This window comes from Streptomyces sp. NPDC031210 (assembly GCF_055570395.1).
In genome coordinates this window covers 114874-171586 of the sequence record NZ_JBVIHH010000005.1, presented here as the reverse complement: position 1 = coordinate 171586, position 56713 = coordinate 114874, and the positions used below count along the sequence as shown (strand labels likewise).

Annotated in this window: 49 protein-coding genes and 1 tRNA gene (2 of these 50 running past the window's edge); 30 read left to right on the top strand and 20 right to left on the bottom strand. The window is 72.7% G+C overall.

The annotated features are described in order from the left end of the window. The 9 genes in view from ACZ45Z_RS12125 to ACZ45Z_RS12085 are tightly spaced (at most 51 nt apart) and all read left to right on the top strand, a layout consistent with a single transcriptional unit that may run on beyond the window. Window positions 1-1430, top strand: the 3' portion of a protein-coding gene (locus ACZ45Z_RS12125; RefSeq protein WP_468360241.1) for an amino acid adenylation domain-containing protein. The gene continues 139 nt to the left of window position 1, outside the view; only the last 1430 of its 1569 coding nucleotides appear in the window; its start codon lies off the left edge, out of view; its stop codon occupies window positions 1428-1430. Next, entirely contained in the window at window positions 1427-1690 is a 264-nt protein-coding gene (locus ACZ45Z_RS12120) for an acyl carrier protein (protein ID WP_468360239.1), read from the top strand. The genes ACZ45Z_RS12125 and ACZ45Z_RS12120 overlap by 4 nt, the downstream gene beginning before the upstream one ends. Then, window positions 1687-2847, top strand: coding sequence for an acyl-CoA dehydrogenase family protein (locus tag ACZ45Z_RS12115; protein ID WP_468360237.1), 1161 nt, complete (start codon window positions 1687-1689; stop codon window positions 2845-2847). Before ACZ45Z_RS12120 ends, ACZ45Z_RS12115 begins: the two co-directional genes overlap by 4 nt. A 14-nt stretch (window positions 2848-2861) precedes the next feature. Beyond that, on the top strand, window positions 2862-4052 hold the full coding sequence (locus tag ACZ45Z_RS12110; protein ID WP_468360235.1) for an acyl-CoA dehydrogenase family protein: 1191 nt from the start codon (window positions 2862-2864) through the stop codon (window positions 4050-4052). Then, window positions 4049-4561 (top strand): flavin reductase family protein, encoded by a 513-nt coding sequence (locus ACZ45Z_RS12105; protein ID WP_468360233.1) that lies wholly within the window; start codon window positions 4049-4051, stop codon window positions 4559-4561. Before ACZ45Z_RS12110 ends, ACZ45Z_RS12105 begins: the two co-directional genes overlap by 4 nt. Before the next feature lie 46 nt (window positions 4562-4607). Then, window positions 4608-5024: an aspartate 1-decarboxylase gene (gene panD / locus ACZ45Z_RS12100; RefSeq protein WP_468360230.1), complete on the top strand. Its 417-nt coding sequence runs from the start codon at window positions 4608-4610 to the stop codon at window positions 5022-5024. A 48-nt stretch (window positions 5025-5072) separates the two neighbouring features. Beyond that, the gene (locus ACZ45Z_RS12095) at window positions 5073-5807 is read left to right on the top strand and encodes an SDR family NAD(P)-dependent oxidoreductase (RefSeq protein WP_468360227.1); all 735 of its coding nucleotides are present in this window, start codon (window positions 5073-5075) and stop codon (window positions 5805-5807) included. Window positions 5808-5858: 51 nt separating this feature from the next. Next, window positions 5859-6671 carry a phytanoyl-CoA dioxygenase family protein gene (locus ACZ45Z_RS12090; protein WP_468360225.1) on the top strand — a complete coding sequence of 271 codons (813 nt, stop codon included), beginning with the start codon at window positions 5859-5861 and terminating at the stop codon, window positions 6669-6671. After that, entirely contained in the window at window positions 6668-7774 is a 1107-nt protein-coding gene (locus tag ACZ45Z_RS12085; protein ID WP_468360223.1) for a zinc-binding dehydrogenase, read from the top strand. Before ACZ45Z_RS12090 ends, ACZ45Z_RS12085 begins: the two co-directional genes overlap by 4 nt. Window positions 7775-7875: 101 nt before the next feature. Here the strand turns inward: ACZ45Z_RS12085 and ACZ45Z_RS12080 are convergent, their stop codons facing one another. Then, on the bottom strand, window positions 7876-8775 hold the full coding sequence (locus ACZ45Z_RS12080) for a helix-turn-helix domain-containing protein (protein ID WP_468360220.1): 900 nt from the start codon (window positions 8773-8775) through the stop codon (window positions 7876-7878). 205 nt (window positions 8776-8980) lie between these two features. On the opposite strand from ACZ45Z_RS12080, the gene ACZ45Z_RS12075 reads away from it, so the two are divergent. Next, window positions 8981-10258: an MFS transporter gene (locus tag ACZ45Z_RS12075; protein ID WP_468360217.1), complete on the top strand. Its 1278-nt coding sequence runs from the start codon at window positions 8981-8983 to the stop codon at window positions 10256-10258. A 265-nt stretch (window positions 10259-10523) separates the two neighbouring features. Here the strand turns inward: ACZ45Z_RS12075 and ACZ45Z_RS12070 are convergent, their stop codons facing one another. Beyond that, window positions 10524-12209, bottom strand: coding sequence for a dolichyl-phosphate-mannose--protein mannosyltransferase (locus ACZ45Z_RS12070; RefSeq protein ID WP_468360782.1), 1686 nt, complete (start codon window positions 12207-12209; stop codon window positions 10524-10526). Window positions 12210-12345: 136 nt separating this feature from the next. On the opposite strand from ACZ45Z_RS12070, the gene rsmI reads away from it, so the two are divergent. The 6 genes from rsmI to ACZ45Z_RS12040 all read left to right on the top strand — a co-directional run bounded on the left by rsmI (window position 12346) and on the right by ACZ45Z_RS12040 (window position 18362). Further along, a complete protein-coding gene (rsmI, locus tag ACZ45Z_RS12065) occupies window positions 12346-13320 on the top strand; it encodes a 16S rRNA (cytidine(1402)-2'-O)-methyltransferase (RefSeq protein ID WP_468360214.1) in 975 nt (324 codons plus the stop codon). 172 nt (window positions 13321-13492) lie between these two features. Beyond that, on the top strand, window positions 13493-13936 hold the full coding sequence (locus tag ACZ45Z_RS12060; RefSeq protein WP_468360211.1) for a hypothetical protein: 444 nt from the start codon (window positions 13493-13495) through the stop codon (window positions 13934-13936). 33 nt (window positions 13937-13969) lie between these two features. Then, window positions 13970-14872, top strand: coding sequence for a TatD family hydrolase (locus ACZ45Z_RS12055; protein ID WP_468360208.1), 903 nt, complete (start codon window positions 13970-13972; stop codon window positions 14870-14872). A 112-nt stretch (window positions 14873-14984) separates the two neighbouring features. Next, window positions 14985-16472, top strand: a complete 1488-nt coding sequence (locus ACZ45Z_RS12050; protein ID WP_468360205.1) for a ubiquitin-like domain-containing protein — start codon at window positions 14985-14987, stop codon at window positions 16470-16472. 73 nt (window positions 16473-16545) lie between these two features. Further along, window positions 16546-17463: a 16S rRNA (adenine(1518)-N(6)/adenine(1519)-N(6))-dimethyltransferase RsmA gene (rsmA, locus tag ACZ45Z_RS12045; RefSeq protein WP_468360202.1), complete on the top strand. Its 918-nt coding sequence runs from the start codon at window positions 16546-16548 to the stop codon at window positions 17461-17463. After that, window positions 17460-18362 (top strand): 4-(cytidine 5'-diphospho)-2-C-methyl-D-erythritol kinase, encoded by a 903-nt coding sequence (locus tag ACZ45Z_RS12040; protein ID WP_468360199.1) that lies wholly within the window; start codon window positions 17460-17462, stop codon window positions 18360-18362. The genes rsmA and ACZ45Z_RS12040 overlap by 4 nt, the downstream gene beginning before the upstream one ends. A gap of 180 nt (window positions 18363-18542) precedes the next feature. On the opposite strand, the gene ACZ45Z_RS12035 is transcribed toward ACZ45Z_RS12040, so the two are convergent. Both ACZ45Z_RS12035 and ACZ45Z_RS12030 read right to left on the bottom strand, forming a co-directional pair. Beyond that, entirely contained in the window at window positions 18543-18761 is a 219-nt protein-coding gene (locus ACZ45Z_RS12035) for a DUF397 domain-containing protein (protein ID WP_468360196.1), read from the bottom strand. Next, window positions 18742-19599 (bottom strand): helix-turn-helix domain-containing protein, encoded by an 858-nt coding sequence (locus ACZ45Z_RS12030; RefSeq protein WP_468360193.1) that lies wholly within the window; start codon window positions 19597-19599, stop codon window positions 18742-18744. The genes ACZ45Z_RS12035 and ACZ45Z_RS12030 overlap by 20 nt, the downstream gene beginning before the upstream one ends. A 188-nt stretch (window positions 19600-19787) precedes the next feature. On the opposite strand from ACZ45Z_RS12030, the gene ACZ45Z_RS12025 reads away from it, so the two are divergent. From ACZ45Z_RS12025 to ACZ45Z_RS12015, 3 genes are all read left to right on the top strand, one after another. Then, complete coding sequence (locus ACZ45Z_RS12025) at window positions 19788-20003, top strand: hypothetical protein (protein ID WP_468360190.1); 216 nt, start codon at window positions 19788-19790, stop codon at window positions 20001-20003. Window positions 20004-20514: 511 nt separating this feature from the next. After that, complete coding sequence (locus ACZ45Z_RS12020; RefSeq protein WP_468360187.1) at window positions 20515-22314, top strand: ABC-F family ATP-binding cassette domain-containing protein; 1800 nt, start codon at window positions 20515-20517, stop codon at window positions 22312-22314. 192 nt (window positions 22315-22506) lie between these two features. After that, the gene (locus ACZ45Z_RS12015; protein WP_468360184.1) at window positions 22507-23223 is read left to right on the top strand and encodes a response regulator transcription factor; all 717 of its coding nucleotides are present in this window, start codon (window positions 22507-22509) and stop codon (window positions 23221-23223) included. Window positions 23224-23228: 5 nt separating this feature from the next. Here ACZ45Z_RS12015 and ACZ45Z_RS12010 read toward each other — a convergent pair whose 3' ends face one another. Both ACZ45Z_RS12010 and ACZ45Z_RS12005 read right to left on the bottom strand, forming a co-directional pair. After that, window positions 23229-23534 carry a hypothetical protein gene (locus tag ACZ45Z_RS12010; RefSeq protein WP_468360181.1) on the bottom strand — a complete coding sequence of 102 codons (306 nt, stop codon included), beginning with the start codon at window positions 23532-23534 and terminating at the stop codon, window positions 23229-23231. A 21-nt stretch (window positions 23535-23555) separates the two neighbouring features. Further along, window positions 23556-25226, bottom strand: coding sequence for a sodium:solute symporter family protein (locus ACZ45Z_RS12005; RefSeq protein WP_468360178.1), 1671 nt, complete (start codon window positions 25224-25226; stop codon window positions 23556-23558). Window positions 25227-25435: 209 nt separating this feature from the next. Between ACZ45Z_RS12005 and galT the strand changes: the two genes are divergently transcribed. The 4 genes from galT (at window position 25436) to ACZ45Z_RS11985 (ending at window position 29759) form a co-directional block, all read left to right on the top strand. After that, window positions 25436-26509 carry a galactose-1-phosphate uridylyltransferase gene (gene galT, locus ACZ45Z_RS12000; RefSeq protein WP_468360175.1) on the top strand — a complete coding sequence of 358 codons (1074 nt, stop codon included), beginning with the start codon at window positions 25436-25438 and terminating at the stop codon, window positions 26507-26509. Then, window positions 26506-27519 carry a UDP-glucose 4-epimerase GalE gene (galE, locus tag ACZ45Z_RS11995; protein ID WP_468360172.1) on the top strand — a complete coding sequence of 338 codons (1014 nt, stop codon included), beginning with the start codon at window positions 26506-26508 and terminating at the stop codon, window positions 27517-27519. The genes galT and galE overlap by 4 nt, the downstream gene beginning before the upstream one ends. A gap of 11 nt (window positions 27520-27530) precedes the next feature. Further along, on the top strand, window positions 27531-28727 hold the full coding sequence (gene galK, locus ACZ45Z_RS11990; RefSeq protein WP_468360169.1) for a galactokinase: 1197 nt from the start codon (window positions 27531-27533) through the stop codon (window positions 28725-28727). Window positions 28728-28982: 255 nt separating this feature from the next. Further along, window positions 28983-29759 (top strand): LuxR C-terminal-related transcriptional regulator, encoded by a 777-nt coding sequence (locus ACZ45Z_RS11985; protein ID WP_468360166.1) that lies wholly within the window; start codon window positions 28983-28985, stop codon window positions 29757-29759. An 87-nt stretch (window positions 29760-29846) separates the two neighbouring features. Here ACZ45Z_RS11985 and ACZ45Z_RS11980 read toward each other — a convergent pair whose 3' ends face one another. Both ACZ45Z_RS11980 and ACZ45Z_RS11975 read right to left on the bottom strand, forming a co-directional pair. Next, on the bottom strand, window positions 29847-30710 hold the full coding sequence (locus ACZ45Z_RS11980) for an SDR family NAD(P)-dependent oxidoreductase (RefSeq protein ID WP_468360164.1): 864 nt from the start codon (window positions 30708-30710) through the stop codon (window positions 29847-29849). 91 nt (window positions 30711-30801) lie between these two features. Further along, window positions 30802-31299, bottom strand: coding sequence for a MarR family winged helix-turn-helix transcriptional regulator (locus ACZ45Z_RS11975; RefSeq protein WP_468360161.1), 498 nt, complete (start codon window positions 31297-31299; stop codon window positions 30802-30804). 153 nt (window positions 31300-31452) lie between these two features. Here ACZ45Z_RS11975 and ACZ45Z_RS11970 point away from each other — a divergent pair, with 153 nt between their 5' ends. Further along, on the top strand, window positions 31453-32277 hold the full coding sequence (locus ACZ45Z_RS11970; RefSeq protein ID WP_468360159.1) for a trans-aconitate 2-methyltransferase: 825 nt from the start codon (window positions 31453-31455) through the stop codon (window positions 32275-32277). 70 nt (window positions 32278-32347) lie between these two features. Here the strand turns inward: ACZ45Z_RS11970 and ACZ45Z_RS11965 are convergent, their stop codons facing one another. Both ACZ45Z_RS11965 and ACZ45Z_RS11960 read right to left on the bottom strand, forming a co-directional pair. After that, a complete protein-coding gene (locus ACZ45Z_RS11965) occupies window positions 32348-33034 on the bottom strand; it encodes a TetR family transcriptional regulator (RefSeq protein ID WP_468360156.1) in 687 nt (228 codons plus the stop codon). Between the two features lie 7 nt (window positions 33035-33041). Beyond that, window positions 33042-34019 (bottom strand): acyl-CoA desaturase, encoded by a 978-nt coding sequence (locus tag ACZ45Z_RS11960; RefSeq protein WP_468360153.1) that lies wholly within the window; start codon window positions 34017-34019, stop codon window positions 33042-33044. A 304-nt stretch (window positions 34020-34323) separates the two neighbouring features. Between ACZ45Z_RS11960 and ppc the strand changes: the two genes are divergently transcribed. Further along, window positions 34324-37101, top strand: a complete 2778-nt coding sequence (gene ppc / locus ACZ45Z_RS11955) for a phosphoenolpyruvate carboxylase (RefSeq protein ID WP_468360150.1) — start codon at window positions 34324-34326, stop codon at window positions 37099-37101. 145 nt (window positions 37102-37246) lie between these two features. On the opposite strand, the gene ACZ45Z_RS11950 is transcribed toward ppc, so the two are convergent. The 7 genes from ACZ45Z_RS11950 to ACZ45Z_RS11920 form a co-directional block, all read right to left on the bottom strand. After that, entirely contained in the window at window positions 37247-37771 is a 525-nt protein-coding gene (locus tag ACZ45Z_RS11950; protein WP_468360147.1) for a hypothetical protein, read from the bottom strand. Between the two features lie 80 nt (window positions 37772-37851). Next, on the bottom strand, window positions 37852-38439 hold the full coding sequence (pth, locus tag ACZ45Z_RS11945) for an aminoacyl-tRNA hydrolase (protein ID WP_468360144.1): 588 nt from the start codon (window positions 38437-38439) through the stop codon (window positions 37852-37854). A 128-nt stretch (window positions 38440-38567) separates the two neighbouring features. Next, window positions 38568-39161, bottom strand: a complete 594-nt coding sequence (locus tag ACZ45Z_RS11940) for a 50S ribosomal protein L25/general stress protein Ctc (RefSeq protein ID WP_468360141.1) — start codon at window positions 39159-39161, stop codon at window positions 38568-38570. Between the two features lie 222 nt (window positions 39162-39383). Then, window positions 39384-40358 carry a ribose-phosphate diphosphokinase gene (locus tag ACZ45Z_RS11935; protein WP_468360138.1) on the bottom strand — a complete coding sequence of 325 codons (975 nt, stop codon included), beginning with the start codon at window positions 40356-40358 and terminating at the stop codon, window positions 39384-39386. A gap of 72 nt (window positions 40359-40430) precedes the next feature. Next, entirely contained in the window at window positions 40431-41888 is a 1458-nt protein-coding gene (glmU, locus tag ACZ45Z_RS11930) for a bifunctional UDP-N-acetylglucosamine diphosphorylase/glucosamine-1-phosphate N-acetyltransferase GlmU (protein ID WP_468360135.1), read from the bottom strand. A gap of 121 nt (window positions 41889-42009) precedes the next feature. Beyond that, window positions 42010-42081 (bottom strand) — tRNA-Gln (locus tag ACZ45Z_RS11925). A gap of 29 nt (window positions 42082-42110) precedes the next feature. Beyond that, window positions 42111-42953, bottom strand: coding sequence for a hypothetical protein (locus tag ACZ45Z_RS11920; RefSeq protein ID WP_468360132.1), 843 nt, complete (start codon window positions 42951-42953; stop codon window positions 42111-42113). Between the two features lie 156 nt (window positions 42954-43109). On the opposite strand from ACZ45Z_RS11920, the gene ACZ45Z_RS11915 reads away from it, so the two are divergent. Further along, window positions 43110-44684 (top strand): sensor histidine kinase, encoded by a 1575-nt coding sequence (locus tag ACZ45Z_RS11915; RefSeq protein ID WP_468360129.1) that lies wholly within the window; start codon window positions 43110-43112, stop codon window positions 44682-44684. 199 nt (window positions 44685-44883) lie between these two features. Here the strand turns inward: ACZ45Z_RS11915 and ACZ45Z_RS11910 are convergent, their stop codons facing one another. Together ACZ45Z_RS11910 and ACZ45Z_RS11905 are read right to left on the bottom strand one after the other, a co-directional pair. After that, the gene (locus ACZ45Z_RS11910) at window positions 44884-45447 is read right to left on the bottom strand and encodes an SUKH-3 domain-containing protein (protein WP_468360126.1); all 564 of its coding nucleotides are present in this window, start codon (window positions 45445-45447) and stop codon (window positions 44884-44886) included. A gap of 8 nt (window positions 45448-45455) precedes the next feature. Continuing rightward, complete coding sequence (locus ACZ45Z_RS11905; protein WP_468360122.1) at window positions 45456-45971, bottom strand: YwqJ-related putative deaminase; 516 nt, start codon at window positions 45969-45971, stop codon at window positions 45456-45458. A 296-nt stretch (window positions 45972-46267) separates the two neighbouring features. On the opposite strand from ACZ45Z_RS11905, the gene ACZ45Z_RS11900 reads away from it, so the two are divergent. The 3 genes from ACZ45Z_RS11900 to ACZ45Z_RS11890 all read left to right on the top strand — a co-directional run bounded on the left by ACZ45Z_RS11900 (window position 46268) and on the right by ACZ45Z_RS11890 (window position 51650). Continuing rightward, window positions 46268-47245: an SMI1/KNR4 family protein gene (locus tag ACZ45Z_RS11900; protein WP_468360119.1), complete on the top strand. Its 978-nt coding sequence runs from the start codon at window positions 46268-46270 to the stop codon at window positions 47243-47245. Window positions 47246-47250: 5 nt separating this feature from the next. Continuing rightward, window positions 47251-50250: an SUKH-4 family immunity protein gene (locus ACZ45Z_RS11895; protein ID WP_468360779.1), complete on the top strand. Its 3000-nt coding sequence runs from the start codon at window positions 47251-47253 to the stop codon at window positions 50248-50250. Window positions 50251-50549: 299 nt separating this feature from the next. Next, on the top strand, window positions 50550-51650 hold the full coding sequence (locus tag ACZ45Z_RS11890) for a cellulose-binding protein (protein WP_468360116.1): 1101 nt from the start codon (window positions 50550-50552) through the stop codon (window positions 51648-51650). A gap of 51 nt (window positions 51651-51701) precedes the next feature. Here ACZ45Z_RS11890 and ACZ45Z_RS11885 read toward each other — a convergent pair whose 3' ends face one another. Next, on the bottom strand, window positions 51702-53495 hold the full coding sequence (locus ACZ45Z_RS11885; RefSeq protein WP_468360113.1) for an MDR family MFS transporter: 1794 nt from the start codon (window positions 53493-53495) through the stop codon (window positions 51702-51704). A 282-nt stretch (window positions 53496-53777) separates the two neighbouring features. Between ACZ45Z_RS11885 and mfd the strand changes: the two genes are divergently transcribed. Further along, window positions 53778-56713, top strand: the 5' portion of a protein-coding gene (gene mfd, locus ACZ45Z_RS11880) for a transcription-repair coupling factor (RefSeq protein WP_468360110.1). Its footprint extends 628 nt past the window's final position; the window shows 2936 of its 3564 coding nt (coding positions 1-2936); it begins with the start codon at window positions 53778-53780; its stop codon lies off the right edge, out of view.

Genomic DNA, 56713 nt, shown 5'->3' with positions numbered 1-56713 from the left:
CACAGCTCGCCGCCGCCGGCGTCGCACCCGGCGACCGGGTCGGCGTCTACGCCGCCAAGACCCCCGCCACCGTCATCGCCCTCTACGGCGCGCTGCGGGCCGGCGCGGTCACCGCGCCCCTCGACATCGCCGACCCGCCCGAGCGCACCGCCCGCATGGTCCGCAACGCCGGCCTGTCCCTCCTGCTGACCACCGACCGCTCCCTGGCCGCCGGCCACCGCGCCGCCGCCCACGCCCGCGACGGCGCCCCCGCCGACGAGGGCGCCCTGGACCACGGCCTGAACTGGCTGCGCGTCCTCGCCCCCGACCAGCGGCCCGCACCGCTGCCCGCGCCCACCGACCGCGGCGGCTACATCCTCTTCACCTCCGGCAGCACCGGCTGGCCCAAGGGCGTCCTGCTCTCCCACGAGAACGTCGCGCACTACGCCCTGTGGGCGGCGGAGGAATTCGGGCTCACCCCCACCGACCGGATCGGCTCCCAAGCCGCCCTCACCTTCGACCTGACCACCTTCGACCTGTTCAGCGCCGCCGCCGCGGGCGCCTGCACCGTCCTCATGCCCGACCTGCTGCGCGCCTTCCCCCGCGACGTCGTCGGCTGGCTGACCGAGCAGCGCGTCACCGCCTTCATGGCCGTGCCGTCCCTCTACCACGGCATGCTCCAGCAGGGCGGCCTCGCCGACGCGCCACCGCCGGACCTGCGCATCGCCGCCTTCGGGGGAGAGGCGTTCGCCCCGCCGCTGCTGGAGCGCTACCTGCGCCTGCTGGACGGCGTGCCCTTCTACAACCTCTACGGACCGACCGAGACCAACGCCTGCACCTACCACCGCGTACCCGCCGACTGGACCGCCGACCAGGAAATGACCATCGGCCGCGGCATCGGCGGCGTCCACCTCGACGTCCTCGACGAGGACGGGCGGCCCACCGACGGCGAGGGCGAGATCCACATCGCCGGACCCACCGTCTTCCAGGGCTACCTGCGCGGCGGCGAACTCAGCGACCCCACCGTCACCGTCACCTTCCGCGACGGCGTCACCCGCCGCGCCTACGCCAGCGGCGACCTCGGCCGGATCACCGCCGACGGGCGGGTCTTCCTGCGCGGTCGGCGCGACTCCCAGGTCAAGCGGCGCGGCCACCGCATCGATCTGCTGGACGTCGAAAGCGCCGTCCTCGAACTCCCCGCCGTCGCCACCGCCGCCGTCGTCGCCAAGGACGGCGAGTCGGCCGGCCAGATCTGGGTCTACGCCCGGACCGACGCCACCGAACGGGAGGTCCTCGCCGCCCTGCGGGACGTCCTGCCGAAGCGGATGCTGCCCGACCGGATCGTCCCCGTCGCCACCCTGCCCACCACCACCAGCGGGAAGGTCGACCGCCGCGCCCTGAGCGACGCCGCCTTCACCGCACCCGCCCCCCTTGAGGAGACCCGCGCATGAACACCGTCGAAGACCTCTGCACCCTCATCAGCAGCCGCATCCGCTGGGGCCGCGACGAGGACCCGCGCTCGCTGGACGCGGACACCCCGCTGCTGGAAATGGGCCTGATCGACTCCCTGGCCATCATGGAGATCGTCGCCGCCCTCGACAAGGAAGCCGGCGTCTCGCTGCCCGACACCGAGATCGTCGCCGCCAACTTCCGCACCCCCAAGGCCCTTTGGGCGGCCATCGAGAGCCTCGCCCCCGAGGGCCGCGCATGAGCGCCCCCGCACCCGGCGCGCTGCGCACCGGCGACCCGCGCACCGAGCAACTCGTCGACCGCTACCGCGACCTGGCCGCCACCGCCTGGGAACAGGTCGCCGACAAGGACTTCGCCGCGCGGTGGCAGGCCATGGCCGACCTGGGCGTGCTCCGCCTCGCCGACCCCGGCACCTCGCACCCCGGCCCGGTCACCCGCTCCCTCGCCATGATCGAGGGCATCGGCCTGGCCGGCGTCGACCCCGGCATCTGCTACGCCCTGGCCTCCCAGATCTTCGGCATGCAGTTCCCGCTGCGCGCCGCCCTGGTCCCGGACGCCTGGCGCGCCCTCGACGGCATCGAGGACGGCAGGGTGCTGCTCTGCCACGCGCTGACCGAACGCAAGGGCGGCAGCGACCCGCTGTCCATGGCCACCCGCGCCCGGCGCGACGGCGACGGCTTCGTCCTCGACGGCGCCAAGACCTTCATCACCGCCGCGCCCGTCGCCGACCGGGCGATCGTCTTCGCCCGCACCGCCGAGGGACGCTCCCCCTTCGCCCTGTCCGCGTTCCTCTTCCCCCTCGACCTGCCCGGAGTGCTGCGCGGCGAGACCTTCGCCAAGACCGCGCTGTCCACCGTCCCGATGGGCGAACTCCTCTTCGACGGCGTCCGGCTGCCGGCCGGCGCGCTGATCGGCGAGGAGGGCTCCGGCCTGGCCGTGATGGCCTCCACCACCGCCTGGGAACGCTCGGTCATCCTCGGATACGCCCTCGGCCCGATGCACCGCACCCTGGCCCGCACCATCGACTGGGCCCGCGAACGGGACCACTTCGGGCGCCGCATGGGCGCCAGCCACCAGGTCGCCGCCCGCGTCAGCGACATGGCGCTGGCCCTGCACCGCTCCCGCGTCCAGCTCTACGCCATGGCCGCCCGGCTCGACGCCGGCACCCCCGCCCGGCAACTGGCCGCCGAAGCCGCCCTCACCAAGATCTCGGTGTCCGAGGACTTCGTCCGCCTCACCGAGCACGCCACCGCCCTGTCGGGCGTACGGGCCTTCCTCGCCGACTCCGGGCTGACCGCGGACCTCGCCGACCCCATGGCGGCCCTCACCTACGCCGGTCCCAACGACCTGCTGCGCGTGGGCATCGCACGCCAACTCGGCCTCCCCGTCGAGAACTGACCCTAAGGACATCGATGACGCTGCCGACACACCTGGACGACCTCCTCAAACTCGCCGCCGAGACCGGCGCGGCCCTCGCCCCGCTCGCCGCCGACGTCGACGCCGGCCGGTCCAACGGCCACGAGACGTACGACATCCTGCGCGACTCCGGCCTCCTGGCCCTGCTCGCCCCGCGCGACGTGGGCGGCGCCGGCCTCGGCTTCGGCGACTACTGGCGGGTGCTGGCCGAACTCGGCGCCCACAACGGCGCCGCCGCCCTCGGCTTCAACATGCACAACGTCGTGATCGGCGCGCTCGCCGACGCCGCCGGCACCGGGCTGCCGCCGGCCGCCGAACGCTTCCGCGCCTGGATGCTGGACGAGGTCGTCACCGGCCGCAAACTGTTCGCCTCCGCCACCTCCGAGACCGGCCGCGGCGCCAAACTCCGCGGCATGGGCACCCGCTACCGCCTCTCCGACGACGGCGAGAGCTACATCCTCACCGGAAAGAAGTCCTTCGTCTCGCTCGCCGGGGCGGCCGACTACTACGTCGTCGCGGCCGCCGCCGACGACGGCACCGAGGACACCGGCGACGTCTCGCACTTCGTCGTCGCCGCCGACGACCCCGGCGTCAGCTTCGGCACCGTGCACAGCCTGTCCGCGATGTACGGCACCAGCACCGCCGCCATGACCCTGGACGCCGTGGCCGTGCCCCGCTCCCGCCTCTACCTCGGCGTCGAGGGCATGTCGCTGTTCAAGGTCGTACGCGAACCGCACTGGATGATCGCCGGCTACACCGGCGCCTACCTCGGCATCGCCGAAGCCCTCTTCCGGCACGCCACCGACCACGTCACCGCCGACCCCGCCCGCGCCGCGTCGCCGGTGCTCCACCAGGAGCTGGGCCGGATGTCCGCCCGGCTGCGGGCGGCCCGCGCCCTGGTCCACGAGGCCGGCGACCTGGTCGACGCCGAACGCGGCAGCCTGGAGGCCAACGCCGCGGTGCACGCCGCCAAATACGTCGTCGGCGAGGTCGGCCCGCAACTGGCCCAGGACGCGGTACGGATCTGCGGCTCGGCCGCCGTCAGCCGCAGCCACCCGCTCGAACGCCTCGTCCGCGAGGCGTCGTTCGCCCACGTCATGCCGGCCAAGCCGCACGAGTGCCTGGAGTACCTCGGCAAGGCCGCCGTCGGCGTCAACCTCTACGACGCCCGGGCCTTCTCGTGGTGACCCCCGTCGCCGACGACACGGCCGTCACCCGGGACGCCTTCCGGGCCCTGATGGGCTCCCACCCCAGCGGCGTCGCCGTCATCACCACCACCGACGACCAGGGCGTCCCGCACGGCTTCACCTGCACCGCCCTGTGCTCGGTCTCCCTCGACCCGCCGCAGCTCCTGGTGTGCGCCTCGACCGCCGGCTCCACCCTGCCGGTGATCGCCGCCCGCGGCGCGTTCGCCGTCAACTTCCTGCACGGCTCCGGACGCCGCGCCGCCGAAGCCTTCGCCGGACCGGCCGCCGACCGCTTCACCACCGTGCCCTGGGAGACGGCGCCCGCCACCGGCCTGCCGGTCCTGCCGCAGGACGCGCACGCCATCGCCGAATGCCGCGTCACCCGCCTCACCCCGGCCGGGGACCACACCATCGTCATCGGCGAGGTGCTGCACACCCACCTGCCCGACCCGGCCGGCACCGCGCCGCTGCTCTACGGCATGCGCCGCTACGCCACCTGGCCCTCCTGACCACCCCACCCACCGCAGCGAACAACCACCGAAGCGAGGAACAGCCATGTACCGCACCATGATGAAGTCCAAGATCCACCGCGCCACCGTCACCCAGGCCGACCTGCACTACGTCGGCTCGCTGACCGTCGACTCCGACCTGATGGCGGCGGCCGACCTGCTGCCCGGCGAAAAGGTCGACATCGTCGACATCGAGAACGGCTCCCGGCTGTCCACCTACGTCATCGAGGGCCAGGCCGGCTCCGGCGTGATCGGCATCAACGGCGCCGCCGCCCGGCTGATCAGCCCCGGCGACCGGGTCATCATCATCGCCTACGCCGCCATGAAGGACGAGCAGGCCACCTCCTTCGTCCCCAAGGTCGTCTTCGTCGACGAGCACAACGCCGTCGCCGACCTCGGCGGCGACCCGGCCGCGGTCCCCGAGGGCTCCGGCCTCCTGCGCGGCGACCTTGTGGCCAACTGACGCTCCCACCAAGGCACTTCAGGAGACCTCACACCTTCAGGAGACCTCATGACGACGTCCGTGGTCAGCGGCGGCACCCGCGGCATCGGGCGGGCCCTGAGCCTGCGGCTCGCCGCCCTGGGCCACCAGGTGATCGCCCTCTACCGCACCGACGAGGACGCCGCACAGCAGACCGTACGGGCCGGTGACGGGCGGATCGAGGCGCTGCGCTGCGACCTCACCCGCCCCGACGAGATCCACGCGGTGTGCGCACGCATCACCGCCGAACACGGCGCGCCCGGCGTCCTCGTCAACAACGCCGGCGTCAACCGCGACCGGCCCTTCCTGGCCATGACCACCGAGGACTGGGACACGGTGGTGGCCACCAACCTCTCCGGCCCGTTCCACCTCAGCCGCGCCCTGGCCCCCGCGATGGCCGCGGCGGGCGGCGGCAGCATCGTCAACATCGCCTCCACCACGGCCATCCGGCCGCGGCCGGACGGCGCCAACTACTGCGCGAGCAAGGCGGGCCTGCTCCAGCTCACCAAGTGCCTGGCACTCGAACTGGCCCCCCACATCAGGGTCAACGCCCTGCTCCCGGGATTCACCGACACCGAAGAGGTCACCGAGCGCTACCGCCTCGACGACCCCGACCGGCGCGCGGCCGTCCTGGAAACCATCCCCGGGCGGCGACTGGGCACCGTCGAGGACATCGCCGACGCCCTCGAATTCCTGGTCACCGCGCGCAGCGGCTACGTCACCGGCCAGCAACTCATCGTCGACGGCGGGCACTTCATGGGCTGACCGCCCGCCCCGCACCCGACGGACCCCCTCATCCTCAGGAGAAGCACAAGCATGCGACTGAACCAGCTCCAGGTCGACGACTACCACGCCAACGGATTCCTGCTGCTGGAATCCCTGCTGGACCAGCGGGAAGTGGAAGCGCTGCGCTCCGCCTTCCTCCGTGACAGCAAGGTCCCCGGACCGCAGGTCGTCACCGAGGAGGGCGGCACCGACGTCCGCGCGGTCTACTCCTCGCACCAGCGCCAGCCGGAGTACGCCGGACTCATCCGCGACCCGCGCATCCTCCAGCCCGTACAGCAGTTGCTCACCGACGACGTCTACATCTACCAGTTCAAGATCAACGCCAAGCCGGCCTTCGGCGGCGACAAGTGGGCCTGGCACCAGGACTACCTCGCCTGGCGCGTAGCCGACGGACTGCCCGCGCCCCGGCAGATCAACATCGGCGTCTTCCTGGACGACGTCACCGAGTTCAACGGCCCGGTCATCTTCCTGCCCGGCTCGCACCGCGGCGGACTCGTCCGCGAGGGCCGCGCGGAGGCCGCCAAGTCCGACCAGCACCTCGACCCCGACGACATCTCCCTCACCCCCGAGCAGCTCGCCGAACACGTCGACCGCCACGGCATGACCAGCCCCAAGGGCCCGGCCGGCTCCGTCGTGCTCTTCTCCCCGGAGATCGTCCACGGCTCCGCGCCCAACATGTCGCCGTTCGCCCGCCGCCTGCTGATCGCCACCTATAACGACACCGCCAACCTGCCGCGCCCGGCCGGCGAGCCCCGCCCCGACTACGTCGTGTGCCGGGACACCGAGCCGCTGCGCCCCCTGCCCGCGCCGTTCTCCCAGACCCTCGAGACGGTGACGGCATGACGGCCGCGACGGGACGCGCCGTCGTCCTGGAGGAGTTCGGCGAGCCGCTGCGGCTGCGGACGTTCGACCTGCCGCCGGCCCCCGACGGCGGCATGATCGTCGCCTGCGGCTACGGCGGCATCTGCGGCACCGACCTGCACCTGCGCCAGGGCCACCTGGACATCCCCGTGCCGCTCGTCCTGGGCCACGAAGGGCTCGGCGTCATACGGGAGTTGGGCATCGGAACCCACCAGGACGCCACCGGCGCGCCGCTGGCCGCCGGCGACACGGTGATGTGGGCGTCCTCCATTGCCTGCGGCGTCTGCCCGCCCTGCCGGCTGCACCGCGAACCGACCCTGTGCGAGAACCGCCGCACCTACGGCGTCAACCGCTCGCTCGCCGACGGCCCGGAGCTGTCCGGCTCCTGGGCTGACCACATCGTGCTGCACCGCGGCACCACCGTGGTCAAGGTCGCCGACGGCACCGACCCGCTCGCCGCCATGTCCCTGGCCTGCGCCGGGCCCACCGTGGCCCATGCGCTGTACGAGCGCCGGCCGGTACGGCTGGGGGAGACCGTCGTGGTCCAGGGCAGCGGCCCGGTCGGCCTGGCGGCGGCGGCCTTCGCCCAACTGGCGGGGGCGGCCAAGGTCATCGTCGTCGGCGGTCCGGCCGGCCGGCTGGCGCAGGCCGCCGCGGCCGGTATCGGCGACGTGCACCTGGACATCGCCGGCGCCGCCGACCCCGAGCAGGTCCTGCGCGAGGTACGGGCGGCCACCGGCGGGGACGGCGCCGACCTGGTGATCGAGTGCGCCGGGGTCCCGGCGGCCGTGGGACAGGGCCTCACCCTGGCCCGCCGCGGCGGCAGCTACCTGGTCATCGGCCAGTACACCGACGCCGGGGACACCCTTCTCAACCCGCACCAGATCGTCCACCGGCAGTTGGACGTCATCGGCTCCTGGGCCTTCACCGGCGCCCACCTGGTCGAGTACGTACGGCTGCTGCCGGCCCTCACCGCGCGGTTCGACCTCGCGAGCCTGGTGACGCCCTTCCCACTGGAGAAGCACGCCGACGCGCTGTCGGCGGTGGCCACCGGCTCGGTGATGAAGGCCGTGCTGACTAGCTGACCCCGGCGGCCCCGACCGGCCGAGACAGGAGCGGCGGACGGCCTGACGGCGTGCTCGGTGCCGTCGGGCCGTTCGCTCGTGTCCGGGCGCGCCCGGTGTCGTCAGGTCGTCCGCCGCTCCTGGCCGGCGAGCGAGCCGACCGCCGTCTCCGTCTGGCGGTCGTCGGGCAGATAGGCCAGGAAGTGATGCCCCGGCTCGTCCACCGCGGCGAGCTTGACGTACCGCAGCCGCAGGTCGCCCGCCACCGGATGCCGGAAGTGCCGCACGGCCGGGTGGAACGCCGCGGTCTCCCGGGCGTCGTACCACCGGGCCGCGTCCGGATCGGCCAGCAGCTCCTCGGTGATCTCCGCGTACCGGCCGTCCTCGGGATGCCGGGCCGCCTTCGCGCGGAACTGCCCCAGCAGGCTTCGGGCCTCCGGCTCCCACTCCGCCAGCAGCGTCCGGGCGGGCGGCCAGCGGAACACCAGCCACAGCAGGTTGCGCTGCTTGGGCGCCAGCCGCGCCGGGTCGGTCAGCAGCGCCGCGTAACCGGTGTTCCACGCCAGCAGGTCCCAGTGCGGGTCGAGGACCACGGCCGGATTCGGCGCCAGCGCCTCCACCAGCGACAGCAGATTCCGCGACACCCAGCCCGGCGGCGGCCCGGCCGGCGCGGCCCGCTCCACGAAGGACAGGACGTGCGCGGTCTCGTCCGCGTCCAGCAGCAGGGCGCGCGCCACCGCCCGCAGCACCTGCTCCGACGTACGGACCCGGCCCTGCTCCAGCCACGCGTACCAGGAGCTGCTGATCCCGGCCAGCTCCGCGACCTCACCGCGCCGCAGACCCGGCGTACGGCGCCTGGGCGAGCCCGGCAGCCCCACCTCACCCGGCGTCAGACGCTCGCGCCGGGAGCGCAGGAAAGCACCCAGTTCCCGGCGCGGCCCCTCCGGGCGCGGGCCGCCCGCCCGGGCACTCCCGGGGGCGGCGCCCGCCCCCGTGTTCCCCGCCGGTCCCACGCCGCGCATACCCGCCGCTCCTCCCAAGTGCCCCGCTCTTTCCCCCGGCCCGGCCGCCGCGGAGCGCCCGGCAGGGTGTGAGAAAGGGTAATCGGCTGAGGTCCGGGGACGGCGGGCGGCGGTGATGGGCTGGAGGTCGCCGGCCCGAGAGGCACCGAGGGCCCGAGAAGCCCGGAGCCCAGGGACGGCCGGCGACAGCGAAAGGAGCACCCTCGTGGACACACCCGCCCCCGGCACCACCGAGGCCACCACCCCGGGCCCCGGCACCCCTGGCCCCGCCCCCGGCACCGCCAAGGCCACCCCGGACACCCCCAGCCTCGGCACCCCCGAAGCCCCCCAGCCACCCGCCGGTCTACCCGCCGCCTCCCTCCGCCTCCTGCGCGCCGCCGGCTTCGTCAGCAACTTCGACCGCTTCTGCATCACCCCGATGCTGCTGCTCATCGGCACCCAACTCGGCGTCTCCCTGCCGACCGTGATGCTGGCGGCCAGCGGCTACTTCCTCTGCTACGGCCTGATGCAGCCGGTCTGGGGCCTGGCCAGCGACCGGATCGGCCGGGTACGGGTGATGCGCCTGTCGCTGACCGGGGCGGCCGCCGCCTCCCTGTGCTCGGTGCTCGCCCCCGACGCGCCGGTCCTGATCCTCGCGCGCGCCGCCGCCGGCGCCTTCTTCGCCGCGTCCATCGCCGCGTCCATCACCTACGTCGGCGACACCGTGCCCGCCGAGGTCCGGCAGCGGCCGCTCAGCGAGCTGATGACCGCCTTCGCCCTGGGCACGGCGGTCGCCACGGTCGTCGCCGGCGCGTTGGCCCACTACGTCAGTTGGCGACTGGTCTTCGCCCTCCCCGGCCTGATCGCCGTCTACCTGGCCGTCGCCCTGCGCCGCCTGCCCGAACCGCCGCGTCCGCCGGCCGGTTCCCTCCTCGCCCCGATCCGCGTGGTGCTGCGCTCACGCTGGCAGTGGTACGTGATGGCCGTCGCGATGCTCGAAGGCGCCGTCCTGCTCGGCTTCCTGACCTACGTCGCACCCGCCCTGGAGGCCCAGGGTGCCTCGGCCACCCTGGCGGGCGCGGTCTCCGCGCTCTACGGCGTCGGCTCGATGGCGGCGGCCCAGATGGTCAAGCGACTGGTCGGCCGGTGGACACCGGTCCGCCTCATCGTGGCCGGCGGCGTACAGATGGCCGCCGCGTTCTCCCTCGCCGCGGCCAGCCGGTCCGTCCCGGCCCTGGTGGTGACGGCGCTGCTGCTGGGCGGCGGCTGGTCGTTCATGCACTCCACGATCCAGTCCTGGGCCACCGCCCTGTCCCCGACGGCCCGCGCCACCGGCGTCGCCATGTTCGGCCTGGCCCTCTACGTCGGCAGCGCCCTGGCCAGCACGCTCGCCGCCGCCCCCGCCGAACACCACGCCTACCAGGGCCTGTTCCTGACGGCCGCGCTCCTCACCGTCCCGTTGACCCTCGCCGCCGCCCTGGGCCGCGCCCGCTACCGCCCCTGACCCCCACCCCGGGGTGCGGCCACTCGCCCCCACACCCCGGCCCCGCACCCAGGTATCGAACCAACCCCCTGGGTCAACAGCGCCCCGACCAGAGGTCCCCCCTGGCCGGGGCCGCTCCACGCCCTCTGGTCCGTCCCTGGGCCGTGCTCATACTCTCCAGACATGCCCGGGCCGTCCGTGGGGTGTCCGAGGCCCTCCACAGACGGCCGGCAACGAGCGGCAACGACCGCGACGAGGCGCCGGAGCGCCCGGCAGGGGAAACCCCCTACACCCAACTGTCGAACCACATCCGGTGGTGCCAAGCCGACTTCGGGATCGGTTGGCCCGTGTAGAGCGGGTAGAAGTAGATGAAGTTCCAGGCGATGAGGAGGAGCAGTACGCCGGCGCCGACCGCGCCGATTGTGCGGCGTCGTTCTGTGGAGCCGGGGGGGCCGATGAGGGCGCCGGTCAGCATGGCCAGCGCCAGGCAGAGGAACGGTACGAAGACCACGGCGTAGAACAGGAAGATGGTCCGCTCCTGGTAGAGGAACCAGGGCAGGTAGCCCGCCGCGACGGCGCAGGCGATCGCGCCGGCCCGCCAGTCGCGCCGGAACAGCCAGCGGTAGAGGACGTACAGCAGCGCGAAGCACGCCGCCCACCACAGCAGCGGTGTGCCCAGCGCCAGGACCTCGCGGGCGCAGCCCTCGGCGGCCGTGCAGCCGTCCTGGCCGGCCTTGGGGTCCTCGTAGAAGTAGGAGACCGGGCGGCCCAGGACCAACCAGCTCCACGGGTTGGACTGGTAGGTGTGCGGCGTGGTCAGTCCGGTGTGGAAGGAGTAGACCTCGGTCTGGTAGTGCCACAGGCTGCGCAGCCAGTCCGGCAGCCAGGTCCATGAGCCGGTGCGGCCCTCCGTGGTCGTCGCCCAGTCGCGGTAGTAGCCGCCCTTGGTGGCCAGCCAGCCCGACCAGGACGCGAGGTAGGTGGCCAGCGCGACGACGACGGTCGCGCCGAACGCGGGCAGGACGTCGCGGCGCAGCACGGCGCGCAGCGGATGCCGGGCGCCGGCCGTACGCCGCGCCGCCACGTCCCACAACACCGCCATCAGGGCGAACGCCGCCAGGTAGTACAGGCCGTTCCACTTCGTCGCGGCGGACAGGCCCAGGCACAGCCCGGCGACGATCCGCCACGGCCGCCACCCCAGCCGCAGCCCGTCACCGACCTCCTCGTCCGGGCGCGCCAACTGGTCCGGGCCCACGGGAAGCGCCGCCGCCAGCCGGGCCCGGGTGCGGTCGCGGTCCACCAGCAGGGCGCCGAAGGCGGCCACCACCCAGAACATCACGATCAGGTCCAGCAGCGCGGTGCGGCTCATCACGAAATGCAGCCCGTCGACGGCCAGCAGCGCGCCGGCCAGACAGCCCAGCGCGGTCGAGCGCAGCAGCCGGCGGCCGATGCGGCACACCAGCAGCACCGACAGCGTGCCGAGCAGCGCGACGGTGAACCGCCAGCCGAAGGGGTTCATCCCGAACACCCACTCGCCGGCCGCGATCAGCCACTTGCCCATCGGCGGGTGCACGACATAGGAGTGCTCGGGCGTGAGCAGGATCTGCGGCGGGTGGCCGACCAGCGCGTCGTTGGCGTTCTTGGCCCAGGTGCCCTCGTAGCCGTACTGGAGCAGTGACCAGGCGTCCTTGGGGTAGTACGTCTCGTCGAATATCACCTTGCGTGGGCTGCCCAGGTTCCAGAACCGCAGCAGGCCCGCGAACAGCGCCACCAGCAGCGGTCCGACCCAGGCCGACCAGCGCGCGGCCCGGGCGGCGCCCGCCGGGCCCACGCCGAACACCGCCCACAGCCGCGTCCCCGGCTCGGGGAAGGCGGGCACCAGCCGCTCCCGGACATCGGCCCGCGGGCGGCCGGCGTATCCGAAACGGCGCAGCCGCCGCTGCCACCCGGGGTACTGGGGGGCCGGCTCCATGGCGCGGTGGGCCGCGGCGTCGGTCGTGGTGTCACTCGTCACCGGCCCATCGTAGGGAAGGCCCCTGTGGCCCGGCGCGCTGCGCCACCGGCGGGTGGCGGCGGGTCGGCCGTGGCGGCCCTGGGAGGATGGTGGTGTGACTGGAACGCTGGTACTTGCAGGGACGCCCATCGGCGAGGTGGCGGACGCCCCGCCGCGGCTCGCCACCGAACTCGCGGCCGCCGACGTGATCGCCGCCGAGGACACCCGGCGACTGCGCCGGCTGACCCAGGCGCTGGACGTCGTGCCGACCGGCCGGGTCGTGTCGTACTTCGAGGGCAACGAAGCGGCCCGCACCCCGGAGCTGGCCGACGCGCTGGCCGGCGGGGCGCGGGTGCTGCTGGTCACCGACGCCGGGATGCCGTCGGTCTCCGACCCCGGCTACCGCCTGGTCGCCGCCGCCGTCGAGCGCGGTGTGAAGGTCACCGCCGTACCGGGCCCCAGCGCCGTCCTCACCGCGCTCGCGGTCTCCGGCCTGCCGGTGGACCGCTTCTGCTTCGAGGGATTCCTGCCCCGCAAGGCGGGCGAGCGGCTCTCCCGGCTGCGCGAGGTCGCCGCCGAACGCCGCACCCTGGTCTACTTCGAGGCTCCCCACCGCCTGGACGACACCCTCGCCGCGATGGCCGAGGTCTTCGGCGCGGACCGGCGCGCCGCGGTGTGCCGCGAGCTGACCAAGACCTACGAGGAGGTCAAGCGCGGCCCGCTGGGCGAACTCGCCCCCTGGGCGGCCGAGGGCGTCCGCGGCGAGATCACCGTCGTCGTCGAGGGTGCCCCGGACACCGGCCCGCAGGACGTGGGTCCCGAGGAGCTGGTGCGCCGGGTCCGCGTCCGGGAAGAGGCGGGGGAGCGGCGCAAGGAAGCCATCGCCGCGGTCGCCGCGGACGCCGGTCTGCCCAAGCGGGAGGTGTTCGACGCGGTCGTCGCGGCGAAGAACGCGGCGGTCGCGGCGGAGAAGGCGGCCGGTGGGGCGGAGAAGGCGGCCGGTGGGGCGGAGAAGGCGGCCGGTGGGGCGGAGAAGGCGGCCGGCGGCGCGAAGGATTCGGCCAAAACCGGACCGTCGGAAGGTAAATGACTAACCTGGAAGGTAAAGCGCGAGGCCACGCGGCGGGGCCTTTCCTCTGTGCCCGGCCAAAACTGGGCCAATAGGGGGCCCAGGCCGCTGCGCCGGGCCGGGGAAAGGAGTCCACTGGCCAGTGGGACGTCCGGTCCCCGAAGACCTTGTCCAGCGGACAAGAGGAGCGCCAATGAGCGAGATCGCACCCACTCCCGCCACCGACGCAGCCCCGCCCGCCCCCCGTCAGGAACCCGCGGCCCACGAGGCGTACGCCTTCGCGTGCATGCGCTGCGGCCACGGCTGGGAGCAGGCGTACGAGATAGAACACCACGTGGACGCCACCGGCGACATGCACGTCGTCTATTACGCCGACGGTGAGCGGGTGCCGTCCCCGTTGACCCGGCCCGTCTGTCTGAACTGCGCTGGCAACGTGGTGCGCATCATGCGTGCCGGCCAGGTCTCGCGGGTCTCGCACGCGATCGCGAGCCTGCACCAGCGCCGCCCCGCCGACGACGATCCCGCCGAGCCGCGGACGGCCCCGGACAGCACGGGCCCCACCTCCGACGACACCACCCGGCGCCACCACTGGCACCTCTCCGACCTGCTGCACCCCTTCCAGCACCACCACAGGTGAGGCCCGGGCCGCGGCCCTCGTAGGATCGCGGCCATGGCACAGCACGAGAGGGACACCCCGCCGCCGCTGCCCGAACCACTGCGGGTGGCGGTCGCGGACTCGCACACCCACCTGGACATGCTCCCCCGGACAACGCCGGACGGTGCCCCGACCGACACCGTCGAGGAGGCGCTGGCCAAGGCCGCCTCCGTCGGGGTCACCACCGTCGTCCAGGTGGGCTGCGACGTGGCCGGCTCACGGTGGGCCGCGGACACCGCCGCCGCGTACGACAGCGTGCGGGCCACCGTAGCGCTGCACCCCAACGAAGCGCCCCGGATCGTCCTCGGGGACCCCGATGGATGGTCGCGGCAGGATGCCCGCGAAGCCGGCGGCGACGCCGCCCTGGACGCGGCCCTGGCGGAGATCGACGCGCTGGCCGCACTCGCGCACGTCAGCGGCGTCGGCGAGACCGGCCTGGACCACTTCCGCACCGGCCCCGACGGCATGGCCGCCCAGCAGCGGTCCTTCCGCGCCCACATCGAGATCGCCAAACGGCACGACAAGGCCCTCGTCATCCACGACCGCGACGCCCACGAGGACGTCCTGCGGATCCTGCGCGAGGAGGGCGCGCCCGAGCGGGTCGTCTTCCACTGCTTCTCCGGCGACGCCGAGATGGCCAAGGTCTGCGCGGCGGCCGGATACTTCCTCTCCTTCGCCGGAAACGTCACCTTCAAGAACGCCCAGCCGCTGCGCGATGCGCTCGCCGTTGCCCCACCCGAACTGGTGCTCGTCGAGACCGACGCCCCCTTCCTCACCCCCGCGCCCTACCGCGGCCGGCCCAACGCGCCCTACCTCATTCCCGTCACCCTCCGTGCGATGGCCGAGGTCAAGGGCATGACCGAGGACGCGCTGGCCTCGGCCGTCGCGGCCAACACGGCACGCGCCTTCGGCTACTGACGCCCCCGCGGACCGCACGCCACCCCCGGCGCGGCCACGCTGAGTAGCGGGTCGACTTTGGAGAGTCACCGTCGCCTCCGCTACATTCCGGCCGTCAACCCGCATCAGTGGCATGTGGAGCGTCGTGAGTCATTCGCAGAGCAGCCACCGCGCCGCGCGCGGCCGCCGCGGCCGGAGCCCGGGCACCACCGTGGCCCCGCCGTACGAGCCCTCCTACGAGCCGTCCTACGAGTCCCCGTACGAGCCCCGGTACGAGCCCCCCTACGAGCCCTTCCCCACGCCGTCGTACCCGCCGCCGTACCCGCCCTACGAACCACCCGCCCCCTATCGGCGCTACGGCCCCCGGGCCGCGACCGGGCCGCGCGGCCTGCTGCCCCACCAGTCCACCTCCCCCGACCCGCCGCCCCCCGCGCCCGCCGGCCCCACCCTGCCGCCCGCCCCCGGCGGCCGCGCCGCCGCCCGCCGCGCCGCCCGCGAGGCCGCCCGTCGCAAACGCCCCGCCCCCACCCCCGAAACGCTGCGCCGGCTGCTGCCCCGCGCCCTGGTCGTCGCCTTCCTCGCCGGCGGCACCACCGCCTTCATCGCCCACGACAAAGCCGTCCGGCTCAGCGTCGACGGCACCCCCCGCACCCTGCACACCTTCGCCGACGACGTGGACGACCTGCTCGCCGACGAACACCTGCACATCGGCCGGCACGACCTCGTCGCCCCCGCCCCCGGCACCGCCCTGGGCAACGGCGACGAGGTCGTCGTCCGCCACGGCCGCCCCGTCGTCCTGACCATCGACGGACAGCGCCACCAGGTGTGGACCACCGCGGCCACCGTGGACGGCGCGCTGCGCCAACTCGGCGTCCGCGCCGAGGGCGCCTACCTCTCCAGCTCCCGCCACCATCGCATCGACCGGCACGGCCTGGAGCTGGCCGTCCGCACCGAACGCGCCGTGGTCTTCGTCGCCGACGGCCGCGAATACCGGGTCCGCACCAACGCCGCCACCGTCCGCGAGGCCCTCGCCCAGGCCGGCCTCGCCCTGCGCGACCAGGACACCACCTCCGTCCCGCCGGACAGCTTCCCGCGCGAGGGCCAGACCATCTCGGTACTGCGCATCACCGGCTTCCAGGAGGTCCGCGAGGAGACCGTCCCCTTCCGGACGATCAAGCGGCCCGATCCGAGCCTGACCCGCGGCACGCAGTCCGTCGTCCAGCAGGGCCGGCCCGGCGTGCGCCGGGTCACCTACCGGCTGCGGACCGTCAACGGCGTCAAGCAGAAGCCCAAGCAGGTGGCCACCGAGGTCGTCCGGGCGCCCCGCCCGCAGATCGTGCACCTGGGCACCCGCGTCCTGCCGACCTCGGTCCAAGGCGCCGGCCACCTCGCCTGGGACGCGCTCGCGCGGTGCGAGGCCGGCGGCCGGCCGAACGCCGTCGACACGTCCGGCAACTACGGCGGCCTCTACCAGTTCGACGTCGCCACCTGGCACCGCCTCGGCGGCCACGGCCGCCCCCAGGACGCGCCCGCCCAGGAGCAGACCTACCGCGCCAAGAAGCTCTACATCACCCGGGGGGCGAGCCCGTGGCCGGTGTGCGGCCGTAAGCTTCACCGGTGAACGAGCGCAGCGAGCGAACAACGGAAAGGCGCGCACGGCGGGCGACCGCGGCGGCGCGCAGCGAGGCTTCGGCATGACTGAGAGCACCACCCCCGACGAGTCCGGTCCTCTGCTGGGGCCCGCCGATGTCCGCGAGCTGGCCACCGCGCTGGGCGTACGCCCCACCAAGCAGCGCGGCCAGAACTTCGTCATCGACGCCAACACCGTCCGCCGGATCGTGCGGACCGCCGACGTGCGGCCCGACGACGTCGTCGTCGAGGTCGGCCCCGGGCTGGGGTCGCTGACCCTGGGACTGCTGGAGGCCGCCGACCGGGTCGTCGCCGTCGAGATCGACGACGTGCTCGCCGCCGCGCTGCCCGCCACCGTCGCCGCCCGGATGCCCGACCGCGCCGACCGCTTCGCGCTGGTGCACAGCGACGCGATGCAGGTCACCGAGCTGCCCGGGCCCGCGCCGACCGCGCTGGTCGCCAACCTCCCCTACAACGTCGCGGTGCCGGTGCTGCTGCACATGCTCGCGGCGTTCCCCACCATCGACCGCACCCTGGTCATGGTCCAGGCCGAGGTCGCCGACCGGCTCGCCGCCCGCCCCGGCAACAAGGTCTACGGCGTGCCGTCGGTCAAGGCCAACTGGTACGCCGAGGTCAAGCGGGCCGGCTCCATCGGCCGCAAGGTCTTCTGGCCCGCGCCCAACGTCGACTCCGGCCTCGTCTCGCTGGTCCGCCGCGAGAAGCCGCTGGAGACGACCGCGAGCCGCGCGGAGGTGTTCGCGGTGGTCGACGCGGCCTTCGCCCAGCGCCGCAAGACCCTGCGGGCCGCCCTCGCGGGATGGGCCGGATCGGCCGCCGCCGCGGAGGCCGCGCTGGTCGCCGCGGGCGTCTCGCCGCAGGCCCGCGGCGAGGCCCTGACCGTCGAGGAGTTCGCGCGGATCGCCGAACACAAGGGACCGGGTGGCACGCCGGGCATCCGGCAGGCGGGAGACGAAGCCGTATGAGCCGCACATCGATCACCGTCCGCGTCCCGGCCAAGGTCAACGTCCAGCTCGCCGTCGGCGCCGCCCGCCCGGACGGCTTCCACGACCTGGCCAACGTCTTCCTCGCCGTCGGCCTCTACGACGAGGTCACCGCCACCCCCGCAGACAGCCTGCGGATCACCGCCGAGGGCCACGACACCGACCAGATCCCGCTGGACCGCACGAACCTGGCCGCCCGTGCCGCCGAACTGCTGGCCGCCCGGCACGGCCTGGAGCCGCGCGTCCACCTCCACATCCGCAAGGACATCCCCGTGGCGGGCGGCATGGCCGGCGGCAGCGCGGACGCCGCGGCCGCCCTGCTGGCCTGCGACGCCCTGTGGTCGACGGGCGCCTCGCGCACCGAACTCCTCGACATCTGCGCCGAGTTGGGCAGCGACGTGCCGTTCAGCTACGTCGGCGGCGCGGCCCTGGGCCGCGGTCGCGGCGAGCTGCTGACGCCGCTGAGCGTGGGCGGCGCGTTCCACTGGGTCTTCGCGGTCGCCGACGGCGGACTGTCCACCCCGGCCGTCTACCGCGAGTTCGACCGCCTGACGGCGGGTACGGACATCCCCGCGCCCGAGGCGGACCCGGCGCTGCTGGCCGCCCTGGAGAGCGGCGACGCCACCGCCCTCGCCGCGACGCTGAGCAACGACCTCCAGCCCGCGGCACTGTCCCTGCGCCCCACCCTGACCGCGACCCTCAACGCCGGCACCGCCGCCGGCGCCCTGGCCGCCCTCGTCTCCGGCTCCGGCCCGACCACCGCGTTCCTGGCCAAGGACGCCGAGGCCGCCCAGGACGTGGCGGCGGCGCTGCTGGCATCGGGCACCTGCCGCCAGGTGCGGGTGGCGGATTCTCCGGCGGCGGGGGCGACGGTCCTCTAGCGGGGGCGACGGTCCTCTAGGGGGCGGGCGAACAGATCCCGTAGGGGATGCGAGCGCCCCCTGCGGGCCACAACGGGGCGGGGGCGGGCGGAGTTCCCGTTTCCCCGCCCCCTTCCCGCGGCCGTCGCCCTGCGCCGGGCGTACTCAAGCGCCCGGGGGCACTACTGCGCCGGGGAGCCCTCAAGCGCCCGGCAGCCCGGCGTCCTTGACGGCGGAGACGAAGGACGTCCAGGCGGCGGCCGGGAAGACGATCGCGGGGCCGTGCGGGTCCTTGGAGTCGCGGACGGGGACGACGCCGGGGAGGTCGTCGACGACCTCGACGCAGTTCGCGCCGTCACCGTTGGTGTAGCTGCTCTTGCGCCAGACGGCGGTGCTCAAGTCAATTCGGCTGCTTGCCATTTCGGTAGTCCTCTGCGGCCGCCTCGATCAGGGTGAGGGACGCCTTCGGCGGTAGCGCGGCGGCCCTCAGCCGATCGTATGCCTTGCGGTATTTCTTCACGAGGGCCGAATCGTCGATGGTGTCACTGCTGTACTCCGATTCCAGGTAGGCCAGCGGCGGGGCATCCGGGAAGGTCAGGAGCTGCAGCAAGCCCACCGCCATGAGGGGGTGCGGTCCGCAGTTCCACGGCAGGATCTGTGGAATGACCCGGTGGCGCCTCGCCAGCGCCGCGATGCGGTCGAGCTGATCGGCCATCTCCTCCGAAGGGAGCATCGGGCATCGCAACACGTGCTCGGGCAGGATCACCCAGTATTCCGGGGTCTTGGGGTCGTCCTCGAACAGGCGGGCCCGCGCCATGCGGGCGCTGATCTTCACCTCCACCTCCTCGTCGGTCGCCAGCGGCTGCGTTGCCCGCACCAGTGCCCGCGTGTACGCCGCCGTCTGCAACAGGCCGGGGATGAGGGTCGGGCACCACTCCTCGATGCTCTCCGCGCGCTTCTCCGCCTCCAGGATGTCCTCGTAGTAGGGGGGATGGCCCTTCCGCTTCGCCTTTCGCACGTCCTCGCACCGCCGCCCGAAGAACCCGTCGGTACCGAGCACCTTGTCCACATGCTCGGCAAGATCCGCCGGCATGCGTCGCTCGCCGCGCTCGATCTCGCTGAGGTGGCTCGGGCCGTAGAAGCTGCCCTCGACCAGTTGCTGGAGGGTGAGTCCGGCCAGCTCCCGCTGGTAGCGCAGTTCCTTGCCGTAGAAGGTCGGAACTCCCGTCGAGCCGTCAATGTCCTTGCGTCGTGCCACGCTTCACCGCCGTACAGGTATGTGCTTCACGGTTTTCCGGACGAGCCCCGGCGGTTCCCCGCGTTTCCCCCACTCGCACCGCACATTCCCGAGGCCACGGCCGGGAGCCCAAACCCCTTTCACGCTACGCCGCGTCACGTCACTGTGTGAGCGATTCGTCGCCATGCGTAAAGGAAGGCGCAGGTTCGATGTCCACTGACCACCCCACCCCCGACGACGTGCGGGACAGCGCCGAAGAGCTGCGTACCGCGCTCAAGGACAACGGCATCACGCTGCCGTCGCTCGGCGTCGATCTGCCCGGCTTCGCGGGCAGCTACGCCGTTCCGCTCGTCGCCCTCGGTAATTGCCACGCGGCCACCGCCCGCAGGCTCGCCGAGGCCCTCCGTAAGGCGGCCACCCGTTGAAGGGACCGACCGGCCTCGTCCGAACGCTCTTTGCCGCGCTGCTGGGTCGGTTGCTTCCGGCTCGCGGCGGCCATCGGGCGGTCGGCAGCAGCGGTGTCCTGTCCGCCACGGCCTGGTCGTCGGCGCCTCCGGCGAGGCGCCGGCTCGTGCGCGTCACCCGGGTCCCGCCCGGCCTGCTCGTGCTGTCCGGCGAGCACAGCCTCCTCGTCCGGCCCTACGTGTGCGCGTCGGAGGCGGAACGGCGCCCTGCGGCTCAGGACGTCAGGCGCCGGGAGCTGGACGAGACCGTGCGCAGACTCAACACATGGTCGTCCGGTGGGGGCGGACGCCGATGAGGCCGCCCGAAGAGCGGGGCGCCCACGCCACGCCCCCGGCAGCCGCCGGCACCCCCGGCGACCCGCCGGCCGGCCGAGGGCGGGCCGTCGCCGCCCGCCGCGAACCCGCGCGGAAGGGCCCCCGTCCGCCGCCGACTAGGCTGGGTGCGTCTATCGATGTGCAACGCAGGAGTGAGATGGCCGTCAACCTCGTCAATCTGGAAGCCGTCGGCAAGGTCTACGGGACCCGTGCCCTGCTCGACGGTGTCTCGCTCGGTGTCAACGAGGGGGACCGGATCGGCGTCGTCGGGCGCAACGGGGACGGCAAGACCACCCTGATCCGGATCCTCGCCAAGCTGGAGAGCGCGGACGACGGCCGGGTCACGCACTCCGGCGGGCTGCGGCTCGGCGTGCTGACGCAGCACGACTCCCTCGACCCGGCCGCCACCGTCCGGCACGAGGTCATCGGCGACCTCGCCGACCACGAGTGGGCGGGCAACGCCAAGATCAGGGACGTCCTGACGGGCCTGTTCGGCGACCTGCACCTGCCGGGCTTCGAGAAGGGCCTGGACACCGTCATCGGGCCGCTGTCCGGTGGCGAGCGGCGGCGGATCGCGCTGGCCAAGCTGCTGATCGCCGAGCAGGACCTGATCGTCCTGGACGAGCCCACCAACCACCTCGACGTCGAGGGCATCTCCTGGCTGGCCCGGCACCTGCGGGCCCGCCGCTCCGCGCTGGTGGTCGTCACCCACGACCGGTGGTTCCTGGACCAGGTCTGTACCCGCATGTGGGACGTCCAGCGCGGCGACGTGCACGAATACGAGGGCGGCTACAGCGACTACGTCTTCGCGCGGGCCGAGCGCGAGCGGATCGCGGCCACCGAGGAGGCCAAGCGGCAGAACCTCATGCGCAAGGAGCTGGCGTGGCTGCGGCGCGGCGCCCCCGCCCGCACCAGCAAGCCCCGCTTCCGCATCGAGGTCGCCAACGAACTCATCGCCGACGTGCCGCCGCCGCGGGACACCGCCGAGCTGATGAAGTTCGCCAACTCCCGGCTGGGCAAGACCGTCTTCGAGCTGGCGGACGTCACCGTCCAGGCCGGGCCGAAGGTGCTGCTCAAGCACCTGACCTGGCAGCTCGGCCCCGGCGACCGGGTCGGCCTGGTGGGTGTGAACGGCGCGGGCAAGACCTCGCTGCTGCGGGCGCTGGCCGACGCGGCCCGCACCCAGGGCGAGGCGCAGCCCGCGGCCGGCGAGATCACCGTCGGCAAGACCGTCAAGCTGGCCTACCTCTCCCAGGAGGTCGCCGAACTCGACCCCGCGCTGCGCGTGCTGGAGGCCGTCCAGCGGGTGCGCGAGCGGGTCGACCTCGGCAAGGGCCGGGAGATGACCGCCGGGCAGCTCTGCGAGCGGTTCGGTTTCAGCAAGGAGAAGCAGTGGACGCCGGTCGGCGACCTCTCCGGCGGTGAGCGGCGCCGGCTGCAGATCCTGCGCCTGCTGATGGACGAGCCCAACGTCCTGTTCCTGGACGAGCCGACCAACGACCTGGACATCGAGACCCTGACGCAGCTCGAGGACCTCCTCGACGGCTGGCCCGGCTCGATGATCGTCATCAGCCACGACCGGTACTTCATCGAGCGGACCACCGACCGCGTCTTCGCGCTCCTGGGCGACGCCCGGCTGCGGATGCTGCCGCGCGGCCTCGACGAGTACCTGGAGCGCCGCCAGCAGGTGATCGACGCCGCGGTGCCGGCGCCGTCGCAGCAGGCCGCGGCGCCCAAGAAGGCGGCGGCCGTCAACCGCGCGGCGCAGAAGGAACTCCAGAAGATCGAGCGGCAGTTGGACAAGATCGGCGGCAAGGAGTCCACGCTCCACGCGCAGATCGCCGAGCACGCCACCGATTTCGAGAAGGTCGCCGGTCTCGACGCCCGCCTGCGGGAACTGGCGGCCGAGCGGGACGAGTTGGAGATGCGCTGGCTGGAGCTGGCCGAGGACGCGTAGCGGAGCGGGGCGCGCGGGGCGGCCGACCGGCCACCCGGCGGCAATCGGCCCGTATATGGCCAGGATCCGGCATTCCGGTGGTCTTCTCCCCGGTACGCCCGCGCCCGGCCACCCGAACGTGTAGCTTCCCGGGGACGACGGGCCCGGCGGGGGCCGGGGGCGGGATCCGCCGGGGACTGAGGGGGTGGCTCGATGGGCGTACGGCTGATGGTGGTCGACGATCACCGTCTGCTCGCCGAGGCGCTCGCCTCGGCCCTGAAGCTGCGCGGGCACCGCGTGCTGGCGGCGGCCGCGCCGTGCGCCGGCGCCGCTGACCTGGTGGTGAGCCGGGCGCCCGAGGTGTGCCTGCTGGGGACCGCCGCACCGGCCGAGCCGGGCGCGTTCGACCCGGTCGTACGGATCAAGAAGGAGCGGCCGCAGGTGGCGGTCGTGGTGCTGGGGCCGGTGCCCAGCCCGCGCGGTATCGCCGCCGCGTTCGCCGCCGGCGCGTCCGGCTACGTCCGCAACGACGAGCGCATCGAGGGCGTCGAGCGCGCCATGATGAAGGCGCGGGCGGGCGACGCGGCCGTCTCGCCGCAGTTGCTCCAGCAGGCGTTCGAGGAGCTGCTGCACCCCGCCGCCCAGCCCGACGACGAGGGCGCGCGGCTGCTGCGGCTGCTCACCCCGCGCGAGGTGGAGGTGCTGATGCGGGTCGCGGACGGTGAGGACACCCGGCTGATAGCGGCCGGGATGGACATCGCGCCGAGCACCGCGCGCACCCATGTGCAGCGGGTCCTGATGAAGCTGGAGGTCGGCTCCCGGCTGGAGGCCGCGGCCCTGGCGGCGCGTACGGGGCTGCTGGAGCGGGCGGCCAGGGGCGACGGGGCGGCACCGGCGGCGGAGCCGGAGGACGCGGCCCCGCCGTCGTAGTTCGGTCAGTGGCCCGAGTGGTCGTCGATTCCTTCCCGCAGTTCGGCGGCGGTCGGCGGGAGGGCCGGCCGCAGCTTCAGCCAGACGAGGAAGAACAGGCCCAGGGCGAGCATGCCCAGCCCCGTCCACAGGTTGATGTTGATGTCCTGGGCCTTCTTCAGGTCCGCGTCGGAGGCGGTGAGGCCGGCGAGGGTGACGATCACGCCGTAGACGGCGAACAGGCCGCCGATGATGCGCCGTACGTCGAACAGCCGCGCCGCGGTGGCCGACTCGCGTTCCAGTTCCTCGACCTCGTGCTGGTAGTCGCTCATGGTGTGCGTTCCTCGGCAGACTCAGAAGGAGAAGGGGATGTAGCACAGGGCGGCGAGGGCGACCGCGCCCCAGCCCAGCAGGGCCGGCTTGCGGTACCACGCGTCGTCTCCCGCGGCGGGCGGTTCCTCCATGCCGGGTGACCTGGAGCCGTAGACCAGGCCGGCGAGGGACGCGGCCGGCTTGGGTTCGGTGACCAGGGTGACGACGAGCATCACCACGGCGCCGACGACGAACGCGACGATCGAGGAGACGAAGTTGGCGCCCTGCTCGGAGGGAATGGCGATGACGCCCTGCTTGTAGAGCCCGAAGTAGTTCACCATCGCGGCGGTGGTGCCCGACAGCAGGCCCCAGAACCCGGCGGCGGCGCTGGTGCGCTTCCAGAACATCCCGATGATGAACACCACGAACAGCGGGACGTTGAAGAAGGAGAACAGCGTCTGGAGGTAGTTCATGATGTTGCTGAAGGACGAGGCGATGAAGGCCGTGCCCATGCCGATCAGCACGCCGACGGCGGTGACGACGCGGCCGGTGGCGAGGTAGTGGCGGTCCTCGCGGCCCTTCTTCAGGTACGCGGCCCAGATGTCGTTGGTGAAGACGGTGTTGAACGACGACACGTTGGCGGCCATGCCGGCCATGAAGGCGGCCAGCAGACCGGTCACCGCGATGCCCAGCACCCCGTTGGGCAGCAGGTCCCGCATGAGCACCGGAATGGCGTCGTTGTACTGGAGCCCGTCCTTGGTCTTGCCCAGCGTCGGCTCCATGACCAGGGCGATCAGGCCCGGAACGACGACGACCAGCGGGATGAGGATCTTGGGGAAGGCGGCGATGAGCGGGGTGCGCCTGGCGGCGGAGAGGTTCTTGGCCGACAGGGCGCGCTGCACCTCGGCGAAGTTCGTCGTCCAGTAGCCGAAGCTCATCACGAAGCCCAGGCCCAGGACGATGGTCAGCCAGTTCGCGCCGAGCGGGTTGCCCTCGCCGATGCCGGTGCCCTTCCAGGCCGTCAGGAACGCGTCGCCGTGTGAGGAGGAGAGCGAGTCGGTCAGGCCGTCCCAGCCGCCGACGCGCTTGAGGCCGACGACGGTCAGGGGTATCAGCGCGGCCAGGATGACGAAGAACTGGAGCACCTCGTTGTAGATCGCCGAGGACAGGCCGCCGATGGTGATGTACGCCAGGACGAAGAAGCCGGCGACGACGATCGCCACCCACTGCGGCCAGCCGAGCAGCGCCTGGAGCACGATCGCCATCGCGTAGAGGTTCACGCCCGCGATGAGCACCGAGGAGACGGCGAAGATCACCGACGACAGCAGGTGCGAGGACGGGCCGAAGCGGTGCAGCAGGAACTCGGGCACCGAGCGGACCTTGGAGCCGTAGTAGAACGGCATCATCACCAGGCCGAGGAAGACCATCGCCGGGATGGCGCCGATCCAGTACCAGTGCACGGTGTACGCCCCGTACTGGGCGCCGTTGGCGGCCATGCCGAGGATCTCGGTGGCCCCCAGGTTGGCGGCGACGAACGCCAGACCGGTGACCCAGGCGGGCAGGGACCGGCCGGACAGGAAGAAGTCCAGACTGGTTTTGACGCTGCGCCGGGCCGCGAAACCGATGCCGAGCACGACGGCGAAGTACAGGGCCAGGATGGTGTAGTCGAGTCCGTTGGTGGGGAGCCGGAGCCCTTCAGCCAGGGTGATCATGGGCACTCTCTTCGGGGGCGGGGAAGAACGCACAAAAAGCTACGCGCACCCCGCCGGAAACTGAACACTTCTGTTGGTTCAGTTTGTTGGATCGTGATCGACCAGGACGGTATCGGCGGCAATGCCCGCCGCAGGGCCCCACGTTGACGCGCCTGTTGCCTTGTGCTTCATTGTGTTTGTTTGTGTTCGGTAGTCGTGTGAGGAGCCCCGTGAAAAAGACGTCGACCCGACTGGCGGACGGCCGGGAGCTCATCTACTACGACGCCCACGACGACGCCGTACGCGACGCCACCGACCGCCGCCCCCTCGACCCGGTCTCCACCGCCTCCGAGATCCGCCACGACCGCCTCCTCGGCGACCGGGTGGCCGTCGCCTCCCACCGCCAGGGCCGCACCTACCACCCGCCGGCCGACGCCTGCCCGCTGTGCCCCTCCCGCGACGGCCGGCTGTCCGAGATCCCCGCCCCCCACTACGACGTCGCCGTCTTCGAGAACCGCTTCCCCTCGCTCGCCGGCGACAGCGGCCGCTGCGAGGTCGTCTGCTTCACCCCCGACCACGACGCGTCCTTCGCCGACCTCACCGACGACCAGGCCGCCCTCGTCCTGGACGCCTGGACCGACCGCACCGCCGAACTCTCCCGACTCCCCGGCGTCGCCCAGGTCTTCTGCTTCGAAAACCGCGGCGCCGAGATCGGCGTCACCCTCGGCCACCCGCACGGCCAGATCTACGCCTACCCCTTCGTCACCCCCCGCACCGAACGGACGCTGGCCTCCCTGGCCGCCCACCGCGAGCGCACCGGCGGCCGCAACCTCTTCGACGACGTCCTCGCCGACGAACGCGCCGACGGCCGCCGCGTCGTGCTGGACGGCGACCACTGGACCGCCTTCGTGCCCTACGCCGCCCACTGGCCCTACGAGGTGCACCTCTACCCCAAGCGCCGCGTCCCCGACCTGCTCGCCCTGGACGACGCCGCCCGCAAGGAATTCCCCCAGGTCTACCTGGAGATCCTGCGCCGGTTCGACCGGCTCTTCGACGCGGGCACCGGCCCGGACCGCCGCCCGGCGGCCGCGGCGCGCACGCCGTACATCGCCGCCTGGCACCAGGCGCCCGTACACGCCGCCGACCGCGCCGAGTTCGCGCTGCACGTCGAGGTTTTCACCATTCGCCGCACTTCCGGCAAGCTGAAGTTCCTCGCGGGTTCCGAATCCGGCATGAACGTGTTCATCAACGACGTGCCGCCGGAGGCCGCGGCCGAGCGACTGCGAGAGGTAGCGAGTCAGTGAGCAACACCGTGTCGTCCCCGGGGGCCACCCCCGTAGCCCGGAAGTACCTGGTCACCGGCGGTGCCGGCTATGTCGGCAGCGTCGTGGCGGCGCATCTGCTGGAGGCCGGCCACGAAGTGACTGTGCTGGACGACCTGTCCACCGGCCACCGCGAGGGCGTCCCCGAGGGCGCCCGCTTCATCGAGGGCCGCATCCAGGACGCCGCCCGATGGCTGGACCCCTCCTACGACGCGGTGCTGCACTTCGCCGCGTTCTCGCAGGTCGGCGAGTCCGTGGCGGACCCCGAGAAGTACTGGCGCAACAACGTCGGCGGCAGCATGGACGTGCTCACCGCCATGCGCGACAACGGCGTGCGCACCCTCGTCTTCTCCTCCACCGCCGCCACCTACGGCGAGCCGGTCACCACCCCCATCACCGAGGCCGCGGCGACCGCGCCCACCAGCCCCTACGGTGCCAGCAAGCTCGCCGTCGACCACATGATCAGCGGCGAGGCCGCCGCGCACGGCCTGGCCGCCGTCTCCCTGCGCTACTTCAACGTCGCCGGCGCCTACGGCACCTGCGGCGAGCGCCACGACCCCGAGTCCCACCTCATCCCCCTCGTCCTCCAGGTCGCCCAGGGCAAGCGCGAGGCGATCTCCGTCTTCGGCGACGACTACCCCACCCCCGACGGCACCTGCGTACGCGACTACATCCACGTCGCCGACCTCGCCGAGGCCCACCTCCTCGCCCTGGACGCCGCGACCGCCGGCGAGCACCTGATCTGCAACCTCGGCAACGGCAACGGCTTCTCCGTACGCGAGGTCATCGAAACCGTCCGCAAGGTCACCGGACACCCCGTCCCCGAGATCACCGCCCCGCGCCGCGGCGGCGACCCGGCCGTCCTGGTCGCCTCCGCCCAGACCGCCACCGACCGGCTCGGCTGGCGGCCCACCCGCGCCGACCTCGCCGGAATCGTCGCCGACGCCTGGCAGTTCGCACAGCACCTCGACCGCGACCCCGCCCGGACCTAGGAGTCCCTTCGATGACCGCTCACGCAGCCGTCACCCCGACCGCCGAGCGCCGCCACGGCGCCCCGCACACCGCCGCGGCCTTCCGCGCGGTGCACGGCGCCGCCCCCGAGGGCGTCTGGGCGGCGCCGGGCCGGGTCAACCTGATCGGTGAACACACCGATTACAACGACGGTTTCGTGATGCCGCTGGCCCTCCCGCACACCACCCTCGCCGCCGCCTCGCCCCGCACCGACGGAGTGCTGCGGCTGCACTCCGGCGGAGCCGGCGGCGGCATCGTCGAACTGCGCGTCGACGACCTGCGGCCGGCCCCCGGCGCCAACTGGGCCGCCTACCCCGCGGGCATCGTCTGGGCGATGCGGGAGGCCGGCCTGCCGGTGGGCGGCGCGGACCTGCACTACGACTCCACGGTGCCCACCGGCGCCGGACTGTCCTCCTCCGCCGCCCTGGAGGTCGCCACCGCACTCGCCCTCAACGACCTCTACGCGCTCGCGCTCCCCGCCCAGGACCTGGCCCGGCTCGCCCAGCGCGCCGAGAACGCCTTCGTCGGCGTTCCCTGCGGAATCATGGACCAGACCGCCGCCGCCTGCTGCACCGAAGGCCACGCCCTCTTCCTGGACACCCGCGACCTCACCCGGCGTCAGATCCCCTTCGACCTCGCGGGCCAGGGGCTCCAACTCCTGGTCGTGGACACCTGCGTGAAGCACGAACTGGGAGACGGCGCGTACGCGGAGCGGCGCGCCGGTTGTGAGCGCGGTGCGCGGGCGCTCGGAGTGCGCGCCCTGCGCGACGTGCCGTACGCGCATCTGCCCGAAGCGTGCGAAAAACTGGCCGGCGAACCGGCCGTTCAGGCCCTGGTACGGCACATCGTCACCGAGAACCACCGCGTCGAGGAGGTCATCGCCCGTCTTGACGCGGGCGACATCCGCGCCATCGGCCCCCTGCTGACCGCCGGTCACGCCTCCCTCCGCGACGACTTCAAGATCTCCTGCCCGGAACTGGACCTCGCCGTCGAAACCGCCGGCGCCGCGGGCGCGGTGGGCGCCCGGATGACCGGCGGCGGCTTCGGCGGCTCGGCGCTCGCACTCGTCGAGGAAGGCACCGCGCCGGCCGTCACCGCCGCGGTCACCGAGGCGTTCGCCGAGGCCCGGTATGCCGCGCCACGGGTCTTCACGGCCGTGCCGAGCGCCGGCGCCCGTCGCCTGGCCTAGGCGTCCGCCACAGGGGCGCCCACGGCGTCGTACGGCCACCGGGGCCGGTTTCCCCAATGGCCCCTCCCCGGCCGTACCCCGTCCGTAGGCTGTGCCCAGCGCCGGCGGGGCCGGCGCCGATCAGGGGGCGAGACCGTCGACACGGCGCCCGGGGCGGGGTGGTCCGGCGGACACGGCGGTGGCCGTGCGGTTGAGGCGATCTTCAATCCGGGCCTCATGCCCGCTATGGTCCGTTCACCGAGACAGGGGGTCTCCGTGCAACGCATCCGGGTTCTGGTGGTCGACGACCACCGCATCTTCGCCGAATCCCTGGCGGCCGCGCTCGCGGCGGAGCAGGACGTGGACGTCGCGGCCGCGGGCAGCGCCCCGGCGGCCCTGCGCGGTCTGGAGCGGGCGGCCGCCGACGGCCGCCGCTTCGACGTGCTGCTCGCCGACGCCGATCTGACGGCCGTCACCGTGCCGCTCACCGCGGTACCCGCCCAGCCGTCCGCCCGCGACGGCGTGCCGCGCGGCGGCCCGCCGGCCGGCATCGCGCTGGTGTCCACCCTGCGCACCAGCCATCCGTATCTGCGCACCGTCGTCCTGGCCGAACGCGACGACCCGCGCCGCGCGGCCGCCGCCCTCCAGGCCGGCGCGTCGGGCTGGGTCGCCAAGGACTGCTCGCTCTCCCGGCTGCTCGCCGTCATCCGCGGCGTGCTGCGCGACGAGACGCATCTGCCGCCCGCCCTGCTGACCGGCGTACTGCGGGAGCTGACGGCCGCCCGCAAGCACCGCTCGGACAGCGAACGGCTGGTGGAGTCGCTGACGCCGCGCGAACGGGAGGTATTGCGCTGCATGGTGGCCGGGCTGGGCCGCAAGGCGGTCGCCGAGCGGCTGTTCCTCTCCCCGCACACCGTGCGCACCCACATGCAGAACGTCCTGGGCAAGCTGGGCGTGCACTCCACGCTCGCGGCGGTGGCCCTGGCCCGGCGGGCGGGCGTGGGGCCGGTCGAGATCGAGACGGCCACGGCGGCCTCGCTGCCGGTGCCCTGAGCGGTCCGCCGGGCGGCCCCCGCCTCGGCCCGCGCCGGGGCCGTACGGGCCCGTAGGGGGAGGCGGGGGCCCGCTTCCTCCCCGGCCTCAGGGCGCGCTCTCGCACACGCTCCAGCCGCCGTCCACGACCAGGCTCGCGCCGGTGACGAAGGACGCCTCGGCGGAGAGCAGGAAGGCGATGGCGGCGGCGACCTCTTCGGGCCGGCCCGGCCGTCCGGCCACGATCCGCTCGGCGCCGGCCCGCCGCTGCGCCTCGCCGAGGGCGTCCCAGGCGTCGGTGCGCACCGGCCCCGGCAGCACGCTGTTGACCCGCACCTCGGGCCCGTACTCGACGGCCAACCGGCGCCCCAGGCCCGTCAGTCCGGCCTTGGACGCGGCGTACGCCATGCGCCCGGGCAGGCCGGCCGGCGCGGGCACGGACGAGGTCAGCACCACCGCGCCGTGCCGCTCCCGCAGGTCCGCGATGGCGGCGCGCACGCCCAGGAACGCGCCGCTGAGGTCGACCGCCGGCCGCCGCTCGCCGTCGGCGGGCGCGGTGGCGTCGGCGGGCCGGACCCGGTGCGGGAAGGCGCCGGCGACCAGCGCGTCGACGGGGCCGTAGCGCCGCCGGGCGGCCTCGACGGCGCGCCGCCAGTCGTCCTCGCGCGTCATCTCGCAGTGTGCGTAGGAGGCCCGGCCGCCGGCGGCGCGGATCCGGCGGGCGGTGTGTTCGCCGCGCGCGTCGTCGACGTCCAGCAGCAGCACTCCGGCGCCCTCGGCCGCCAGCCGGTCGGCGGTGGCCGCCCCGATGCCGGTGGCGGCACCGGTCACCACGGCCGTGCGGCCACGGAACCGGTCGCCGGGGTGCCGGCCGGGCCCTCCGTCCGGCCGTCCGCCGGGCGTCGGGCGGGCCTCGGGCGACGGCGGTCGCGGAGGGTGAGGCTGCCGGTGCTCCGGGTGCTCCTGGGTCATGGCGTGATCCAAGCCCACCGGGGACGCGGCGGGCAAGAGGACGGCGGACGCCGGGTGTTGGGGCCGCGAGGGCGGGTGCGGGCGGGAGGGCTCAGCCCGGGATGTTGTCGAACGGTCCGGTCAGCTTGCGTAGCAGCCCGGCCAGTTCGCCACGCTGCTGCCGGGAGAGTTCGGCCAAAATGGCGCGCTCCTGGGTGAGTAGACCGGCCAGTGACTGATCGGCCTTGTCCCGGCCCTCGGCGGTCAGCCTGACCAGCACGCCACGCCGGTCGCTGGGGTCGGGCAGCCGCTCGACCAGGTTCTTCTTGGCGAGCCGGTCGATACGGTTGGTCATCGTGCCGGAGGTGACCAGGGTCTGCGTCAGCAGCGCCCCGGGGGAGAGCTGGTACGGCGCTCCGGCGCGGCGCAGCGCGGTCAGCACGTCGAACTCCCAGGGCTCCAGGCCGACCTCGGAGAAGGCGATCCGGCGGGCCCGGTCGAGGTGCCTGGCCAGGCGGGAGACGCGGCTGAGGACCTCAAGTGGTTCCACGTCGAGGTCCGGGCGCTCGCGGCGCCATGCTGCGACCAGTCGGTCGACCTCGTCCTCCATGACGATCAGTGTAAAGGGTCTGTCGACATGAAGTCTCTTGACGTCAAGATATATTTCGCTGGACTATTGGGCATCGTCGGCGGGAGTTCGGGTTCTACTCGACTTGGCCTGAACCGGCTGTGTCAGCCCTGCATCCGCAAAGGGGTTTCGAACATGCACGACGCACCAACCTGGGATCCGCAGCAGTACCTGCGCCACTCCGGACTCCGGACGCGTCCCTTCCACGACCTGCTCACCCGGATACCCGACCTGCCCCGCCACGACCGCCCGCCCCGCATCGCCGACCTCGGCTGCGGCCCCGGCAACGTCACCGCCCTGCTCGCCGAGCGCTGGCCCGACGCGCACATCACCGGCTACGACAACTCCCCCGAGATGCTCAAGGAGGCCGAGACCCACGCCGGCCCGACCCCCGGCGGCGGCTACCTCGACTTCGCCCCCGCCGACGCCGCCGACTGGCTGCCCGACGAGCCGTACGACCTGATCGTCTCCAACGCGGCGCTGCAATGGGTCCCCAGCCACCCCGAGTCCTTCGGCCCCTGGATACAGGGCCTGCGCCCCGGCGGCACCCTCGCCTTCCAGGTCCCCGGCAACTTCACCGCACCCAGCCACGCCCTGCTCGGCGAGCTGTGCGACGCCCCCCATTGGCGCGACCGCCTCGACACCCACGGCCGCCGCTTCGTCCACATCCTCGAACCCGCCGACTACCTCGAACGCCTCACCGGCCTCGACTGCGCCACCGACGTCTGGGAGACCACCTACGTCCAGCTCCTCCAGGGCGAGGACCCGGTCCTGGACTGGGTCAAAGGAACTGCCCTGCGCCCCGTCCTGACCGCCCTCGAAGACGACCCCGCCGCCCGCGACGCCTTCCTCACCGAACTCCGCGACCTCCTGCGCGCGGCCTACCCACCCGGCCGCCACGGCACGGTCTTCCCGTTCCGCCGTATCTTCGCCATCGCCCAGAAGCCACCCACGGCCTGACCGCGACACCCGCCGCCCGCCGACGCCGAACGGCGGGCGGCACCCCCGCCCAAAGGACGCGAGCGCCCGCTCAGGCCCGCCGGTGCCCGATCAGCCGGGGCTTGGCCTCCAGGCCGTCCAGGCCGTGCCAGGCCAGGTTCACCAGGTGCGCGGCCACTTCCGCCTTCTCCGGGGTGCGGACGTCCAGCCACCACTGGCCGGTCAGGGCGACCATGCCGACCAGGGCCTGGGCGTAGAGCGGGGCCAGCTTCGGGTCGAAACCGCGGGCCTTGAACTCCAGGCCGAGAATGTCCTCGACCTGGGTGGCGATATCGCTGATCAGCGACGCGAACGTGCCCGTCGACTGGGCGACGGGGGAGTCGCGGACAAGGATGCGGAAACCGTCCGTGTAGGTCTCGATGTAATCGAGCAGCGCGAACGCCGCCTGTTCGAGGAGCTCACGCGGGTGACCGGCGGTCAGCGCGCCGGTCACCATGTCCAGCAACTGGCGCATCTCGCGGTCCACGACCACCGCGTACAGGCCCTCCTTGCCGCCGAAGTGCTCGTAGACCACCGGCTTGGACACCCCGGCCTTCGCCGCGATCTCCTCCACCGACGTGCCTTCGAACCCCCGCTCGGCGAACAGAGTGCGACCGATGTCCAGCAACTGCTCCCGACGCTCGGCGCCGGTCATCCGGACCCGCCGGATCCGTCGGGGGCCCGCGCCCGCGGAGGGGCCGGGCTTGCTGTTGCTCACGCTGCTGCCGTCGATCGCCACCCGTCAATCATGCCGCCTGACGCGCCTCGTCCTTGCGCCGGGCGTCGATGCGCGCGGCGTCCGGCCACCGCACGTCATACGCCCAGCCCGCCTTCTCGAACCAGCGGATCAGCCGGGCGCTGGAATCGAGCTGCCCCTTCAGCACGCCGTGCCGGGCGGACGTCGGGTCCGCGTGATGCAGGTTGTGCCACGACTCACCGCACGACAGCACCGCCAGCCACCACACGTTGCCCGACCGGTCACGCGACTTGAACGGCCGCTTGCCCACCGCGTGGCAGATGGAGTTGATCGACCACGTCACGTGATGCAACAGCGCCACCCGCACCAGGGAACCCCAGAAGAACGCGGTCAGCGCACCCGTCCACGACCACGTCACCAGGCCCCCCACCACCGGCGGAATCGCCAGCGAGACGATCGTCCACCACACGAACTGACGCGAGACGGCACGGATCGCGGAATCCTTGATCAGATCCGGCGCGTACTTCTGCTGCGGCGTCTGCTCCTCATCGAACATCCATCCGATATGCGCCCACCACAGGCCCTTGAGCAGGGCGGGCACACTCTCACCGAAACGCCACGGCGAATGCGGATCCCCCTCCGCGTCGGAAAACTTGTGATGCCTGCGGTGGTCGGCCACCCAGCGCACCAGCGGCCCCTCCACCGCCATCGACCCCATCACCGCCAGCGCGATGCGCAGCGGACGCTTCGCCTTGAAGGCGCCATGGGTGAAATAGCGATGGAAGCCGATCGTGACGCCGTGGCAGCCGATGTAATACATCACCACCATCAGCCCCAGGTCCAGCCAGCTCACCCCCCATCCCCAGGCGAGCGGCACGGCCGCCAGCAGCGCCAGGAACGGCACCGTGATGAACAACAACAGTGCGATCTGCTCCACGGAACGCTTGCTGTCGCCACCCAGCGTGGCGGGGGGAAGCGGCGAATCGGCGGGAATCGGTGACTCTTCGATCTCTGGTCCTGCGGTCATTGTGGTGTCCCTCGTCGGGGGGCTCGGGGGCACGGCTACGGCTACGGAACCGTAACCTACGGTTTCGTAAGTATGGCAGTGCCGCCGCCACGAGCAAGGCTGTGACAGGGCCCGCACATCCGCTCACAGCACAGATGCCCACACCCCGGACGGTGTGATTCCCCGATTCCGGGGAGACATATCCTGGGTTTCGTCGGACAGCGCGGTCCGCACCCGCCCGCATCAGACCTGCCCAGCCGTCGCCCGCGAACCCCCTGAACGAGTAGCGGTGCGACGGCCCTGATCGCCGCAAGGAGCCGCACCTGTGAGCAGTGCCGACATCACCCCCGCCGAGAACGCCGCCCCGCAGACCGAGCACACCGCCCGGACCGGCGCCGAAAGCGACAACGTCGCGCTGCGCGCCGACATCCGCCGCCTCGGCGACCTCCTCGGCGAAACCCTCGTCCGCCAGGAAGGCCCGGAACTCCTCGACCTCGTCGAACGCGTCCGCGCCCTGACCCGCTCCGACGGCGAAGCCGCCGCCCGGCTCCTGGGCGACACCGACCTGGCCACCGCCGCCAAGCTCGTCCGCGCCTTCTCCACGTACTTCCACCTGGCCAACGTCACCGAGCAGGTCCACCGCGGCCGCGAACTGCGCGCCCGCCGCGCCGCCGAAGGCAGCATCCTGGCCCGCACCGCCGACATGCTCAAGGACGCCGACCCCGAGCACCTGCGCGAAACCGCCCGCCACCTCGGCGTCCGCCCCGTCTTCACCGCACACCCCACCGAGGCCGCCCGCCGCTCCGTGCTGACCAAGCTCCGCAAGGTCGCCGAGCTCCTGGACCGCACCGACACCAACGAGCGCCGCCGCGCCGACGTCCGCCTCGCCGAGAACATCGACCTCATCTGGCAGACCGACGAGCTGCGCGTCGCCCGGCCCGAGCCCACCGACGAGGCCCGCAACGCCATCTACTACCTCGACGAACTCGGCCGCAGCGCCGTCGGCGACGTCCTCGAAGACCTCGCCGCCGAACTCGAACGCGCCGGCACCACCCTGCCCCCCGGCACCCGCCCCCTGACCTTCGGCACCTGGATCGGCGGCGACCGCGACGGCAACCCCAACGTCACCCCCCAGGTCACCTGGGACGTCCTGATCCTCCAGCACGAACACGGCATCACCGACGCCCTCGACCACATCGACGAACTCCGCGGCGCCCTGTCCAACTCCATCCGCAACTGCGGCGCCACCGACGAGCTCCTGAGCTCCCTCCAGGCCGACCTCGAAGCCCTCCCCGAGATCAGCCCCCGCTACAAGCGCCTCAACGCAGAAGAGCCCTACCGCCTCAAGGCCACCTGCATCCGGCAAAAGCTCGTCAACACCCGCGAACGCCTCGCGGCCGACACCGCGCACGTCCCCGGCCGCGACTACCTCGGCACCAGCGAACTCCTGGACGACCTCACCCTCATCCAGACCTCCCTGCGCGAACACCGCGGCGGCCTCGTCGCCGACGGCCAACTGGAGCGCACCCTGCGCACCATCTCCGCCTTCGGCCTCCAGCTCGCCACCATGGACATCCGCGAGCACGCCGACGCCCACCACCACGCGCTCGGCCAGCTCTTCGACCGCCTCGGCGAAGAATCCTGGCGCTACGCCGACATGCCCCGCGACTACCGCCGCAAGCTCCTCGCCAAGGAACTGCGCTCCCGCCGCCCCCTCGCCCCCACCCCCGCACCCCTGGACGAGGCCGGCGCCAAGACCCTCGGCGTCTTCCGCACCATCCTCAAGGCCAAGGAAACCTTCGGCCCCGAGGTCATCGAGTCCTACATCATCTCCATGTGCCAGGGCTCCGACGACGTCCTCGCCGCCGCCGTCCTCGCCCGCGAAGCCGGCCTGATCGACCTCCACGCCGGCTGGGCCAAGATCGGCATCGTCCCCCTGCTGGAAACCACCGACGAACTCAAGATCGCCGACCAGCTCCTGGACGAAATGCTCGCCGACCCCTCCTACCGGCGCCTGGTAGCCCTCCGCGGCGACGTCCAGGAAGTCATGCTCGGCTACTCCGACTCCTCCAAGTTCGGCGGCATCACCACCTCCCAGTGGGAGATCCACCGCGCCCAGCGCCTCCTGCGCGACGTCGCCCACCGCCACGGCGTCCGCCTGCGCCTCTTCCACGGCCGCGGCGGCACCGTCGGCCGCGGCGGCGGCCCCTCCCACGACGCGATCCTCGCCCAGCCCTACGGCACCCTCGAAGGCGAGATCAAGGTCACCGAACAGGGCGAGGTCATCTCCGACAAGTACCTCATCCCCGCACTCGCCCGCGAAAACCTCGAACTGACCGTCGCCGCCACGCTGCAGGCATCCGCCCTGCACACCGCGCCCCGCCAGTCCGACGAAGCCCTCGCCCGCTGGGACGCGGCCATGGAAACCGTCTCCGAGGCCGCCCACGGCTCCTACCGCCGCCTCGTCGAAGACCCCGACCTGCCCGCCTACTTCTTCGCCTCCACCCCCGTCGACCAGCTCGCCGAACTCCACCTCGGCTCCCGGCCCTCCCGCCGCCCCGACTCCGGCGCCGGACTCGACGGTCTGCGCGCCATCCCCTGGGTCTTCGGCTGGACCCAGTCCCGCCAGATCGTCCCCGGCTGGTACGGCGTCGGCACCGGCCTCAAGGCCGCCCGCGAAGCCGGACTCGACACCGTCCTGGACGAAATGCACGAGCACTGGCACTTCTTCCGCAACTTCCTGTCCAACGTCGCCATGACCCTGGCCAAGACCGACCTGCGGATCGCCCAGCACTACGTCGACACCCTCGTCCCCGACGACCTCAAGCACATCTTCGACACCATCAAGGCCGAACACGCCCTGACCGTCGCCGAAGTCCTGCGCATCACCGGCGAGAGCACCCTCCTGGACTCCAACCCGGTCCTGAAGCAGACCTTCCACATCCGCGACGCCTACCTCGACCCGATCTCCTACCTCCAGGTCTCCCTGCTGCACCGCCAGCGCGAAGCGGCCGCCCGCGGCGAAGAGGCCGACCCCGTCCTCGCCCGCGCCCTGCTGCTCACCGTCAACGGCGTCGCCGCCGGCCTGCGCAACACCGGCTGACCCGCCCCCGCACCACGACGACGGCCCGCCCCTTCACCACCAGAAGGAGCGGGCCGCCGCCGTTCCGGAGCACCGCACTGCCGTTTCGGAGCACCGCACTCGGGGACACCGTCGTTCCGGAGCACCGCACTCGGGGAACCGCCGCCTACAGCACCGCGAAAGCCGCCCCCAGCAACACCGCACCGCACAACCCCATCACCCACGCCGTCCGCCGCAACCGCATCCCCCCGGCCACCACCAACGCCGCCAGCAACAACGCCCCCGCGAACGGCACCCACGCGTGCAAGATCCCCGCCGGCCCCGTCCGCACCGCACGCGCCGTCCCCGGCTTCACCGTCACCTCGACCCGCTCACCCCTGTCCGGCGCCGCGGTCCGCACGATCGTCACCCTCGACCGCGCCCTACCCGCCCCTGACTCCGGCACATAAGGCCCCGTACACCGGTCCTCACCACACGCCGCCACCGTCATCACGCCACGCTCCCGCGCCGCGACGAGCATCGCGTACCGCGCCGTGTGCCACGACGTCCACACCCCCGCCACCAGCAACAGCAACGCCAGCAAACCCATCAACCCGGTCCGGGCGACGAGCAACGCCCCATAGGCGCTCTCACCCGCCCGCCGAAGACGGCCGCGTCTGACAGAACTGGTGCGCGAACTGCTTGAAGGCATGGCGGCGATCCTTGGCCATCCCCCAGCACCCGGTCAACCTCGGCCCCCGGTTCGTCAGACCCTGCCCCGTACTGTCCCCTTCACGAGTTGTACGTACTCTGCGCCCGCTCCAGACCGTCCAGGACCAACCCCTCCACCGCATCCGCCGCGCGGTCCACGAAGTAGTCCAACTCCTGGCGCTCCGCCGACGAGAAATCCTTCAACACGAAATCCGCCACCTGCATACGACCCGGCGGACGCCCGATCCCGAACCGCACCCGGTGATACTCCGCACCCAACGACTTCGTGATCGACTTCAGACCGTTGTGACCGTTGTCGCCGCCGCCCAACTTCAACCGCAACGCACCGAAATCAATATCCAACTCATCGTGAACCACCACGATGTTCCCCACCGGCACCTTGTAGAAATCCCGCAACGCCGTCGTCGGACCACCCGACACATTCATGAACGACAACGGCTTCGCCACCACCACCCGGCGACTCGCCGGCCCCGGCGCACCGAAACGCCCCTCCACCACCTGCGCCCGCGCCTTGTGCGCCTTGAAACGCCCGCCCATCCGCTCGGCCAGCAAATCGGCAACCATGAAACCCACATTGTGCCGATTCGCCGCATACTCCGGCCCCGGATTACCCAGCCCCACCACAAGCCACGGATCAGCGTCCGTCATCACTACGTCTCCCACATCCGCCGGCGAAACCACCGGACCCCGGCCAACTGCCCATGAAACAGCCCAACCGCCACCCCGCACCCAAAGGCGCGCGGCAGCGGTTGGACAAAACCCTCAAGCGGTGACGATCAGCCCTGGGCCGCGTCACCCTCACCCTCGGCCGACTCCTCGGCCGGAGCCTCCGCCTGCGCCGCGACGACCTGCAGCACCACGGCGTCGTCCTCGACGGCCAGCGTCGAACCGGCCGGCAGCGTGATGTCCTTCGCCAGCACCGTGTCACCGGTGTCCAGACCCGCCACCGAAACCGTCACCGACTCCGGAATGTGCGTCGCCTCGGCCTCGACCGGCAGCGTGTTCAGCAGGTGCTCGAGCAGGTTCGAACCCGGCGCCAGGTCGCCCTCGGTCAGGATCGGGATCTCGACCGTGACCTTCTCGCCCTTGCGGACGGCCAGGAAGTCGACGTGCACCAGGAAGCCACGGATGGCCTCACGCTGCACGGCCTTCGGGATGACCAGCTCGTCCTTGCCTTCCACGTCCAGACGGATCAGCACGTTCGGGGTCTTCAGGGCCATCATCAGCGCGTGGCTGTCGACCTTGATGTGCTGCGGGTCGGCACCGTGGCCGTACACCACACCCGGAACCTTGCTCTCGCGACGCGTACGACGGGCCGCGCCCTTACCGAAGTCGCTACGAACCTCAGCGGCGATCTTGACCTCAGCCATGACTGCACTCCTCGTATCTCAGGAAACTGCTGACCGTTACCCGGCCCACGACAGACCTGCTACGAAGAGCGCGTCGATAACGGACGGACCACACACAAGTGCGGCCTCCCTCGCCGAGCAACTCCACGAGTCTACCCGGCGGGAAGGCCGCCCCAAAGTCGATCTCCGCCGACCTAGCTCACACCGGAACACCGGCCGAGGTCACCGGAACACCGGCCGAGCTCACTGCTCCTCGAAGAGGCTCGTCACCGAACCGTCCTCGAACACCTCGCGGAGCGCCCGCGCCACCGTCGGCGCCATCGACAACACCGTGATCTTGTCCAGCTCCAGCTCACCCGGTGTCGGCAGCGTGTTGGTGAACACGAACTCGCTCACCTTCGAATTCTTCAGCCGGTCCGCCGCCGGACCCGACAGCACACCGTGCGTCGCCGTCACGATCACGTCCGACGCGCCGTTGGCGAACAACGCGTCCGCCGCCGCACAGATCGTGCCACCCGTGTCGATCATGTCGTCGACCAGGACACACACCCGGTCCTTCACGTCACCGACGACCTCGTGCACCGTGACCTGATTCGCCACGTCCTTGTCACGCCGCTTGTGCACGATCGCCAGCGGCGCACCCAGACGGTCACACCAACGGTCCGCCACCCGCACCCGGCCCGCGTCCGGCGAAACCACCGTCAGCTTGTCCCGGTCCACCTTCGCGCCGACGTAATCCGCCAGCACCGGCAGCGCGAACAGATGATCCACCGGCCCGTCGAAGAAGCCCATGATCTGATCCGTGTGCAGATCGACCGTGACGATCCGGTCCGCACCCGCCGTCTTCATCAAGTCCGCGATCAGCCGCGCCGAAATCGGCTCCCGACCACGGTGCTTCTTGTCCTGACGCGCATAGCCGTAGAACGGCACGACCACGGTGATGCTCCGGGCCGAAGCCCGCTTCAGCGCATCAATCATGATCAACTGTTCCATGATCCACTTGTTGATCGGAGCCGTGTGGCTCTGAATCAAAAAGCAGTCCGCACCACGCGCCGACTCCTGATAGCGGACATAGATCTCACCGTTGGCGAAGTCGAACGCCTTCGTCGGGACCAGGCCCACACCGAGCTGGTGCGCGACCTCCTCGGCCAGCTCGGGGTGGGCGCGGCCGGAGAAGAGCATCAGCTTCTTCTCGCCGGTCGTCTTGATCCCGGTCACAGCAAATCTCCTCGAATCCCTGTTTGCGTGCGCTAATCACGGTACGCCCCGCACGGCGCACCCGATGCACGGTCACCGCTCGCCCTCGGACTCCTGGCGAGCGGCCGAAGCCGCCTGCGCGGCGGCGCTTCCGGGCCGCTTCCGCGCGACCCAACCCTCGATATTCCGCTGCTGGCCACGCGCGACCGCCAGCGAACCCGGGGGCACATCCTTGGTGATGACCGAGCCGGCCGCCGTGTAAGCGCCGTCCCCGATCGTGACAGGAGCCACAAACATATTGTCCGACCCGGTCCGGCAATGCGACCCGACCGTCGTGTGATGCTTGGCCTCACCGTCGTAGTTCACGAACACACTCGCCGCACCGATGTTGGTGTACTCACCGATCGTCGCGTCCCCCACATACGACAGGTGCGGCACCTTCGTGCCCTCACCCACCGTCGCGTTCTTCATCTCCACATACGCCCCGGCCTTCGACCCCCGGCCGAGATCCGTACCCGGACGCAGATAGGCGTACGGCCCCACACTCGCCCCCGGCCCCACCTGCGCGCCCTCGGCCACCGTGAACGACACCGAAGCACCCTCACCGACCACCGTGTCCGTCAGCCGCGAATGAGGGCCCACCTCCGCCCCCGACGCCACATGCGTCGCACCGAGCAACTGCGTCCCCGGCAAAACCGTCGCATCTTGCTCGAACGTCACCGACACATCCACCGACGTCGTGGCCGGATCCACCACCGTCACACCGGACAGCATGGCCCGCTCCAGCAACCGCTCGTTCAGCAGCCGCCGCGCCTCGGCCAACTGCACCCGGTTGTTGATCCCCAGGATCTCCCGGTGATCACCCGCCACCGCCGCCCCGACCCGGTGCCCGGCCTCGCGCAGAATCCCCAGCACATCGGTCAGATACTCCTCACCCTGGCTGTTGTCCGTACGGACCTTCCCCAGAGCCTCGACCAGCAGCCGCCCGTCGAACGCGAACACCCCCGAGTTGATCTCCCGGATCGCCCGCTGCGCGTCGGTCGCGTCCTTGTGCTCGACGATCGCCGTCACCGCGCCCGACTCCGCGTCGCGGACGATACGGCCGTAACCCGTCGCGTCCGGCACCTCGGCCGACAACACCGTGACGGCGTTCCCGTCGGCGGCGTGCGTCTCGCTCAGCCTCCGCAGCGTCTCGCCCGTCAGCAGCGGGGTGTCGCCGCACACCACGACGACCGTGCCGTCGAGCGCGGTGCCGGAGCCGGTCAGCTCCTCCAGGCCCATCCGTACGGCGTGCCCCGTGCCGTTCTGCTCGTGCTGGACGGCCGTACGCACCCCCGGATCGACCTCGGCGAGATGCGCCCGCACCTGCTCGCGGGCATGGCCGACGACCACGACGAGATGCTCCGGGTCCAGCTCACGGGAGGCGGCGACGACATGGCCGACGAGGGACCGGCCGCAGATCGCGTGCAGGACCTTGGGGGTCGCCGACTTCATGCGGGTGCCCTCACCCGCTGCGAGAACGACGACGGCTGCCGGGCGGTTGGCGCTCACGGGGATGCCCTTCGGCTTCTTGGCTACTTCGGGTGGTGGTCACCGGAAGGATACCGGGGCGTATTGGGGCCGAAACGCGGGCGGGTCCTGACTTGGTAGTCAGGACCCGAACTTTGCTTTGCTCCCCCGCCAGGGCTCGAACCTGAAATACATCGTCCAAAGCGATGCGTGTTGCCAATTACACCACGGGGGAGTGCTCTGTCAAGCAGGCCGGATGCTTCGTCAGCCCGGCTGCTTGGCACCCAACACTATGCCGTACCACCAGCCCTCGATGCGACGGTATAGCTCTGCACTTTGTAGCACCCGGATCACCAGGCAGCCGTGGTAGCCCTCGCCGACGTTCTTGCGGATGGTCCTGGGCCGGTGCTCCTTGATCACGGTCTTGCCCAGTGCCGCCGGCTCGATACCGACGAGGTTCGCCCAGTAGCGCTCGGAGTTCGCGATGTCGGCCGACTCGTGGATCGAGACATGACGGCGTAGGCGCTCCTGCGGGATCTCCACGAGCGCCAGCCACTGGACGAAGAGGCGGATGACGTGGGGGTCGCTGTTGATGAGCTGTACCCCTTCCCGTCGGGCGTGCGGCTTGTCCTTCGTGCCCTCGGCCCAATAGAGCGTGATTCCCGCGATGAACAGGTCCCGGTCCGACAGCTCGCCGATCTCTTGGGCCGCCGCTGCCTTGGTCGCTTGCCGCTGGGCCTTCACCGCCCTTCGGTGCGGCTCCCAGCGGGCCTCTCGCATGCGGTTGAGGCGCTCGGGCGGGGTCGCGGGCCTGGGGAGGTCGCGGACCCAGAGTGAGACCGAACTCTTGGACACGCCGAGGGCGGCCACGATCTCGTCGTACGTCTTGCCCGCCGACCGCAGGGCGCGGGCCTCCGCTCGCAGGTCGTCCTTCGCGTTGGGGCGGCGTGTCCACTCGGGCGGGGGTTCGCCTTCGAGCAGGCGAGTGAGGACATGGTCCTGGGAGATCTGCAGCCGGTCGCGGATCTGGCGGCGGCTGAGGCCGGCGCGGCGTAGGGCGACGGCTTGGGGGCGTAAGGACTCGTGGTCCGGATGGGTGTGCGTCATGGGAACAGATTGGCGGTCGGGGGGTGGGGTGGTGGGGGAAAGGGGGGCGATTCAGTAGTTCGTGGGTTAACGGTGGGTAAGGGCGCGTAATGGGTCAGGACCGTGCTGGGGGCTCTCGTCGATCGCGTGGTCGCGGGCGCCCGTAGGCTGGGCGGTATGACCGCGACGGGGGCAAGTGAAGGTGCGGGCGTGAGGGGCGCGCCCACGGATGGGCCGTGGTGGTGGGCCCGGCGGCGCAGTGCCGTACTGGATGTGTTGTTGGCGGCCGCTTCGGCGGTGGAGTGTGTGCTGGAGGGTGCGCGGTTCGCGCAGGAGGCGCATCTGCCGGAATTGCTGGGGATGCTGCTGGGGGTGGTGGCGGGCCCGGTGCTGCTGGTGCGGCGCCGGTGGCCGGTGGCCGTGGTGCTGGTGTCGATCGTGGTGATGCCGGCGGAGATGGGCGCGCTGCTGGGTGTGGTGGGGCTGTACACGTTGGCCGCGTCGGATGTGCCGCGTCGGATCACGGCGTTGCTGGCGGGGATGACGGTGGTGGGGACGTTGGTGACGACGTTTCTTTCGCTGCGGCAGGACGTGGCGTCGCAGGAGGATTTCAATCCGCCGGTGTGGTTCGTGCCCGCGATGGCGGTGGCGGTGGGGTTGGTGGCGACGGCGCCGCCGGTGTTGTGGGGGCTTTACGTGGGGGCCCGGCGGAGGCTTGTGGAGAGCTTGCGCGAGCGTGCGGACGGTCTGGAGCGGGAGCTGTCGTTGTTGGCGGACCGTGCCGAGGAGCGGGCGGAGTGGGCCCGTAACGAGGAGCGGACGCGGATCGCGCGGGAGATGCACGACGTGGTCGCGCACCGGGTGAGTTTGATGGTGGTGCACGCGGCGGCGTTGCAGGCGGTGGCGTTGAAGGACCCGGAGAAGGCGTCGAAGAACGCGGCGCTGGTCGGGGATATGGGGCGGCAGGCGCTGACGGAGCTGCGGGAGATGTTGGGGGTGTTGCGTACGGCGGAGGGGGCGGCGGTGCGGGGCGGTCCGGCGTCGGATGCGCCGGAGCGGTTGGTGGCGGTGGCCTCGAAGGCGAGTTCCGGCGGGAGCGTGAAGGCGAGTGCCAAGGCGCGCGCCCAGGGGAGCGCGCGGGCGGGCGTCGAGGGGAAGGCGGTGCCCGGGTCGGGGGGCGGTGTGGCGGCGGAGTCGTCCCTGGTGGGTGTGCCGGCGGGGGCCGGTGTTGCTGCCGGGCGGGCGTCGGGGGCTTCCGTGGCGGCCTCGGCGGTGGGGGAGCCGGAGGGTGAGGGGCCGTGTCTGGCGGAGCTGGGGGAACTGGTGGGGCAGTCCCGGGCGGCGGGCATGGTGGTCGAGTTGTCGGTGGAGGGGCCGGGCGGGGGGCCTGGTGAGGTGTCCGGTGGGGCGTCTGGTGAGGGGGCTGGCCGGGGTTATGCGCGCGGGGTCGAGCAGACCGTGTACCGGGTGGTGCAGGAGGCGCTGACGAATGTCCACAAGCACGCGCCGGGTGCGCGGGCGCGGGTGCGGTTGGCGCACCGGGTGGGTGAGGTGGCGGTCCAGGTGGAGAACGGGCCGTCGCAGCGGGGGGCTACGGATGCGGGGTTGCCCAGTGGGGGCAACGGTTTGGTGGGGATGTGGGAGCGGGTGACGGCGCTGGGCGGGGTGTTCGTGGCGGGGCCCACGGAGGCGGGTGGGTTCCGGGTGAGTGCGGTGCTGCCGGTCTCGGACGGGTCGCACGTCGCCGGGTGATCCGCCGTGTCGGTGGGGGTTGTTCTGTGCCCGCCTGGCGGCGGGCGCGGGCGCGGGTGGGGTGGTTTGGGGCGGGTCGCGGGGTGGGTGCGTGGGTACGGGGCCAAGCCTCCGAGACTGCGTCCCTGCGGCCTGGTCCCTCCCGTGGGTCCCGCGTCCGCCCCGGAGGGGGAGGAACCCGTGTGCCGCCCCCGGCGCCCTACGCCGGCCCTGCCACGCTCAAACGGCTGGGGCGGGTGCCGAGTACGAGGGTGGTGAGGGCGTGGTCGATGGTGGGGCCCAGGTACCAGTCGCCGGTGTGGTCGAGGCTGTAGACGCGTCCCTCGGTGTCGATGGCCAGGACGGCCTGGGCGGCGGTGGTGCCGTCGTGGGTGGGGATTTCTTCCTGGCCGAGGGGGGCGACGTCGGTGTCGAGGGCGCGGCCGAGGTCGCCGAGGGTGCGGGCGAGGTGGAGGCCGTGGAGGGGGTCGAGGGCGAAGGGGGTGGGGGCGATGTGGCGGCCGGGTCCGGGGCCGGTGATGCGCAGGCCGCCGAATTCGGCCCAGGCTTCGACGGCGGCGGGGAAGACGGTGTGGCGGTGGCCGGCGGGGGAGGTGTGGCCGCGGAGGGTGTCGGCCCAGTGTTCCGCGCGCTTTATGTCCCAGCGTCCGGATTTCCAGCCGGCCTCTTGGAGGGCGACGTCGACGGCGACGGGGAAGCGGGTGGAGCCGACGCGGTCGTGGGTGGGACCGGGGGCGGGTGCGGGGGGTGTGGCGGGCGGCATGGTGCGGGTCAGCTCCCTGTGGGCGTCGTGCCGCCGACGGGCATGACGCCGAAGTGGGCGAGGAGCGCGTCGCAGGAGCGGCAGGGTGGGGCGTAGGTGCCGTGCCGTGGGTCGCCGTCCTCGCGGATGTGGCGTGCGGTGATCTTGGAGTGTTTCAGGGAGCGGCGGGCTTCGCCGTTGGTGAGGGGTTTGCGGGAGGCGCGTTTGCTGCGGCTCGCCTCGACGGAGGTGAGGTGGCGGGAGAGCAGGACGGCTTCGGGGCAGCGGCCGGTGAAGCGTTCGCGTTGTGCGGTGGGGAGGGTGTCGAGGAAGTCCTGGACGAGGGGGTGCAGGGCGGGGGGTTGTTCGGCTTTGCCGGCGGTGCAGGTGAGGGTGTGGCCGCGTACCGACAGGGCGGCGCCGACGGTGGGGAGGATGCCGTCGCGGCGGTGGCGCAGGGCGGGCGCGCGGTCGGTGTCGGCGGTGGCGCGCCAGCCGATGCGGGGGTCGCCGGTGGTGGCGGTGTGGTGTGCGGTGGTGCTCATGGCCGTGCTGTTCCCTCCCTGCAATCCCCCGACTTGCGGGGTCAGCCTGCCAAAGGTGCTGGGTGTTGCGGTAGTCGGAGGCGCTGTCGGTGATCTCACTGGCGGGTGCCGGGCTGTGATGTGGGGGGCAACAGGGCTGGTGGGCGGCGTGGTGCGGGGTGTGGTGCGGGTGGCGGTGAGGGGGTGACGGGGGTGTGTCGGCGGGCTGACGTGTGCGGGCCGGGGGCGCGGGGCCGGTGTTGCGGCACGGCATAGGCTGTGCGCTTAAAGCCAGCTTCAGCCAGGGGGCAACCGCGATGACGACAGGTCGGCTCGGGCAACAGGCCGCGCCACCGAATACGGCCTATGCCGGGCAGGTCGTGCATTTTCCGGATCCGGTACGTGCCGCCCGGTATCCCGCGGGTGTGCGGATCGACGAGAACGGCTTTCCGCAGTTCTCGCCGTACGCGCGGGCGGCGGCGGAGATCGCCGAGCCGCCGGAGGGTTTCGGTGTCGATGAGCTGCGGTTGACGGACTATGTGTCGGCCAACGCCGCGTTGCACGCGCAGGGGCACGAGCTGTGGGTGGAGGTGCCGGCGGTGGCGACGCCGCACGGCTGGACGTGGCATCACGTGGCGGGGACGCGGCGGCTGGAGTTGGTGCCGGTCGAGGTGAAGGCGCTGCTGCGGCATCACGGCGGTTTGGCGACGGCGGCGGTGGAGCACGACAAGCGGGGTACGCGGCCGTTGCAGGAGACGCGGCCGGCGCATTTCGGTTTGCCGCACCGTGATCTGTCGGTCTCCGAGGAGCAGGTGGCGCAGGCCGAGGAGGCGCTGGGCTATCGGCTGCCGGGCGCGTACCGGTCGTTTTTGAAGGCGGCGGGCGGGTGCGCGCCGGTGGGTGCGGCGCTCGACGCGGAGTTGGGGCTGCTGGTCGATCAGCCGTTCTTCACGGTGCGCGACGACGCGGCGGTCAACGACCTGGTGTATGTGAACAAGTGCCTGCGGGATCACTTCACCAAGGACTATCTGGGTGTGGCGTTCGTGCAGGGCGGTGTGGTCGCGGTGCAGGTGCGCGGTGCGTCGCCGGGTTCGGTGTGGTTCTGCCCGTATGACGACGCGCGTGACCGGGACGGCTGGTCGGTGACGGAGCGTGTGGAGCGGCTGCTGTTGCCGTGCGGTGCGGATTTCGATGAGTTTCTGCAGCGGTTGGCGGGGAATCCGCCGGAGCTGGAGACCGTGGCGAACCTGATGGTGGACGGTGGCTTCGCGTACGCCGTTCCGGTGGAGGGGTGAGCGCGTTGGTGACGTTCGCGCAGGCGCAGGAGCGTGCGGAGCGCTGGGTCAACGGCGATGTGCCGGCGCCGCAGCACCGTGAGGTGCGGGTGCGGGAGTTCGATCTGGGTTTCGTGGCGTGGGCGGAGGACCGGGAGGACGGTCCGCGCGGTGAGGGTGGCCGCAGTCGTCTGGTGATCGCCCGGGACAGCGGGGAGACGACGCTGTGGCCGGGGTTGCCGGTGGGTGAGGTGATCCGGCGGTACGAGGAGGAGTACGGCGCGGCTGCGGACGGCGGTTACGGCGTGGCGGAGCCGGCGCCGCAGCGGATCGATCTGGAGGCGACGTCGTTTTTGCTGACGCCGCCGGAGTGGTTGCAGGAGGCGGCGGACTCGCTGGGGATTCCGGACCGGCGGGGGGAGAGCGGAGCCGGCGGGGCGGGTGCCGCGGCGGGTACGGGCGGTGCCGGTGCGGCCGGTGTCGGTACGGCCGGTACTGGTGCCGGTGCGACTGGTTCCGGTGGGGCGACGGCGGGGGCCGCGGTGTCGGCCGGTTCGTCGGGTGCCGCGGACGCCTGGGCCGGGGTGAACGTCGACGTCGGTGGTGCCGGCGGTGACGGCGCGGGTGTCGGCACGGTGGCCGGTGATGATGGTGTGTTCGCGCAGGCCGACGGCGGTACGGCGGCGGGCCCCGGGGCCGGTGCGACGCCGTGGGCCGGGACGGACACGACGGCCGGGGAGGACGCCGAGGACCGGTCGGTGGGGCTGCCCGCCACGGTCTTCGCGCCGCCGCTGACCGGTTTCGCCGACGAGGACGACACGCCGCCGCCGCGTACGCGGCCGGAGGCGAAGACCGAACTCCTGCACGGCGGCAGCCAGTTGCCGCGTACGCAGATCGCGCCCGCGCTGGACGTGCCGGGCGCCGAGGTGCCGGATGGCTCGGCCGGTCAGGCGCGTCCCGGCGGTCCCGGGGGGCTGCCCGCGCCGCCGCCGATGCCGGCCGCCCCGCCGGGTGCGCCGCCGCTGGCGGACCTGCCGCCGCCGTCCGGTGCGCCGGCCGCGGCGGTGCCGCCGCCCGCCGGTTTCACGCCGCCCGGCGCCCCGACTCCCGCCCCGCCGGGCGGTGGGGTGCATGCCGCGGCGACGATGCTGGCCGACGGCGCGGCCCTGCCCGGCAATGCCGCGGGCCCGCCGCCGCCCCCTGGCGCGCCCGGAACTCCCGGCGCGGGCCGGGACGGGCAGCGGCAGGGTCCGGCGGATGCCGCGGCGGGGTCGCGCCCGTCCGGTGGGCCGTCGCCGTCCGGTCCCGGGGCGCCCGGTGCGCCGGCCGGTGGGTACGTACCGACGCAGTTGGTCTCGCAGTTGGACGCGGAGGGTCTGGATCTCAGCGCGGTGGACGGGCCCGGTGCGACGAACGGCCCGGGGGCGCCCGCGGGTGGCTCCGGTGGCGGGGTGCACGCCGCGGCGACGATGCTCGCCGACGGCGCGGCCCTGCAGGCCGAGCTCGCGGCGTCCGGCGGGCCGGGTGTGCCGCCGCCGCCCGCGCCTCCTGGCGTGCCCGGCGCGCCGAAGCCGCCGGGTGTGCCCGGGGCGTCGGGGGCTCCGGGGGCTCCGAAGCCGCCGGGTGTGCCGGGTGTGCCCGGTGCGCCCAAGCCCCCCGGCCAGTTGGGGCGGCCGGGTCAGTCCGGTGCGTCCGCCGCTGGTCAGGGTTCCGGTGGCGAGGGCGGTCCGCCGCCCCCGCCCGCGCCGCCCGCCGCCGGTGGTGGCGGTGGCGTGCACGCCGCGGCGACGATGCTGGCCGACGGCGCGGCGCTGTCCGCCGGACTCGCAGGTCCGGGCGGCCCCGGCATGGCACCCGGCCCCGGCATGCCGCCAGGCCCGGGCATGCCCGGGCCTTCCCCGGCGCATCAGGCTCCACAGGCCCAGCCGCCGCACCCCGGCCGGCCCGGTCCGCCCGTCCAGCCCGGCCCGCCGCCCGGTGCGCCGGGCCCCGGCGGCCCGGGCGCGTACGGCTATCCGCAGGCGGCCGGCGGCGTGCCGACCGTCGGCCCCGGCTACATGGCGGTGCTCAGCTATCGCGCGCCGGACGGTTCGGAGCAGAAGATCGTGCGCCGCTCGGCGCCCGGTACGCCGCACCCGGAATGGCAGCTCCTGCACGAACTGCGGGCGATGAACATCCCCCCGCAGCAGGTGGTGGAGCTGCACACCGAGCTGGAGTGCTGTGATCTGCCGGGTGGTTACTGCGCCCGCATGATCCGCGACAACTGGCCGCAGGTGCGCATCAGCCACACCGCCGCGTACGGCAGGGACCACGCGTCGCGGCAGCAGGGCGTGCGCCATCTCGTCGAGCACCAGGGCGAGTTGCACCAGGTCGCGGACGGTCCGGCGCGGCCGGCGCCGGTGCGGGTGCCGTTGCCGCACCCCTCGCAGGTGCCTCCGGTGGTGCCGGTGCCTCCGCAGGTGATCGGGCAGGAGCTGGAGCAGTCCTTCGGCCCGCAGGGGATCTTCCGCTTCGACCAGCGGGCGGTCTCCCGGCACGGTGTGCCCGAGGTGGTCGCGCAGACGCTGGTGTGGGCCGGTCTGCCGGTCGATTTCGGCCCGTTCTTCTGGGCGCAGGCGCAGCCGGGCCGGCCGGTGCCGACGCTGGCGGAGCTGGCGGCGGAGCGCGGGGTGCAGCCGGCGGCGGACGCGGGCTCGTATCTGGTGATGGGCAACGATTTCGGCCGTCAGCTCTGTGTGCAGTACGGGACCGCGAACATCGTCGCGGTTCCGATGGAGGTGTCCCCGGCGCACGCCGGGCAGCCGGCGATCCCGCAGTTCGTCAACACGGGGCTGCCGGAGTTCACGCGCTGCCTGGCGATGCTGGGGCGGATGTGGCGGCTGCGGTACGGGCTGACGCCCGAGCAGGCGGGCCGCTGGACCGTCGACTTCCAGGCGCAGTTGGTCGCCCTCGATCCGCCGGCGCTCGGCTCGCCCGAGACGTGGTGGTCGGTGCTCCTGGAGCAGATGTGGGACGGGCTGCTGTAGGCGGCGGTGGTCGCGGCGCGGACTGACGGTCCGCGTCCGCGTGGTGGTTCGGCCGGCGTAGGGCGCCCGGCCCCTGAGAAGGGGCCGGGCGCCTTTGTCATGCCCGGGCATCCGGCGCGCGGCGTCCCCGTCGGTGTCCCGATTCCGATTTCTGTCAGCGAATGACGCATCCTGGGGTGGAGATGGGCGGAGTGTCGCGATAGGGGTGCTTCGGCCCGATCCAGAAAGATGTGCGCGGGACTGTGCACAACCGTGCGGGCCCGCGCGACTGCTGTGCGCGGCGGAGAGGGGCTTGAGGGATGAGTGCATCGGTTTCGCCTCACGGGTTCGAGACCGTACGAGGGCGCGGCTACCGGCCGGACCAGGTGGACCGCCGCGTGGAGGGGCTCTCGATAGACCGCGACTCGTGCTGGGAGCGGGCCGCGCGGCTGACGGTCCTGTCGAACGAGATGACGGCGGAACTGGCGGAGCTGCGCGCCAGGGTCGCGGAGTTGGGGCCGCAGACGTATGAGTGTCTCGGCAAGCAGGCCCGGCTGATCCTGACCACGGCCGAGTCCGAGGCGGAGCGGCTGCGGTCCGAGGCGGCGCGGGCGGCCGAGCGGGCGCGTGAGGACGCGGGGGTCTACGCGGACGAGGTCGGTGACGCGGCGGAGCTGGCCGCGCGGACACTGCGCGACGAGGCCGAGGAGCAGGCGCGGCGCGCTGAGGAGGCGGCGCGGGCCGAGGCGGCCGCGCTGGTGGCCGAGGCGGCGCGGGACGCCGAGCAGTGGCGGGCCGAGGCGGCCGCGGAGCTGGAGGACGCGCGCCGGGATACCGCACAGATCTGGGAGGACCAGGAGAAGCGGCAGGCCGAGGAGTGGGACGCGGTCGGCCGGGAACTGGCGGACCTCGAAGCGGAGATGGACCGGCGGGTCGCGGAGCTGGACGCGCGGGGCGAGGCGGTGTTCGCGGAGAGCCGGCGCGCTCAGGCGGAGGTGGAGGAGGCCGTCCGGCACCAGTTGGAGGACGCCGAGGACCGTGGCGCGGCGCTGCTGGCGCAGGCCGCGACCGAGGTGGAGCGCATCGAGCGGGTCACACGGCGGATCCTTCGCGAACACGAGGAGGAGCGCGACCAGGTGCGGGCCCATATGACGCACGTACGCAACAGCCTGGCGGCGCTCACGGGCAAGGACCCGGCACCCGAGCCGGAGACGGAGACCGGGACGGAGAGGGAGACGGAAGGGGAGCGGGAGGAGTTGGGGGAGTTCGAGGAAGCGGGGGCCGGTTCGGGTGGTGGCGCCGCGGCGGAGGCCGTCGCGGACGAGGCGCCGGATGCCGCGTCCGTCGGCGCCGCCCGTACCCCCGTCGATCCCGACGAGGAGGACACCCTGGAGACGGAGCTGCCCCGCGTGGAGAGCTGAAGCCGGGAGCCGGGAGCCGGGAGCCGGGAGCCGGGAGCCGGGAGGGGTGCTCTACGCCCCGGCCGTCCCGGCCCGGTCCGCCGCCTCCCTGCCGTTCTCCGCCTCCCTGCCGTTCTCCGTCTCCCTGCCGTTCTCCGGCTCCGTCTCCGGTGCCGGGCCCGCGTCGGCGTGTACGGGGAAGTGCCGGGGGGCCAGGACGAGGAGGGCGGTCAGGGCGAGGGCGGCGGCCGCGGCGGCGGCGAGGTAGACGTGGTCGACGGTGGCGTCCACGGCGCGGCGCAGGTAGTCGGTGGCGCGGGCGGTGAGGGCGCCGGCGTGTTCCAGGGCGTGGGAGACCGCGTCGAGGTCGTGGGGCAGGCCCGGGCGGAGGGCGGGCGGGGCGTGGGTGAGGCGGTCGTTGAGCGTGGCGTTGGCGAGGGCGCCGAAGAGGGCCGCGCCGAGGGACTGGCCGACCTGGCGGCAGAAGAGTATGGAGGCGGTGGCGGTGCCGCGTTCGGCGTAGCCGACGGAGGACTGGACGCCGATGATCAGCGGGAGCTGGAAGAGGCCGAGGGCGGCGCCGAGCGCCAGCATGATCAGCGCGGGCTGCCAGGCGGCGCCCGGGTAGGGCAGCAGGGGGAAGGCGAGCAGGATCAGGCCGGCCGCGACGATGCCGAGGACCGCGCAGTTGCGGATGCCGATCCGGCGGTAGACGTGGCTGCTCAGGGCGGCGGAGACCGGCCAGCTCAGGATCATCACGGACAGGACGAAGCCGGCGGCGGTCGGGCCGAGACCGAGGACGGCCTGGGCGTAGGTGGGCAGGAAGACGGTCGGGGCGACCATCAGCAGGCCCAGGGCGCCCAGGGCGAGGTTGACGGCGGCGATGGTGCGGCGGCGCCAGACCCAGCCGGGGATGATCGGTTCGGCGGCGCGGCGTTCGATCAGGACGGTGGCGGCCGCGCACACCGCGCTGCCGGCGAGGAGCAGCAGCGAGGGGGTGGACAGCCAGGGCCAGGCGACGCCGCCCTGGACGAGGGCGGTCAGGAGCAGGCCGCCGCAGGCGAAGACGGCCAGGGCGCCGGGCCAGTCGACGCGCGGCCGGGGTGCAGTGGCGGGCCGGCGCCGCCGCCCGTCCTCGGTGAAGTGCCGGACGATCAGCCACAGGGCGACCGCGCCGACGGGGAGGTTGACCAGGAAGATCCAGCGCCAGTCGGCGTAGGCCGCGAGGAGGCCGCCGAGGGCCGGTCCGGCGACGGCGGAGGTGGCCCAGACGCTGGAGAGCCTGGCCTGGATCTTGGGGCGTTCCTTCATCGGGTAGAGGTCGGCGGCGATGGTCTGGACGGTGCCCTGGAGGGCGCCGCCGCCCAGTCCCTGAAGGACGCGGAAGGCGATGAGGGAGGCCATGTCCCAGGCGCCGGCGCAGGCCAGGGACCCGGCGAGGAAGAGGACTATGCCGGTGATCAGGACGGGCTTGCGGCCGAAGGTGTCGGAGAGCTTGCCGTAGACGGGCAGGGTGACGGTGACGGCGAGCAGGTAGCCGGAGAAGAGCCAGGAGAAGACGGCGAAGCCGCCGAGGTCGCCGACGATCTGGGGGACGGCGGTGGCGATGATGGTGGAGTCCAGAGCGGCGAGCGCCATGCCGAGCATGAGGGCGGCGACGACGGGGCCGCGGCGGGGGCTGCGGGCGGCGGGGGCGCCGGTGGCCGGGTCGGCCGCTCCGGGGCCGCCCGGCTCGCGCTCCAGGTCCCGCTCCCGGCCCGGGGCCTTGTCGGCGGCGCTGTCCCGGCCGTCGTGCCGGCCGTCGCCCCGGCCGTGGTCCCGGTCGCCGCCCCGCGTCCCGCCGCTCACCGCATCCCCCTCCGCCATCGCCCGTAAGCCTCCCGCCGGCTACCTGTGTCCGCGGGCGGCGCACGCCCGCGGACATTGCATGTACGTGACACCCTTCCATGCGGGGCCGGTATACGGAACGGTGCCGCCCACTAGGTGGGACGGCCGCAGTCCCCGGCGCCCGGGCCGTACGGGTCCGGCGGCGGGCTCGGGGCAGCGGGGGCGCCACCACGGGGGGCGGGCGTAAGGTGGGCAACCCCGGCCCGTTCGACGTGTCGGGCTGTTCGCGTTGTTCGCCTCGCTGGGACGGAAACCTTTTTCATGAGCCTGACCGGTCTGCTCGACGCCGTCGTACAGGACCCCGCGCTCGCCGAAGCGGTGCGGGCCGCCGCCGACGGAAACCGGCCGCATCTGGACCTGGTGGGTCCGCCCGCCGCCCGCCCCTTCGCCGTCGCGGCCCTCGCCCGCGACGCGGGCCGACCGGTGCTCGCGGTGACCGCCACCGGCCGCGAGGCCGAGGACCTGGCCGCCGCGCTGCGCACGCTCATGCCCGCCGGCCAGGCGCACCGCGTCGTGGAGTACCCGTCCTGGGAGACGCTGCCGCACGAGCGGCTCTCGCCCCGCTCGGACACCGTCGGCCGCCGCCTGGCCGTCCTGCGCAGGCTCGCCCACCCGCGGACCGACGACCCGGCGGCGGGCCCCGTCTCCGTCGTCGTCGCGCCCATCCGCTCCGTGCTCCAGCCCCAGGTCAAGGGGCTGGGGGACCTGGTGCCGGTCAGCTTGCGGACGGGGCAGAGCGCCGATCTGGGCGAGATCGTCGAGGGGCTCGTGGCGGCCGCCTACACGCGTGTCGAACTGGTCGAGAAGCGCGGCGAGTTCGCCGTCCGCGGCGGCATCCTGGACGTCTTCCCGCCGACCGAGGAGCACCCGCTGCGGGTGGAGTTCTGGGGCGACGACGTCGAGGAGATCCGCTACTTCAAGGTCGCCGACCAGCGGTCCCTGGAGGTCGCCGAGCACGGCCTGTGGGCGCCGCCGTGCCGTGAGCTGCTGCTGACCGACGACGTGCGGCGGCGGGCGGCGGCGCTCGCCGAGGCCCACCCGGAGCTGGGCGAACTGCTCGGGAAGATCGCCGAGGGGATCGCCGTCGAGGGCATGGAGTCCCTGGCGCCGGTCCTGGTCGAGGAGATGGAACTGCTGCTGGACGTGCTGCCGGCCGGCAGCATGGCCGTGGTGTGCGACCCGGAGCGGGTACGTACCCGGGCGGCCGACCTGGTGGCCACCAGCCAGGAGTTCCTCCAGGCGTCGTGGGCGGCGAGCGCCGGCGGCGGCGAGGCGCCCATCGACGTGGACGCGGCGTCCCTGTGGGGCATCGCCGATGTCCGTGAACGGGCGCGTGAGCTGGGCATGATGTGGTGGTCGGTCAGCCAGTTCGCGGCCGGCGGCACGCAGCCGGACGCCGCGGACGACGACGCCGACGGCGACTCCCTGAAGCTGGGCATGCACGCCCCCGACGCCTACCGCGGCGACACCGCGCGGGCCCTGGCCGACACCAAGCAGTGGCTGGGGGACGGCTGGCGCACGGTGTTCGTCACCGAGGCGCACGGCCCCGCGGCCCGTACCGTCGAGGTGCTCGGCGGTGAGGGCGTCGCGGCGCGTCTCGACGCGGATCTGGGCGAGATCGCCCCGTCCCTGGTGCACGTCGCCTGCGGCTCCCTGGACAACGGCTTCGTCGATCCGGCGCTCAGGCTCGCGGTGCTCACCGAGACCGACCTGTCGGGGCAGAAGGCGGCCGGCAAGGAGCTGGGCCGGATGCCGGCCCGCCGCCGCAAGACGATCGACCCGCTCACCCTCCAGGCCGGCGACTTCATCGTCCACGAGCAGCACGGCGTGGGCCGCTACCTGGAGATGGTGCAGCGCACCGTGCAGGGCGCGACCCGCGAATACCTCCTGGTCGAGTACGCGCCGGCCAAGCGCGGCCAGCCCGGCGACCGTCTCTACATCCCCACCGACCAGTTGGAGCAGGTCACCAAGTACGTCGGCGGGGAGGCGCCCACCCTGCACCGGCTGGGCGGCGCGGACTGGACCAAGACCAAGGCGCGCGCGAAGAAGGCGGTCAAGGAGATCGCCGCCGACCTGATCAAGCTGTATTCGGCGCGGATGGCGGCGCCCGGCCACACCTTCGGCCCGGACACGCCCTGGCAGCGTGAGCTGGAGGACGCCTTCCCGTACGCGGAGACGCCCGACCAGCTCACCACCATCGCCGAGGTCAAGGAGGACATGGAGAAGTCCGTCCCGATGGACCGGCTGATCTGCGGCGATGTCGGCTACGGCAAGACCGAGATCGCGGTGCGTGCCGCCTTCAAGGCCGTCCAGGACGGCAAGCAGGTCGCCGTCCTGGTGCCCACCACCCTCCTCGTGCAGCAGCACTACGGCACCTTCACCGAGCGCTACGGCCAGTTCCCCGTCAACGTCAGGGCGCTGTCGCGCTTCCAGAGCGACAGCGAGGCCAAGGCGGTCCTGGAGGGGCTGCGGGAGGGCTCGGTCGACCTCGTCATCGGCACCCACCGCCTGTTCTCCGCCGAGACGAAGTTCAAGGACCTGGGCCTGGTCATCGTGGACGAGGAGCAGCGGTTCGGCGTCGAGCACAAGGAGCAGCTCAAGAAGCTGCGCGCCAACGTGGACGTCCTGACCATGTCCGCGACGCCGATTCCCCGGACGCTGGAGATGGCGGTCACCGGCATCCGCGAGATGTCGACGATCACCACCCCGCCCGAGGAGCGGCACCCGGTCCTCACCTTCGTCGGGCCGTACGAGCAGAAGCAGATCGGCGCGGCCATCCGCCGTGAACTGCTGCGCGAGGGCCAGGTCTTCTACATCCACAACCGGGTGGAGTCCATCGACCGGGCGGCGGCCCGGCTGCGGGAGATCGTCCCCGAGGCGCGGATCCGTACCGCGCACGGGCAGATGGGCGAGTCGGCGCTGGAGCAGGTCGTGGTCGACTTCTGGGAGAAGAAGTTCGACGTGCTGGTCTCCACCACGATCGTGGAGTCGGGCATCGACATCTCCAACGCCAACACCCTCATCGTCGAGCGCGGCGACAACTTCGGCCTCTCGCAGTTGCACCAGCTCCGCGGCCGGGTCGGGCGGGGCCGCGACCGCGGTTACGCCTACTTCCTGTACCCGCCGGAGAAGCCGCTCACCGAGACCGCGCACGAGCGGCTGGCGACCATCGCCCAGCACACCGAGATGGGCGCGGG

Excerpts from the sequence above, each read along its gene's own strand:
- ACZ45Z_RS11905 (WP_468360122.1), bottom strand. The coding sequence starts at position 45,971 with ATGAGCACCACCGCACACCACACCGCCACCACCGGCGACCCCCGCATC.
- ACZ45Z_RS12070 (WP_468360782.1), bottom strand. The coding sequence starts at position 12,209 with ATGGAGCCGGCCCCCCAGTACCCCGGGTGGCAGCGGCGGCTGCGCCGT.
- ACZ45Z_RS12035 (WP_468360196.1), bottom strand. The coding sequence starts at position 18,761 with ATGGCAAGCAGCCGAATTGACTTGAGCACCGCCGTCTGGCGCAAGAGC.
- rsmA (WP_468360202.1), top strand. The coding sequence starts at position 16,546 with ATGACTGAGAGCACCACCCCCGACGAGTCCGGTCCTCTGCTGGGGCCC.
- ACZ45Z_RS11950 (WP_468360147.1), bottom strand. The coding sequence starts at position 37,771 with ATGCCTTCAAGCAGTTCGCGCACCAGTTCTGTCAGACGCGGCCGTCTT.
- ACZ45Z_RS12080 (WP_468360220.1), bottom strand. The coding sequence starts at position 8,775 with ATGCGCGGCGTGGGACCGGCGGGGAACACGGGGGCGGGCGCCGCCCCC.
- ACZ45Z_RS11910 (WP_468360126.1), bottom strand. The coding sequence starts at position 45,447 with ATGCCGCCCGCCACACCCCCCGCACCCGCCCCCGGTCCCACCCACGAC.
- ACZ45Z_RS12090 (WP_468360225.1), top strand. The coding sequence starts at position 5,859 with ATGCGACTGAACCAGCTCCAGGTCGACGACTACCACGCCAACGGATTC.
- ACZ45Z_RS12050 (WP_468360205.1), top strand. The coding sequence starts at position 14,985 with ATGTGGAGCGTCGTGAGTCATTCGCAGAGCAGCCACCGCGCCGCGCGC.
- ACZ45Z_RS11975 (WP_468360161.1), bottom strand. The coding sequence starts at position 31,299 with ATGGAGGACGAGGTCGACCGACTGGTCGCAGCATGGCGCCGCGAGCGC.
- ACZ45Z_RS12095 (WP_468360227.1), top strand. The coding sequence starts at position 5,073 with ATGACGACGTCCGTGGTCAGCGGCGGCACCCGCGGCATCGGGCGGGCC.
- ACZ45Z_RS11940 (WP_468360141.1), bottom strand. The coding sequence starts at position 39,161 with ATGGCTGAGGTCAAGATCGCCGCTGAGGTTCGTAGCGACTTCGGTAAG.
- ACZ45Z_RS12020 (WP_468360187.1), top strand. The coding sequence starts at position 20,515 with ATGGCCGTCAACCTCGTCAATCTGGAAGCCGTCGGCAAGGTCTACGGG.
- galK (WP_468360169.1), top strand. The coding sequence starts at position 27,531 with ATGACCGCTCACGCAGCCGTCACCCCGACCGCCGAGCGCCGCCACGGC.
- pth (WP_468360144.1), bottom strand. The coding sequence starts at position 38,439 with ATGACGGACGCTGATCCGTGGCTTGTGGTGGGGCTGGGTAATCCGGGG.
- ACZ45Z_RS11890 (WP_468360116.1), top strand. The coding sequence starts at position 50,550 with ATGAGTGCATCGGTTTCGCCTCACGGGTTCGAGACCGTACGAGGGCGC.
- ACZ45Z_RS12085 (WP_468360223.1), top strand. The coding sequence starts at position 6,668 with ATGACGGCCGCGACGGGACGCGCCGTCGTCCTGGAGGAGTTCGGCGAG.
- ACZ45Z_RS11885 (WP_468360113.1), bottom strand. The coding sequence starts at position 53,495 with ATGGCGGAGGGGGATGCGGTGAGCGGCGGGACGCGGGGCGGCGACCGG.
- ACZ45Z_RS12025 (WP_468360190.1), top strand. The coding sequence starts at position 19,788 with ATGTCCACTGACCACCCCACCCCCGACGACGTGCGGGACAGCGCCGAA.
- ACZ45Z_RS12040 (WP_468360199.1), top strand. The coding sequence starts at position 17,460 with ATGAGCCGCACATCGATCACCGTCCGCGTCCCGGCCAAGGTCAACGTC.
- ACZ45Z_RS11900 (WP_468360119.1), top strand. The coding sequence starts at position 46,268 with ATGACGACAGGTCGGCTCGGGCAACAGGCCGCGCCACCGAATACGGCC.
- ACZ45Z_RS11920 (WP_468360132.1), bottom strand. The coding sequence starts at position 42,953 with ATGACGCACACCCATCCGGACCACGAGTCCTTACGCCCCCAAGCCGTC.
- ACZ45Z_RS11980 (WP_468360164.1), bottom strand. The coding sequence starts at position 30,710 with ATGACCCAGGAGCACCCGGAGCACCGGCAGCCTCACCCTCCGCGACCG.
- ACZ45Z_RS11915 (WP_468360129.1), top strand. The coding sequence starts at position 43,110 with ATGACCGCGACGGGGGCAAGTGAAGGTGCGGGCGTGAGGGGCGCGCCC.
- panD (WP_468360230.1), top strand. The coding sequence starts at position 4,608 with ATGTACCGCACCATGATGAAGTCCAAGATCCACCGCGCCACCGTCACC.
- ACZ45Z_RS12055 (WP_468360208.1), top strand. The coding sequence starts at position 13,970 with ATGGCACAGCACGAGAGGGACACCCCGCCGCCGCTGCCCGAACCACTG.
- ACZ45Z_RS12110 (WP_468360235.1), top strand. The coding sequence starts at position 2,862 with ATGACGCTGCCGACACACCTGGACGACCTCCTCAAACTCGCCGCCGAG.
- ACZ45Z_RS12010 (WP_468360181.1), bottom strand. The coding sequence starts at position 23,534 with ATGAGCGACTACCAGCACGAGGTCGAGGAACTGGAACGCGAGTCGGCC.
- ACZ45Z_RS11970 (WP_468360159.1), top strand. The coding sequence starts at position 31,453 with ATGCACGACGCACCAACCTGGGATCCGCAGCAGTACCTGCGCCACTCC.
- ACZ45Z_RS12005 (WP_468360178.1), bottom strand. The coding sequence starts at position 25,226 with ATGATCACCCTGGCTGAAGGGCTCCGGCTCCCCACCAACGGACTCGAC.
- ACZ45Z_RS11960 (WP_468360153.1), bottom strand. The coding sequence starts at position 34,019 with ATGACCGCAGGACCAGAGATCGAAGAGTCACCGATTCCCGCCGATTCG.
- ACZ45Z_RS12060 (WP_468360211.1), top strand. The coding sequence starts at position 13,493 with ATGAGCGAGATCGCACCCACTCCCGCCACCGACGCAGCCCCGCCCGCC.
- ACZ45Z_RS12015 (WP_468360184.1), top strand. The coding sequence starts at position 22,507 with ATGGGCGTACGGCTGATGGTGGTCGACGATCACCGTCTGCTCGCCGAG.
- ACZ45Z_RS12115 (WP_468360237.1), top strand. The coding sequence starts at position 1,687 with ATGAGCGCCCCCGCACCCGGCGCGCTGCGCACCGGCGACCCGCGCACC.
- ACZ45Z_RS12120 (WP_468360239.1), top strand. The coding sequence starts at position 1,427 with ATGAACACCGTCGAAGACCTCTGCACCCTCATCAGCAGCCGCATCCGC.